This window comes from uncultured Sphingomonas sp. (assembly GCF_913774285.1).
Taxonomy (GTDB): Bacteria; Pseudomonadota; Alphaproteobacteria; order Sphingomonadales; family Sphingomonadaceae; genus Sphingomonas.
Genome location: NZ_CAJYHX010000030.1, coordinates 1 through 57,151 on the forward strand (window position 1 = coordinate 1; position 57,151 = coordinate 57,151).

Consider the following 57,151-nt stretch of genomic DNA (forward strand, 5'->3'; position numbering starts at 1 on the left):
TGCCCGCCGAATAATAACCGACCGCCCGCGCCAGCGCGACCGCCTGCTCACCCATGGCGCGGCGCATCTCGGGGGTCACGAAGGGGGACGGGGCTTCCTCGACCACCTTCTGGTGACGGCGCTGGACCGAGCATTCGCGCTCGCCGAGATAGACGATCTTGCCATGCTGGTCGCCCAGCACCTGGATTTCGATGTGGCGCGGGCTTTCGATGAACTTCTCGATGAAGACGCGGTCGTCGCCGAAGCTGGCCAGCCCCTCGCGCTTGGTCGCCTCGAAGCCTTCGCGGACGTCCTGCTCGCTATAGGCCAGCCGCATGCCCTTCCCGCCGCCGCCGGCCGAGGCCTTCATCATCACCGGATAGCCGATGTCGCCGGCGATCCGCACCGCATGCTCGGTATCCTCGATCTCGCCGACGAAACCGGGGACGACATTCACGCCCGCCTGCTTGGCGAGCTTCTTCGATTCGATCTTGTCGCCCATCGCCGCGATCGCGCCCGGCGGCGGACCGACGAACGCGATGCCCGCCTCGGCACAGGCCTTGGCGAAGCTCTCGCGCTCGGAGAGGAAGCCATAGCCGGGGTGAATCGCGTCGGCGCCGGTTTCCTTGGCGGCGAGCAGGATCAGGTCCGCGCGGAGATAGCTCTCCGCCGCCGGCGCGGGCCCGAGCCGCACCGCCTCGTCCGCCATCCGCACATGCGGCGCGCGGGCATCCGCATCCGAATAGACCGCGACCGTGGCGATGCCCATCTTCTTGGCCGTACGCATCACCCGACACGCGATTTCGCCACGGTTGGCGACGAGGATTTTCTTGAACATTAATTAATTGCCTCGCAGCTGCTTAATTCGAGTTTCTGTCTGGTCGAGCAAGCAGGCTAGAATTGAGGTACCCTCTCCGGTCCCGCCTCGCATTCTATTGCCCATTTCAGCACAGTGCGCGTCACGGAAAACGATCCAAGCGCGCTCCGCCTTTAGAATAGTCTCATAGTATCCGGGCCGCTTATCGAGACGCCGGTCAATGGTCAGATCGTTGCGCTTCGCCGAAGCAACCGCGCGTCGATACGTAGCGCTGAGTTCAGCATCCTTCCGCTCAAGCTCCTGCTTCAGACACTCGTTGATAGCGAAAGTTGTCTGTTGATCGCCACAGTCGGACGCAAGCATAGCCAGGGCGAGGATGATCACTCCGCCGCCTCCAGCTCCACCTTGCACTCCGCGGCCATCGGCGTGATGCCGAGGCGCGCGAACAGCGCGGCGTCCTTGTCGTCGCCGGCATTGCCCGCGGTCAGCAGCTTGTCGCCGGTGAAGATCGAGTTGGCACCCGCCAGGAAGCACAAGGCCTGGGTCGCATCGCTCATGCTCTCGCGGCCTGCGGACAAGCGGACCATCGAGCGCGGCATGGTGATGCGCGCCACCGCCACGGTGCGGACGAACTCGATATCGTCGATCTTGGCGAGCGGCGTGTCGGCCAGCATGTCGCCGAGCACCGTGCCCTTCACCGGCACCAGCGCGTTGACCGGCACGCTGCCCGGATGCACCGGCAGGGTCGCCAGCGCGTGGATGAAGCCCACCCGGTCACCGCGCGTCTCGCCCATGCCGACAATGCCGCCGCAGCACACGTTGATGCCCGCCTCGCGGACATGCTCCAGCGTTTCCAGCCGCTCCTCGAAGCTGCGGGTGGTGATCACCTCGCCATAGCGTTCGGGCGAGGTATCGATATTGTGGTTGTAATAATCGAGCCCGGCATCGGCGAGCGTCTTGGCCTGGTCGTCGGTGAGCATGCCTAGCGTCATGCAGGTTTCCATGCCCATCGCGCGGACGCCCTTCACCATCTCGACGATGGCGGGCATGTCGCGGTCCTTGGGGTTGCGCCAGGCGGCGCCCATGCAGAAGCGGGTCGAGCCATGGTCCTTGGCCTGCGCTGCCGCCTGCAGCACCGCGCGCGGATCCATCAGCTTGGTCGCCTTGAGGCCGGTATCGGCATGCACCGACTGGCTGCAATAGCCGCAATCCTCGGGGCAGCCGCCGGTCTTGATCGAGAGGAGCGTCGAGCGCTGGACCTGGTTCGCCGGATGGTTGGCACGGTGGACTTCCGCCGCGCGGAACACGAGTTCGGTGAACGGCAGGTCGAACAGCGCGGCGATCTCGTCGCGGGTCCAGTCGGTGCGCACGGGGGATTCGAGGGTCAAGCAACTAACTCCGGTGAACGGTTACGCCGCTCGGCATAGCGGGTGAGGGCCTCGGCGTAAAAGGGCGCCGCGCGGCGTTCGTGTTCGCCGCTGCCGATCCCCGCGACGGACTGCGCGACACGGGCAACCGCGCCCGTGCTCAGACGGTCGAGCGGCGCGACATGGATGCCGATGGTGAACAGCACTGCCCCGCTTTGGGGCAGGCGGCGCAGCGTCTGGCGCTCGCAGCGTACGAACAGGGTTTCGCCGGCATTGTCGGCGATCACATGGGCGAAGCGGACCTTGGGGTCGTCCTGCGGCAGGTAGCGCCAGGCGTCGCTTGCCACGACGAACCAGTTGGTGCGGCCGAAGATCCGACCCGGGTGGAGCGTCGCGAAGAAATGGTCGACGCCCGCAGCGAGCTGCTCGGCATAGCCATGGATCGGCGCATGGATGGGCGTAAGGGCCAGGCCGAGCTTTTCCGCGAGATGCCAGTCGGTGGGAAACGCCAGCGCGGCGCCGGTGAGGCGATACTGGCCGGAAGCGTCCGGGGTGAGGATGCAAAGGTCCTCCCACACGCTGGCAGCGGCCGTGCGGAGTGTGGCGGCGGCGCGAGCGGCCCTTCCCTCCAGGCCGTCATCCCGGCGGAAGCCGGGATCCATTGCCCGCTCCGGTTCGACCCTTGCCCCAAACGTTGAAGTGGATGGATCCCGGCTTTCGCCGGCATGACGGCTTTGAAGGTCGCGGTGCGAGAGCATCCGTGCGACCTCGTTCACAGCGGTCTCCGCCTCCGGCAGCACCTGCACGCAGTCGGGCTCTGCCGCGAACACGGCCGCGCGAGCCGCCAGATCGGCGTCCGGGGTCAGCCACTCGGCCTCGGGCACCCGCACGAGACCCATGCGCAGCGCCCCTCCGCCGCGAGCGCGCGGGATCAGCGCCTCGACGGAGAAGCCCAGGCTCATTCGGCGGCTGCTTCGAGCGGCGGCATGTTGTGGCCGAGCAGGCGCAGCACATCGGCCGCGCATTCGACGACGTTCGAGCCCGGGCCGTAGATGCCCTGCACCCCGGCCGCGCGCAGCATCTCGTAATCCTGCGGCGGGATGACGCCGCCCGCGATCACCTTGATGTCGCTACGGCCCGCTTCCCGCAGACCGCGGATCAGCTCCGGGATCAGCGTCTTGTGCCCTGCCGCAAGGCTGGAGGCGCCGACCACGTCGACGCCGCTGTCGAGCGCCAGCACCACCGTCTCCTCAGGCGTCTGGAACAGCGGCCCGCTGACGACCTCGAAGCCCATGTCGGAAAAGGCCGAGGCGATCACGTTGGCGCCGCGGTCATGCCCGTCCTGCCCCATCTTGGCGACGAGCAGCCGCGGCTTGCGGCCGAGGCGGCGTTCCACCGCCTCGACACCGCGCACGACTTCTGCCCAGCGCGTGTCCTCGGCATAGGGCGCGGCGTAGACGCCCTTCACCGGCGTCGGCTGGGTGGCGTAGCGACCGAACACGTCTTCCATCGCCGCGCTGATCTCCCCCAGCGTCGCGCGGGCGCGGGCAGCCACGACGGCCAGTTCCAGCAGGTTGCCGCCGCTCCTCGCGCCATCCCGCAGCGCGTCAAGCGCCGCCGCGCATGCCGCCTCATCCCTTGCAGCCTTCACCCGCTGGATCCGCGCAATCTGCGCCTCGCGGACCGCGGCGTTGTCAACCTCGAGCGTCTCGAGCAGATCCTCGTTCGGCAGCCGGTACTTGTTGACCCCGACGATCACGTCCTCGCCGCGATCCACCCGCGCCTGCCGCGCAGCCGCTGCTTCCTCGATCATCGCCTTGGGCCAGCCGGCGGCGACCGCCTTGGCCATGCCGCCCTCGGCCTCGACCCGTTCGATGATCTCCCAAGCCTTGTCGACGAGGCTCTGGGTCAGGCTCTCGACATAATAACTGCCGCCGAGCGGATCGACGACCTTGGTCATCCCCGTTTCTTCCTGCAGCACGATCTGGGTGTTGCGGGCGATGCGGGCGGAAAAGTCGGTGGGCAGCGCGATCGCTTCGTCGAGCGCGTTGGTGTGGAGGCTCTGGGTGCCGCCCAGCATCGCCGCCATCGCCTCGATCGTCGTGCGAATGACGTTGTTGTACGGGTCCTGTTCGGTGAGCGACACGCCCGAGGTCTGGCAATGCGTGCGCAGCATCTTCGAGCGCTCGTCCTGCGCGCCTAGCTTGGTCATCACCCGGTGCCACAGCACCCGCGCGGCCCGCAGCTTCGCGACTTCCATGAAGAAGTTCATACCGATTGCGAAGAAGAAGCTCAGGCGACCCGCGAACTTGTCGATATCGAGGCCCGAGGCGACGCCGTACTTCACATATTCCATGCCGTCGGCGATGGTGAAGGCGAGCTCCTGCACCTGGGTCGCGCCGGCTTCCTGCATATGGTAGCCGGAGATGGAAATACTGTTGAATTTCGGCATCTTCGCGCTCGTATAGGCGAAAATGTCTGAAATGATCCGCATGCTCGGTTCGGGCGGGTAGATATAGGTGTTCCGAACCATGAACTCCTTGAGGATGTCGTTCTGGATCGTCCCTTCGAGCTTCTCCTGCGGAACCCCCTGCTCCTCGCCCGCGACGATGAAGAAGGCCAGCACCGGGATGACCGCGCCGTTCATCGTCATCGAGACCGACATCTGGTCGAGCGGAATGCCGTCGAACAGGATCTTCATGTCCTCGATCGTGTCGATCGCGACGCCCGCTTTGCCGACATCGCCGAGGACGCGCGGGTGGTCGCTGTCATAGCCACGATGCGTGGCGAGGTCGAAGGCGACCGAGAGCCCCTTCTGTCCGGCGGCGAGGTTGCGCCGGTAGAAGGCGTTGGATTCCTCGGCAGTCGAGAAGCCGGCATATTGCCGGATGGTCCAGGGGCGCCCGGCATACATCGAGGCGCGCACGCCGCGCGTGAACGGCGCGAAGCCCGGCAATCCGGGGTCGACATCGGCCACATCCTCTTGGGTATACAGAGGCTTGACCGTGATACCTTCCGGCGTTTCCCAACTTAGATCCTTGCCCTTAACTTCCTTCAAAGCGGCGGCAGACCATTGATCGATTGTGGACTCAGTCACCTCAATGCTCCCCACGCGGCGTTTCCATGATCTCGGTGAGAATACCGCCCATATCCCTGGGGTGGACGAAGAAGATCGGTGTACCATGCGCCCCGATGCGCGGTTCGCCGAGCAGCTTGCAGCCCTTGGCCTCAAACCAGGCCTTGGCTTCATGGATATCCGGCACTTCGTAACAGAGATGGTGCTGCCCGCCCGCCGGGTTCCTGGCGAGGAAGCCGTGGATCGGCGACTCCTCGCCCAGGGGCTCAATCAGTTCGATCTGGCTGTTGGGCGCATCGACGAAGCAGACCCTCACGCCTTGTGCTGGCAGGTCGAAGGGGTCGCGGATCACCGTCGCCCCCATCACGTCGCGATAGAAGGCGATCGAGGCCTCGATCGACGGCGTCGCGACGCCGACATGGTTGAGACGGCCGAGTTTCATCGCTCCTACTGCTCCATCGTTTCGAGCGCCGTCGTACGGGGCGTTTGCAGCCATCCGCGCGACAGGGTATCGCTTATTTCTTCGGTGCGGTCGGCACCGGCATAGCATAGGGGAAGCCGCAGGCAGCATAGACCTTGCGGAACAAAGCGTCGTCGCCCGGTGCCTTGAACACGCCCTCGATCATCGTCTCGCCCTGCGGCACGCCGACGCGCACGGTCTTGGACTTGGCGATCTTGTCGACGAGCAAGAACACTTCGACCGCCTCACCGTTATACGCCCCCGCGCCGGGGAACTGCCACTGGCTCATCTCGGCCATGGCCTCGTCATAGGTCACCGTCACCGTCCGCGACTCTCCGGCCGGGATCGGCGGCCGGGGGATGAACTGAACCGAGACGATCGGTGCTGCAGCCGTATCGCAACGCACGACGAGCCGCGCATTGCCGTCCTCGCTGCGAATGGTGGCACTGGCCGATTTCGGCTGTGCCGGATCGGTGCTTTCCTTGAACGTCCAGGCCGGCGCAGTCGGCGCGGAAGCGGCTTGTGGGCCGAACAGCGGCATGAGAGCGAGAATCAGGCTGAGCATTGCGATCCTTTCACCGTGCAGCGGGCCCTGTCCCGGCTGTCACAGCGGGATGTTGTCATGCTTCTTCCACGGGTTCTCAAGCTGCTTCTTGCGCAGCTTGCGCAGACCGAGCGCGATCCGTCGTCGCGTCGAATGCGGCATGATCACCTCGTCGATGAAGCCCTTGCTCGCTGCCACGAACGGATTGGCGAAGCGTGCCTCATATTCCGCGGTGCGCTCTGCAATCTCCTCGGGGGTCCTGCCCCGGAAGATGATCTCCACCGCGCCCTTGGCGCCCATCACCGCGATCTCGGCGGTGGGCCAGGCATAGTTGAGGTCGCCACGCAGGTGCTTCGACGCCATCACGTCGTACGCGCCCCCATAGGCCTTGCGGGTGATCACGGTGATCTTGGGCACCGTCGCCTCGGCATAGGCGAACAGCAGCTTGGCGCCGTGCTTGATGATGCCGGAATGCTCCTGGCCGACGCCCGGCAGGAAGCCGGGCACGTCGACGAAGGTGACGATCGGGATCTCGAACGCGTCGCAGAAGCGCACGAAGCGCGCGGCCTTCTTGGAGGCGTTGATGTCGAGACAGCCCGCCAGCACCATCGGCTGGTTCGCCACCACGCCCACCGTACGCCCCTCGATCCGGCCAAAGCCGATCAGGATGTTGCCGGCATGGCTCGGCTGCAGCTCGAAGAACTCCCCCTCGTCGAGCGTCTTCCGGATCAGCTCGTGCATGTCGTAGGGCTGGTTGGCGCTGGGCGGGATGATCGTGTCGAGGCTCTCGTCGACGCGATCCCAAGGATCGTCGCAGGGCCGCTCGGGAGGCGCCTCGCGGTTCGAGGCCGGCAGGAAATCCACGAAGTCGCGAGCCGCGAGCAGCGCCTCGATGTCATTCTCGAAGGCCACATCAGCGACCCCCGACTTCGTGGTATGCGTCACCGCTCCACCCAGCTCCTCCTGCGTGACGATCTCGTTGGTAACGGTCTTCACTACATCCGGGCCGGTGACGAACATGTAGGACGAATCCTTCACCATGAAGATGAAGTCCGTCATCGCGGGGCTGTACACGGCGCCGCCGGCGCAGGGCCCCATGATCAGGCTGAGCTGGGGCACCACGCCCGAGGCCAGCACGTTGCGCTGGAACACTTCGGCATAGCCGCCGAGCGAGGCCACGCCCTCCTGGATGCGCGCGCCGCCGCTGTCATTGAGGCCGATCACGGGCGCGCCGACCTTCATCGCCATGTCCATGATCTTGCAGATCTTCTGCGCGTGCCGCTCCGAGAGCGAGCCGCCGAACACGGTGAAATCCTGACTGAACACGAAGACGAGGCGGCCATTGATCGTGCCCGAGCCGGTGACCACGCCGTCGCCGGGGATCACCTGGTCCTGCATGCCGAAATCGGTGCAGTTATGCTCGACATACATGTCGAGCTCCTCGAAGCTGCCCTGGTCGAGCAGCACTTCGAGCCGCTCGCGGGCCGTCAGCTTGCCTTTGGCATGCTGTGCGTCGATCCGCTTCTGGCCGCCGCCCAGACGGGCAGCGGCACGACGGCGTTCCAGTTCCTCGATCGTCGACGACATCGGCATTCTCTCCGTGAAGGCGGCTTGTGCACCGGGCCATGCCGGCTTCGCAAATGCAATGTTGCAAAGTTGCGGGGCGGCGGTTTGCGGATTATGCGGGCCCATGGCCAGCCAGCTTCCGCCCCTGCCCCGCCGCCGCCTGTTCGAAGGCTTTCGCCTGCGCGACTTGCGGCGCCGTCTGAACATTCCCCAAGCCGGCATGGCGCAGCGGCTGGGCATCTCGGTGTCCTATCTCTCACAGATCGAGAACAACGACCGGCCGATCACCGACGGCGTGCTGCTGGCGCTCGCCCGCGAATTCCCGGTGGAGGCCGCCGAGATCAACGGCGAAGGCGGCACCGCCGCGCTGCTCCGCGCAATCGACGCCGCGACCGACAGCGGCGTGCCCGCCGACCGGATTGACGAGGCCGATGTCCGCCGCGGCATCGAGCAGCAACCCCTGCTTGCCCGGCGGATGGTGGCGCTGCACGACGCCTATCGCCGCAGCCAGGAGCAGTTGCGCGTGCTCGACGACCGGTTCGATACCGGGTCAGGCGACGCAGCACCGCTGCCCTGGGAAGAGGTGCGCGACTGGTTTCAGGCCGAGGGCAATTACATCGACGCGATCGATCGGTCGGCCGAGCTGCTCGCCGATGCGCTCGCGCTCGACGACGACAATGTCGTCCGCGCCTTCGAGGACCGGCTGCGGCTGTGGCACGGCGTCCGCGTCATCGGCGCGCAGGGCGACGGCAGCGAGCTCAGCCGCTTCGACGAGGGCGCGCGGACGCTCGCGCTCAACCACGCCCTGCCCCCGGAAAGCCGCGCCTTCCTGCTCGCACACCGGCTGGTGCGCTACGAATTCGCGAACGAGATGCGGCTGGTGATCGACCGCGCCGGGCTTGCCTCGCCGGCCGCGCGCGAACTGCTGAGCGTCGGCCTCGCCAATTATGCCGCGGGGGCGTTGTTGATGCCCTATGGCCGCTTTCGTGCCGCCGCCTATGAGGTCCGCCACGACATCGATCGCCTGCGCCAGCGCTTTGCGGTGAGCTTCGAGCAGGCGTGCCACCGGCTCTCGACGCTGCAGCGGCCCGGCGCGCAGGGGCTGCCGGTGTTCTTCTGCCGCGTCGACATGGCTGGCAACATCACCAAGCGCCACTCGGCCACGCGGCTGCAGTTCGCCGCACTGGGCGGCGCCTGCCCCTTGTGGATCGTCCATGAGGCGGTGGCGATCCCGGACCGGATCCTGGTCCAGCTGGCCGAGATGCCCGACGGTACCCGCTATGTCTCGATGGCCAAGGGTCTGGTGAAACCCTCGGGCAGCTTCACCCGACCGCCCCGCCGCTATGCCGTCGCGCTGGGGTGCGAGGAGGCGCATGCCGCCGACTTCGTCTACGCGGACGCGCTGCGCACCGGCGGTGCCGCGACCCCGATCGGCGCGTCGTGTCGCATCTGCCCCCGCCTCGATTGCGACCAGCGCGCCTTTCCGCCCGCCGGATCGGTGATCGAGATCGACCCCGATCGCCGCCGCGCGGTGCCCTACGGCTTCCGCTGACGCTTGCGGGCATCGCCCGCTTCATGGCATACCCGAAGCTCAAAAACAGAAATTTGGAGAGGTGCCATGGCAACCGCGCTCGCCACGAGCCCGCAGGTAAGCGACGCCGAGTGGGAGGCGCGCCAGCAACTTGCCGCCTGCTACCGCGTGTTCGACATGCTCGGCTGGTCCGAGATGATCTACAACCACATCACGGTGAAGCTGCCGGACCAGGAAGGCGCTTTCCTGATCAACCCGTTCGGGCTGCACTTCAGCGAGGTGAAGGCCTCCAACCTCGTCAAGATCGACATCGACGGCAACAAGCTCGACGACTCGCCCTATCCGGTGAACCGCGCCGGTTTCGTCCAGCATTCGCTGTTCCACCGGCATCTGTCCGATGCGCATTGCATCATGCACAGCCACACCACCGCAGGCATGGCGGTCGCGTCGCTCGAAGGTGGGCTGCGGCCGACCAATTTCTACGCGTGCAACTTCATCGGCCAGATCGCCTACCATGATTTCGAAGGCGTGACCGTGCGCGACGAGGAAGGCGAACGGCTGCTCGCCAACCTAGGCGACAAGCGGGTGATGCTGCTGCGCAACCACGGCATCCTCGCCATGGGCCGCACGCTGCCCGAGGCGTTCGTCAAGCACTGGGCGCTGCAGCGCGCCTGCGAGATCCAGGTCGCCACGTTGGGCATGGGCCAGCCGATCGAGATCGCGCCCGAGGTGGTCGCGGTCCACCAGCGCGACGTCCATATGGCGCAGGTGCCCGGCGGCCCCGGTGCGGCCGATTTCGCCGCGATGGTCCGGCTGGTCGACCGGATCGACCGCAGCTGGCGGGACTAGCCGAAGCGGAACCCGCTCACTGCCCAGCCGAGCACATGGTCGCGATAGTCGCAGGCGGCGGGCCCCTCGCCGCCCGCGCCGAGCGCGACCATCAAGGGCAGGAGATGTTCCTCGCGCGGATGGGCGAATTCGGCATAGGGCAGGTCACGCCAGGCGACGACCCGCGCTTCGCGGCGCACTGGATCCGGGTCGGTTGCGGCCTCGACCAGCGCCGCGTCCCAGGCATCGGCATAGGGCGTCGCCTGGGGTCCGCGGACCCGCAGATTGTGGAAGCTCATGCCCGAGCCGACGATCAGCACGCCCTCGTCGCGCAGCGGCGCCAGCGCCTTGCCGATCGCGACATGTGCCGCCGGATCGAGGTCGGCGCGGAGCGACACTTGCACGAGCGGGATGTCGGCATCCGGCACCGCGACCTTCATCGGGATGAACACGCCGTGGTCCCAGCCCCGCTCGCGCTCCACGCCGGTGGGGAAGCCGGCGCCTTCGAGCAACGCCTTGGCTCGTAGCGCCACCTCGGGTGCGCCGGGGGCATCCCAGCGCAGGTGGTAGGTGTGCTCGGGAAAGCCGTAATAGTCGAACAGCAGCGGCTGGCCGTCGCCGACATGCACGGTGACGTCGCGCTCCTCCCAATGCCCGGAGACGAGCAGGATTGCCCGCGGCCGCTCGGGCAGGCTGGCGATCAGGCCGGCGAGATAGGCCTGCATCGGGCGCCACATCGGATCGGGCGGGCCGCCGACGGGATCCATGAAGAAGCACGGACCCCCGCCATGGGGGATGAAGAGCGCGGGTAAAGTCATTCCTGCAATGTCGCCCACGGCCCGGCCCTCGACAATGCCGGTTTCGGAAAACGGTCGTTTCCCGCTAGGGTCGTGGGCATGACTCGGTTCACCGTCAACAACCAGCCGGTCCAGTACGACATGGATCCTCAAACACCTTTGCTCTGGGCCTTGCGCGACGCCTCCAACCTCACCGGCACCAAATATGGCTGCGGCACCGGCGATTGCGGCGCCTGCACGGTCGATATCGACGGCGCGGCGCGGCTTGCCTGCCGCGAGACGATCGGTGCGATCGAAGGGACCTTCGTCACCACGATCGAGGGTCTCTCGCCCGATCGCAGCCATCCGGTGCAGCAGGCCTTCCTCGCCGCCAATCTCGTGCAATGCGGCTATTGCATCCCCGGCATGGTGATGGCGGCCTCGGTACTGATCCGCACCAACCGCAATCCGTCGGAGGAAGACATCCGCCAGGGCATCCCCAATATCTGCCGCTGCGGCATCTATCCGCGGCTGGTCGCGGCGATCCAGGATGCCGCGCGCATCGCCCGCGGCGATCCGGCCGACGACGCCTGAATGCTTTCAATCTGCTGTCAGCGTAGTTCAGAACCCGCTCAGCGTCGGGCGCGTATTCAGGCAGCATCGGCACGGCGACTTCGCCGCTGCCACCGGAGAATGGTTCGATGAAGAGGATGCTGTTGGCGGCGATCGCAGCCGCGACTGCGCTGGTTCCCGCCGCCGCCATCGCGCAGGAGCGCGGCGAGCATCGCGGCAATGGCGGCTGGATGCGCCCCGACAACTTTCGTCCGCAGGGCGGCCAGGGCGGCCAAGGCTGGCAGCGCCCGCAGGGTCAGCCCCAGGCGCAGCCGCAGGATCGCGGCAACTGGCAACGCCCCCAGGGTCAGCCACAGAATGGCGGCAACTGGCAGCGCCCACAGGGCAATCCGGGCTGGATGCGACCGCAGGGCGCACCGCAAGCCATGGATCGCGGCGAGTGGCGCCGCCCCGATGGACAACCGCGCCCTGCCTTCCAGCAGCCGCAGGGCACACAGAGCCCCGTCCAGCCGCAGCGCGACTGGCGCGGTGGGCAGCGTCCCGATTGGCAGAACCGCAACCCGCAGGCTTGGCAGGATCGTCGCTGGGACGATCGCAGTCACCCGCAGTGGAACGGCGCCCGCGACTGGGGCCGCCGCGACGGCTATCGCGGCTGGAACGACCGCCGCGACTGGGACCGCGCCGACCGCTGGCGCGGTAACGGCGGCGTCTGGAACAATGGTTGGCGGAGCGACCATCGCTATGACTGGCGCGCTTATCGCGACTACAACCGCAGCCTTTACCGCCTGCCGCGCTATTATCCGCCGGCACGGTGGAGCTATGGCTATCGTCGCTTCTCGGTCGGCTACCGGCTCGACAGCTTCCTGTTCGCGCAGCAATATTGGATCAGCGATCCGTACTTCTATCGCCTGCCGGAAGTCTGGGGACCGTATCGTTGGGTCCGCTATTATGACGACGCGCTGCTCGTCGACGTCGACAGCGGCCAAGTAGTCGACGTGATCTACGGCATCTTCTGGTAAGCGAAACGGGGGTCGGCAGCGCTGCCGGCCCCTTCCGCTTGCAATCGCCGGGCCGCGCGGCAAAGAGTTTTGCCGTGAGCAAGACCAACCCCAACAGCAAGGGATCGCCCTCCCCCGAACGGGCACGGATCGGCCGTGAGGTCGCGGCGCGGCTGGACGCGAACCCGAACGTGCGCCGCGCCAAGGTCGAGCTGGCGCAGGTCTATACCTATCCCGATTTCTTCAGCGACGCCGAGTGCGACATGCTGATGGCGCTGATCGACAGCAATGCGCGCCCCTCGACGCTGCTCGCCGCCACCGAGGATCCCGAGTATCGCACGAGCCATAGCTCCGACCTCTATCGCTGGTCACCCGATGTTCTCACGATCGACAATCGCATCGCCGATCTGCTCGGGATCCCGGTCGAGAATGCGGAGACGATGCAGGGCCAGCGCTATGCGCCCAACCAGCAGTTCCGCGCGCATTGCGACTATTTCCACGAAGACAGCGGCTATTGGGACAAGATGGTCGAAACCGGCGGCCAGCGCACGTGGACCGCGATGGCCTATCTCAACAATGTCGAGGAAGGCGGCGCCACCTGGTTCCCGCGCGCCGGCATCCGCTTCAAGCCCAAGCGCGGGCTACTGCTGATCTGGAACAACATGCTCGCCGACGGCAGCCCCAATTACGATACGCTGCACGAGGGCATGCGCGTCGTCGAAGGCACCAAGTACATCATCACCAAGTGGTTCCGCGAGCAGGCCTGGATCAAGACGGCGATCCAGACCTATCGCTCCGGCGTGGTCGACGCAGATTGAGGCTCAGGCGGCGCGCGGCGGCCAGAGCTGGCCGGCGCGCCCGCGCAGCACGTCCGCTAGCGTGTAGCGGCGCAGCACGTCCATGAACGCGCGTCGCGCCTCGGCGAGCACGCCCGGCAGGTTGCAGCCGCGTGCCAGGCGGCAGCCGGTGCAGTCGACCATCGCACAGCGCGGTTCGGTGAGATCGACCACCACGCCGATGTTGATCTCCGCCGGATCGCGCGCCAGCCGGATCCCGCCGCCGCGCCCGCGCACCGCCTCGATATAGCCGGCATGGGCGAGGCCGTTGGCGATCTTCATCAGATGCGTGGCGGAAATGTCCTGCTCCTCGGCCACCGACGCGATCGAAACCCGGCTTTCGCCGGTGCTGCCCAGATGGATCAGCAGGCGCAGGGCGTAATCGCTGTGGCGGGTCAACTGCATAGGATATCTTCTTAGCTCGCAAGTCCTGCAGATGCACTGGGTAGACTACGTATATTTGACTCCGGTCAAAGTGGCGGACTCGCCGAGCCGATAACTGGATTTTGCAATTCAGCTTTAGCGGAGACCGGCGATGTACTGCGTCCAGTGCGAACAATCGAACAAGGGTGGCTGTGCCGCCAAGATGGGCTCCTGCGGCAAGACCGCGCAGGTCGCGGATCTGCAGGATGTGTTGCTGCGGGTGGTGCAGGGCGTCTCGGTCTATGCCGATCGCGCCGCGGCCAAGGGCGCGCGCGACGCCGCGGTGGATGCGTTCACGCCGCACGCCTGGTTCACGACGCTGACCAACGTCAATTTCGACGACACCCGCTTCGTGCCGCTGATCGCGCGCGCCCTTTCGATGCGCGCGCGGGCGCGGCTGCTGGCCGAGAGTGCCGGCGCTGACCTTTCGGCCCTTCCCGAGCCCGCGCTGTGGGACCCCGGCGCCACGCCCTCGGAACTCGCCGCCGCGGCACCCTTTGCCGCGATCCAGCGCTTCCTGGACCGCGACGGCCCGAGCATCGTCGGCCTGCGCAACCTGATCCTCTACGGCCTCAAGGGCACCGCCGCCTATGGCGAGCATGCCCGCGTGCTCGGCTTCGAGGAGGACGCGATCAGCGCCGAATTCCACCGCATCGCCGCCTTCCTCGCCACCGATCCCGTGGATGTCGACGCGCTGCTCGGCAACGCACTCGCCATCGGCGCGCTCAACCTCAAGGTGATGGAGCTGCTCGACGCCGCCAATACCGGCCGCTTCGGCCATCCCGAGCCGACGGTCGTGCGGATGACGCCCAAGGCGGGCAAGTGCCTGCTCGTCTCCGGCCATGACATGGGCGACCTGGAAGCGATCCTCCAGCAGACCGAGGGTGCCGGCGTCCAGGTTTACACGCACGGCGAGCTTCTGCCCGCAAATGCCTATCCTGGCTTAAAGAAGTACCCGCACCTTGCCGGGAATTACGGCGGCGCCTGGCAGGACCAGCAGAAGGATTTCGACGCCTTTCCCGGCGCGATCGTGATGACCTCCAACTGCCTGATCAACCCGAACCTCAAGGGCTATGGGGACCGCATCTTCACCGCGGGGCCCGTGGGCTGGAACGGCTTGCCGCACCTCGTCGACCACGACTTTACCCCGGCCATCGCCTGCGCGCTCGCCCAGCCCGGCTTCGCCGAGGACGCGCCCGAGCAGACGATCACGATCGGCTTCGGCCGGAACACGGTGTTGGGGGTCGCCGACACGCTGCTCGACATGATCGGCAAGGGCGAGGTGAAGAACCTGTTCCTGATCGGCGGCTGCGACGGCGCGCGGCCGGGGCGCAACTATTTTCACGACCTCGCCATGGCGACGCCCCAGGACAGCCTGGTCCTCACCCTCGGCTGCGGCAAGTTCCGCTTCAACCGCGAGGATCTGGGCACGATCAACGGCATCCCGCGGCTGCTCGACATCGGCCAGTGCAACGATGCCTATTCCGCGATCCGCATCGCCACCGCCGTCGCCGAGGCGCTGAACGTCGGCGTCAACGACCTGCCGCTCCACTATGCGATCAGCTGGTTCGAGCAGAAGGCGACCGCGGTGCTGCTGACGATGCTCCATCTCGGCCTGCGCCGGATCCATCTGGGCCCCACCCTCCCGCAGTTCCTCACCCCCGAGGTGCTGAGCATCCTGATCGACAAGTTCGACATCCGCCCGACCGACAATGCCCAGGCCGATCTGGCGCAGATGCTCCAGGCCGCCTGAGAAGCCCTCCCCCCGCCCGCCGCGCCGGGCGGGGGTTCGGCGCATCCCCCTCGACATTCGCGCACCCCCCGGCCACATCGGGGGCATGTCCCCTGCCCTCAATGTTCACCATTCGATCCTCGGCCAGCCCTGGCGCTGGCGCGGTCTCGCCGCCGATGCGCGCGACCCCAATTTCGCTCCCGACGACCTCGTCACCCAGCTGCTGCTCACCCGCGGCGTCGACCGCGCCGATCTGGAGCGCCACCGCACCCCCAGCATCCGCGCCTTCATGCCGGACCCCTCGATCTTCCGCGACATGGACCGCGCCGCCCAACGCCTCGCCGACGCCGTGGAAGCGCGCGAGCAGGTCGCGATCTTCGGCGACTATGACGTCGACGGCGCCACCTCCGCCGCACTGCTGATCCTGCTGCTGCGCGAGCTCGGCCTGGAGGCCACGCCCTATATCCCGGATCGGCTGATGGAGGGCTATGGCCCCTCGGGCGAGGCGCTGGTGCGTCTGAAACAGCAGGGGCACGGGCTGATTGTCACCGTCGATTGCGGGGCACAGGCTTTCGAGGCGCTGGCGATGGCCCGGGACGCGAACGCCGACGTGATCGTCGTCGACCACCACAAATGCGCGACCGAGCTGCCGGTAGCGCACGCGCTGGTGAACCCCAACCGGCTTGACGAGACCGAGGGCGCCGAGCACGGCCATCTCGCCGCGGTCGGCGTTGCCTTCCTGCTCGGCGCCGCGCTGGTGCGGACCCTGCGGGCGCGCGGCTATTTCGCCAGCCGACCCGAACCGCGGCTGCTCGAGCTGCTCGATATCGTTGCCCTTGGCACCGTCGCCGATGTGGCCCAGCTCAAGGGCCTCAACCGCGCCTTCGTGGCGCAGGGGCTCAAGGTGATGGCGCAGCGGCGCAACATCGGCCTGGCTGCACTGATCGAAGCCTCGCGGCTCACCCGGGCGCCGACCTGCACCGATCTGGGCTTCGCGCTCGGGCCGCGGATCAACGCGGGCGGCCGGGTCGGCAAGTCGGACCTCGGCGTGCGCCTGCTCACCACGCGCGATCCTGCCGAGGCGCGTGCCATCGCCGCCGAGTTAGACCTGCTCAACGAGGAGCGTCGCGCGATCGAAGCCGAGGTCCAGACTGCGGCCGAATCACTGTGCCTCGTCGGCGGCGACCGGATGGTCGCGCTGGTCGCCGGTGAAGGCTGGCATCCCGGCGTGATCGGCATCGTCGCGGGGCGGCTGAAGGAGAAGTTCGGCAGGCCCGCACTGGTTATCGCCATCGGCGAGGACGGGATCGGCAAGGGCTCGGGCCGCTCGATCCCCGGCGTGGACCTGGGGGCGGCGGTGCTGGCGGCCAAGGACGCCGGGCTGCTGATCGCTGGTGGGGGCCACGCCATGGCGTGCGGCGTGACGGTGGCGGCAGAAGGAGTCGAGGCGCTCGCCCAGTTCCTGGAGGAGCGCCTCGCCGAGCGAATCGCCAGCGCACGCGGTGAACGGGCGTTGCTGCTCGACGCGGTGCTCAGCCCGGCGGGCGTGAACCCGATGCTGGTAGAGGCGATGGAGGCCGGCGGCCCATACGGCATGGGCTGGCCCGCGCCGCGCATTGCTGCGGGTCCGGTGCGGGTAATCAAGGCCGATGTCGTCGGCACCGGGGGACATGTCCGCGCGATCGTCGCTGGCGCGGACGGTCGCAGCCTGAAGGCCGTCGCCTTCCGCCAGGCCGATTCGGACCTGGGCCAGGCACTGCTCTCGGCACCCGCGCATCGGCGGCTCTGGCTGGCCGGACGCGTGAAGATCGACACCTGGGGAAGCCGTCCTGCGGCGGAAATGCACATAGAAGATGCTGCATGGGCAGATTGAGTGCTTGACGGCTGCAGAATCGCCCCCTATTCGGCCGCTCCACGCCAAGCAGTTGGCCCCTTCGTCTAGCGGTTAGGACGCGGCCCTTTCACGGCTGAAACACGGGTTCGATTCCCGTAGGGGTCACCAGCGTTTCCAGTGGTAGTTCCACTGGCACGCATCTGGTGCGACATATCGACAGATCGGTTAGGTGAACGTCCTTGGCCTGCAGCCAATGGGCTCTCGCGCGTCACTAGCCACGCCCCGGCGTTCCGCAGCACGATTAGCCAGTATTTGCGACCCGCCGTTGCAGCGGCAGTCCGATGCGTTGCCGCACCGCGGACGCGCTGACAGCGCCCGCGGTGCCGCAGATCGACGAGGTCCAGCCGGCGGCGCTGCGCGCCCCGCCGGCCCCACCTCCACGCTGTTATGCGCCCCGCTTCACCACGAGCGCACCGCCTTCGTATCGAACCTCGGCGTCGAAGCCGTTGTCGTCGGTAACCGGCTTGCCGGCCTGCACCCACTTCACGCGGAAGCTGCGCGCGGCGGGCATGCCGGCCCAGCCCTTGCCCTCGCGCGCGCCGATCGTCAGCGTGCCTGCCTTGTCGTCATAGGTCAGCGGGATGCGGCTGAACGCGCCCGACTTGTACTGCTCGCTGCGGCCGTCATCCTCGTAGAGCGAGAACTGGCCGTTCGCGCCGGTATAGACGGTGATGGTCAGCGGCGCGCCCGGTTGCTGGTCGACATATTGCGTCACCGGGCCCATCGGCACGATCGCGCCTGCCTTTACGAACAGCGGCATGCGCTCGGCCGGGGCGTCCACCCCGGCGATGGTGCCGCCGCGATAGGTCTTGCCCGTCCCGAACTCGTACCAGGTGCCGGTGCCCGGGAAATAGACCGTCCGGCTGCGCGCCTTGTACTCGGTTACCGGAGCGACCAGGAAGGCGTCGCCGAACAGATACTGGTCGTTGATCGTGCGCGCCTTGGCATCGGACGGGAAGTCCATCGCCATGCCCCGCATGATGCTGCCGTCCTTCATGTAGGTGTCGGCGCCGACCGTGTAGATATAGGGCATCAGCCGGTAGCGGAGCTGATCGTACCAGACCATCGACGCGCGCATCGGCGAGCCTTCGGGCGAAATCTCGTAGATCTCGCGATATGGTGCCTCGCCATGGCTGCGGAACAGCGGGCTGAACGCGCCGAACTGGAACCAGCGCAGGTTGAGCTCGCGCCATTCGGCGAGGTCTTCCGGCTTCGGGTTCTTGGTTTCGTAGCGCGGCTCCACCGCGAAGCCGCCGATGTCGTGCGTCCAGTTGGGGATGCCCGACATCGACGCGTTGACGCCTGCCGAGATCTGGGCGCGCAGATCATACCAGCGGGTGGCGACGTCGCCCGACCAGATCGCTGCACCATAGCGCTGCAGGCCGCCGAAGCCCGATCGGGTCAGCAGGAATGGCCGCACGTCGGGCTTGAAGCTGCGCCAGCCCTCGAAGAAGGCGCGCGCGTTCATCAGCGGGTAGCTGTTGAAATACTGCGCCGCCGGCCCGATCGCGGTCGGCCCCATGGTGTCGATCCGCTCTTCGATCGAGAGGTTCGAGTGCATGTCCGGCTCGCTGGCATCGGCCCACCATGCATCGGTGCCGAGCACGCCCAGCCGCTCCTGAACCTGCTTCCAGAAGATGCGGCGCCCTTCCGCCGAATAGGGATCGTAGAAGGTGTTGGCGTAGCCCGGGCCGACCCAGTCCTTGTTCCCCTGGCGCAGATTGCCCTGATAGGCGGCGCCCGCCGCGTTCAGCTCCTTGTAGGTGTCGGTGGTGGGATAGAATTTCGGCCAGACCGAGATCATGAAGTTGGCGTGCTGGTCATGCACCTTGTCGATCATCGCCTTGGGATCGGCGAAGCGCGTCGGATCGAACTTGTGGCTGCCCCAATCGTCGTCGCGCCAGTAGCGCCAGTCGAGCACGATATTGTCGAGCGGAATGTTCAGCGACCGGTACTTGTCGACGACGCCGGTCACCTCGGCGGCGGTGTCGTAGCGCTGGCGCGACTGCCAGAAGCCATAGACCCATTTGGGCATCATCTCGGCCTTGCCGGTGATCTGGCGATAGCCGGCGATGACGCCGTCGAGATTGTCCGCAGGCACGAACCAGTAGTTCTTCGCCTGACCCACCTCGCTGGTGAACCACACCGAATGCCGGTCCTGCGCGGGCAGCGGATCATTGTGGAGCAGTGCCATATAGCCGGCGTTCGGCTCCCACTCGATGCGGATCTGCACCGGCTTGCCCTTGGTCATCGGCAGGTCGAAATTGGCGTACCAGGGGTTCCAGTTCTGCCGCCAGCGATCGAGTACCAGCTTCCCGTCGGCATAGACCTTGTAATAGCTCGAGCCGTAGAGCTGGAACTTGTGGGTGCCGGTCACCTCGGGCTGGACGTCGCCGGTCCACACCACGGTCTGCTTCTGCACCGCGTTGCCTGCGGTGTTCTGGCCGCCCGTTGCCGCGACGGTCTGCGCCTTGGCCGCCTCCGGCCAGTTCTTCTGGTCCTTGATATACTGGTAGTTGATCGTGGCTTCCTGGCGGGTGATCGCCGGCTTGCCATCGAGGAAATACTCGGCCTTCCAGCCCGGCTTGCCGCCGCTGGTGACCTTCAGCCCCTCGCCGACCAGCGTGTACGGCTTGGGATTGCCGAAGCGGCTGATGCTCGCATTGTCCCACAGCAGCCCGTAGCTGCGCGTCGAGACGACGAACGGCACCGCGATGTCCATATTGTGCTGGGCGAGTTCGACGTCCTCGCCATTATAGTTCATCTGCGCATTCTGGTGCTGGCCCAGGCCATAGAGCCCCTCGTCGGTACCGCGGTTGAACTGCTGGCTGACCGCGACGAACGGCTTGCCCTCCACCGTCACCGGCTTGAACGCCGCCTGGCCGGATTCGGCGAGCAGCGCGCGGCCCTTGGCGTCGGTGAAGCGGACCAGGCCCGTGGCGAGCTCGATATCGGCAGTGGCGCGCTTGGCCTTGACCAGCACATGGCCATTCGTGCTGCTCACCTCGAAGGCGCCGGCGGCGGGCGGATTGGGCGCCATCAGGCTGGGTGCCAGCGTCCCGGTATCGACGCCCTTCGGCGTTGCGATGACGTGGAAGATGCCGTCGCCGTGCACCGTCACTTCCACCTTGGCGGCAGCGCCGCCGGTCGGCGTGACGACCACGCCGCCCTCGGTGCGGCTATAGCCGTTTTCCTGCGCCGCCTGCGCCGACGTCATCGCGCTGCCTGCCAGCAGCGCCGCGATCCAAACCCTCTTCATACCCAAACCTCCTGCGTTTCTTCTATTTCTGCCGCTCAACGATAGCGGCCCATGGTGATCTTCAGAACCTGCGGTCGATCGATCAGGTTGAGCCCGTAATCGGTCTGGTCGCCGTTCCAGATTCGCGTCGTCTGCCACTTGCCGTCGACGAAAGTTCCTTCCTCGGCTCGCAGCATGATGCCGTTGGGAGCGCTGCCTTCCGCTGCCGAGAAGGTGACGCGAACATGGTCGCCCACCACCAGGAACTCGTTGTCGGAAAGCTGCGCCACCGCGACCCCGCCGATCTTCTCCGCCCCCCAGGGGGCGGGATCGGACTTGAGGAAGGTCCATTCCTTCATGCCGAACTGCCATTCGCCCCAGCTGGCGGTGATCTGCCAGCCGCCGAGCGTGGTGCTGCGCGGCGTGCTGTCGTCGGGCTTGGCGACGCCCCAGGTCGGGCGGGTATAGGCGATGCGCGCCCAGTCGCGCGCGATGCTGCCCAGCGCGCGATAGGGGAGCGCGAAGGCGTCCAGCGTCGCGGGGTCGAGATCGCGTGCGCCGAGCGGGAAGTTGAAATAGCCGGTGCCGTCCATGCCGAACGGCGCGAAGCCGATCGCGCCGTGGCCCAGCGCCTCGTAGAAGAAGCGGGCGAAGTCGCGCGCATTGCCGATCTCCGGCACCATCAGCGCATTGTCGGGCCGCGCGTATTTCTGCAGATAGAGCGAGACGTTCTCGCTGCTGCGATCATAGAGATCAGGCGCGGCGAAATCGAGCGCGGGCGCCGCCGCCTTCCAGATGTCGAGCACGTCCTGCTGCGGACCACCGCTCGCCACGCCGTCTGGGTCGGGCACGTTGGAGGCGCCGGCGAGCGCCGCGTTGACGTACATCGGCAGCGGCTTCACCGCCTTGCCCGCTGCCGCGATCGCGTTGACGTAGCGCGCCACATACCAGCTGTTGAACGCGCGATCGGCCTGCGCGCCGAACGCCTGCGCCCAGGTGCCGCGCTTGCCGGTCTTCTTCGCCAGTTCCGCCGGGATTGCCTGCGCGAACAGCCGGTTGCCTTCGGCCGAATAGTCGCGCGGGTTGCGATAGCTGCCGGTTTCGTTCTCCGGCTGGACCAGGATCACGGTGTTCTGCTGGTCGTGATCACGCAGATATTCCATCACCTTCACGAAGGCGCGCATGTCGGCCTTCAGCGTCTCCGACCCATGCGCGCTCAGCACGCCGTGATCCTTGCCGTCGCGCGTCTTCATCCGCGGGAAGCGTTTGGCGTCCAGCTTCACCCAGTCGGGGGTGTAGCTGTAACTCGTGTTCTTCCACGTGCCGAACCACAGCAGCACCACCCGCTTGTCGTGCGCGCGGGCCTGGTCGAGCAGCGTCTGGAGGAAGCTGAGGTCGAACTGGCCCTCGCGCGGCTCCACCTGCTGCCAGGCGATCGGCACTTCCACCGTGTTGGCGTGCATCCGGTCGAGCACGGGCCAGGCGGTGGCCAGGGGCTCGGCATAGTTGCTGGAGTTGTTGACCTGCGCGCCCAGCATCAGGAACGGCGCGCCGTCGACGATCAGCGCATGGCGGCCGTTCTTCGTCTCGATGTGCGGCACCGGCGTCGCGGTCTGCGCCGCCGCGGTGCCGGCGAGCAGCAGCGCCAGCGCGCCCCCCCCAAGCAATTGCAATTTCATCTTCTCTCCCCTGCCGGATCGCCAAAGAACAGCCCGCGCCCGTCCGTGCCGAGATAGACGCGGCCGGCGATGCGCGGATCGCCCGAAATCACGCGGAACCGCAGGCCCCATTGGTGCCCGTCATCGTTGATCCGCTGCCAATGTTTCCCCAGATCGTCCGAACGCCACACCGCGCGCAGGCCGTCCAGCGTGCCAACGGCATAGAGGCCGGGCGTGGCGCCCTGTCCCTTGCCCAGACCGAACAGCTCGACCTGCAGCGCCCCGCTGGCAGGCTCGAACGACGCGCCACCGTCGGTGCTGCGCCACAATTGTCCGCCCAGCTTCAGCCAGAGCTCGCCCGCCGCGAAGGGCGAGGCGACCAGCGTCGACTGTTGCTCGCGGTTGCGGATCAGCGCCGACGAGAGATCGCCCGGCAGCCCGCGGCCGGGCAGCGGCGCAAAATGCGCGCCGCCGTCGCGCGAGCCCAGCACATGGGTGTCGTTCACCGCGTAAAAGCGCGCCGGATCGACCTTGTCCGCCGTCGCCCGGGTGTTTCCCGGCAGCCCCTCGACCCGCAGCCAGCGCTTGCCGCCATCGCGGGTGCGCAGCGGTTCGGGCGTTGCCACCAGCATCGTGCCGCCATCCGCGGAAACGCTAATCGCCGCTTCGCCGTTCAAGTCGGCGCGGGCGGGCGGGTTGCCCATCGGCGGGACCTTCACCGGCACCCAGCTGCGCCCGCCATCCTCGGACCTTCCGAGAGATGCCTCGCGCGGGCGGTTGGCATAGAGGCTGCCGCTGCGCACGATCACGCGCGGCTTGCGGCCCGCATAATCCAGCGTGTTGGTGTTGGAGAGATAGGGATTGGCGAAGCTCGGCTGCGGCGAGGCGGCGAAATCGTCGTGCACGAAGCCGGCAAGATCGCCGAAGCCGGAGACGAGATGCGCGCCGCCGGTCGGCGAGATCAGCGTGATGATCGCGGTCTGCTCGATGCCGCGCACCCAGGGTGCCCAGTCGACACGGGCCTGCCCTGCCCCGCCGGTTGCGTAGACAGTGGCTCCGGTCGTGTAGGCAATGTGCCCGGCATCGAAAGGGTCGATCGCCAAACCGGTGATCCAGTGGCCGAAATCGGCGCCCTTGCCTTCGTGGAGCAGGAAGGGCGAAGCGGTGATGTCGCGCCGGCTGCGCGGACCAAGGTCCTGCCAATGCGCGCCCCCGTCGCGCGACAGCCACAGCGTGTCGCCGAGCTTGTAGCGGTCTAGCGTGCTGATCGCGACGGTGCCGGACGCCGAAGCAGCGACCGCGACGCCAAGAATGCCGCCCTCGCGGTGATCGAGGGGCGTGATCGCCCGCCCCCTGCCGTCCGGCGTAAAGCGCCAGACCGCGCCGTCCAGCGCATCACTCTGGCCGATGCCCGTGGCATAGCCGACATAGAGGGTGCCATCTGCCGCGATCGCGGCCTTGACGGCGAGCATCTCCGGGCCCGGGCCCGCAACCGGCAGCCAAGTCTCGCCACCGTCCTCGGAGCGATAGAGGTGCACGGCACCCGGATCGGCAACGCCCGCCCAAATTCGCCGCGATCCCGCGCCCGGCACGCCGCTGGCGGGATCGAACAGCACGAACGCCACGCCGCCATGCGTCTGGCGCGGCGCGGGCTTGCCCAGCCCTGCCACCGGGAAGGCGGCGAGCTTGGTCCAGTGCGCGCCCGAATCGTCGCTTCGCCACAGCCCGTCGTGCCGCGAGCCGAAGAACAGCGTGGACGTGCGGTTGGGATCCACCGCCAGCCGTTCGCCGAGGCCGCGCCCCGCCTCGTTGCCCCCCATCGCGAAAGGGACCGGCGTCACCGACCAGCTCGCGCCGCGATTCGCAGATCGCAGGATCGCCGCCGGGCCATTCGCGCCCATGCCCGCGGCCATGGTCACCACCGCCGGGTCATGTGGATCGGGAGCGATGCTCTCGATGCCCATATAGCTTGTGACAACGTTGCCATCCTGCAGCGGCACCCAGCGCGACGCGGCACTATCCCAGCGATAGGCGCCGCCCATATCGGTGCGCAGATAGGCAAGACCCGGTTCGGCCGGGCTGAAGACGATACCGGGGGCATAGCCGCCGCCGCCGACGGTCACATTCGTCCAGCGATAGGGAGCCCGGGGCTGCGACACGGCCGGCAGCGGCGCAGCCAGAATGGCAAGCGCCGCGAACATGCCGAACGACATGGAACGCTTCATTCCTCTCCCCTCCCGCACTCGAGCCGCCGGATCTTTTACGATCGCGTGCCAGCAGGTTAGCGCTACCAGACACCAAAGGAAACCGGTGTTTTGAAATTTACTTTTACAGATGAATGACCTTTACGCGACACTACGCGGATACCCGCAGCCCATGATGTAGGAGTTTCCGAATGCAGCAAGCGTTTGATCAACCTTCTTCGCCGCGCGGGCCGGGCGCAGCATGATCCGAGTCGCCGCGCCGCTGCTCGCCCTGCTGCTGGCCGGCGCCAGCGATCCCGAGCAACCCTATCGGTCCAGTCCCGAGCGGCACAACGTGGAGGATCGCCGCGACTGGGGCCCGTGGCTCGGCCCATTCCGCGCCAAGCTCGTGCCGAGCATGATGCAGGACTTTGGCGAACGCTATCTCTACGCCGCCGCCAATGCCGTGTTGCCGCCGCCCAAGCGGAGCGAGGCGCGCGTGGTGTTCATCGGCGATTCGATCACCGACGGGTGGAACCTCGCCCGGAGCTTCCCGGGAAAGCCCTATGTCAATCGCGGTATCGGCAGCCAGGTGACCGCGCAGATGCTGGTACGGTTCGAGCAGGATGTCGTTGCGCTCCATCCCCGCGCGGTGGTGATCCTGGGCGGCGTCAACGACGTGACCGGCTTTCTCCAGGTCGAATCCGCCGAGTCGATCGTCGCGAATATCGAGGCGATGGCGGACATCGCGAAGGCCCACGGCATCGCGGTCGTCCTGTGCTCCATCCTTCCGGTCAACGACTATGGGGATGCCGCGCGCGCCGTCGTGAAGGAGCGCAAGCCTGCCGAGCTTCACCGGATCAACGCGGCGCTCCGCGCCCTCGCCGCCAGGCGGCATCTTGCCTATGCCGACTATGATTCGGTGCTTGCCGACAGCAGCGGAAAGATGCGCGCCGACTATACGCGGGACGGCATTCACCCCCTCTCCACAGGCTATGCGCGCATGGCGCCGATTGCCGCGCGGGCGATTGACGTTGCGTTGGGCAGTTCGCGCGCAAGGCCCTGATTTCCCAGGAAACCGCCGCTGTTAACGTGAACAGCTTTCATGGGTAAACCCCAGTTTCACATTATTGTTGCGATAAATCAGAGCTGATGGTAGCGCGAACATTCGGATGCCGGGACCACACCGGCACTGCGTGCGCGGCATGCGACTCCATGCGCCGCCACACCATCTGCGACCGGCGCCCCAGGCGCCCAGGGAGGGGACTCATGATCAACCGTTTCTCGTCATCTCTTCATACTTCTTCGTTGAACGCCGTACTGCGCGCGGGCGCGTCACTGGCAACGTTGTCATTGCTTGGGCTGTCGGGCACCGCGCTTGCCCAGACCGCGGCTGCCGCGCCGCAGGGCAGCGAAGTCGCGACCCAGGATGCCACCGCAGCCGATGGCGGCCAGGAAGGCGCACAGGAAATCGTCGTCACCGGCATTCGCGCCTCGCTGCAGAGCGCGCGCAACCGCAAGCGCGACGCCGAACAGGTGGTCGACTCGATCACCGCGCAGGATATCGGCGCCCTGCCCGATCGCTCGGTCTCGGAAGCGCTGCAGCGCGTGCCGGGCATCACGCTCCAGCGCACCAACGAAAACCGCGATCCGGCACGTCTGTCGTCGGAAGGCGGCGGCGTGTTCGTCCGCGGCCTGTCCTGGGTCCGTTCGGAGCTCAACGGCCGCGACGTCTTCTCGGCGAACAACGGCCGCGGCCTGTCGTTCGAGGACGTGTCCTCGGACCTGCTGGTCGGCGTCGACGTGTTCAAGAACCCCTCGGCCGATCTGGTCGAAGGCGGCATCGGCGGCATCGTCAACCTGCGCACCCGCAAGCCGTTCGATGCGCCAGGCTATGTCTTCGCGCTGTCGGGCGACGTCAACTATGCCGATCTGCGCAAAAAGGCCTACTGGTCGGGCAACGGCCTCGCCAGCGGCCGCTGGAACACCCCGCTCGGCGAGATGGGCCTGCTGCTCAGCTATTCGATCAACAATATCGGCAACCGCACCGACAGCATCTCCAACGGTCGCTATGACCGCGGCACGCTGACCGCGGCGCAGGGCGGTCTGGCCGCCGGCAGCAACGTCTACATCCCCGCCAACATGGGCCTGCGCCGCATCGATTGGCAGCAGAAGCGTACCGCGTTCGACGGCTCGTTTCAGTGGAAGCCGAGCGACACGCTGGTCTTCACCGCCGAGGCGCTGATCGCCCAGGCGACCCCGCGCGACATCGAATATGCGATCGGCGACAACGGCACCCCGCCGACCGACGATGCCTCGTACAAGTTCGGCCCGAACCACGAGCTCGTCTCCGGCGTCATCGCCAACCGCCAGCTGAACCTCGACACGCGCTCGGGCTATCAGCGCAAGCGCACCCAGGACTTCTCGGGCAACCTGCGCTGGACCCCGGACACGCACTGGACCGTCACCGGCGACCTGCAATATGTGAAGTCGACGGCGCAGGTCAGCAGCATGACCGCGTTCACCCAGACCGCTACCCCGGCCACCTTCGACTTCAACTTCAGCGGCGACGATCCCAAGCTGGTGATCACGCCGACCCCGGCCGGCGGCTCGCTGACCAAGCAGAGCGACTATTGGTGGGCCGCGGCGATGGACCATCTGGAAGACAATGAAGCGCATGAATGGTCGGGCCGCGCCGATGTCGAATACAAGTTCGACGAGGGCTTCCTGCGCTCGCTCAAGGTCGGTGGCCGCTATACCGATCGCAACGCGATCACCCGCCAGACCGGCTATAACTGGGCCGAGCTTTCGGCGCAGTATTGGGATCCCGGCACGCCGGTCTATCTGAACCAGACCGGCTTTGCGGCGACCACGCCGCCTACCGGTTTCGCAGGCGGCGCCCAGAATCCGGGGCTGCCGAGCCAGTCGCAGCTGATCAGCTACAACAACTTCTTCCGCGGCAAGGTGGCATCGCCGGGCGCAGGCTTCTGGTTCCCCGCGGCCAGCCTGGTCCAGCGCAGCCCGACGGCCGCCTATGCCGACTACCTGCAATATGTCAGCAAGGGCTGGAAGCCGTACAACAGCGACGTCAGCGTCTCCGGCCTGTCCGGCGGCGGCGTCAACGACCAAACCGAGCGGACCTATGCCGGCTATCTGGTCGCGCGCTTCGGCATGGACACGAGCCCGATCGGCCATTTCGACGGCAATATCGGCGTCCGCGTGATCCGCACCGAGATCTCCGCCGTCGGCTCCGGCGCCTCGCTGCCTGCCTTCCCGAGCGGCACCTGCGTCCCCGGCACGGCGATCGTGGGCGGCCCGCGCGACGGCCAGCTGACCACGGCTGCCGACTGCACGCAGTTCACCGCGGCACAGGCCTTCGCCCAGGGCTCGCTGGGCCTGACGACCAGCGCCCGCAACGACTATACCGACGTGCTGCCGACGCTGAACCTGCGCTTCTTCGTTAAGGACAATCTCCAGCTCCGCTTCGCGGCGGGCAAGGCGATCTCGCGCCCGACCTTCGCGCAGCTCAACCCCTATGTGCAGCTGAGCTACAACTTCGCGAGCACGCCGAACGCGGCGGTCGCGACCGGCACCGGCATCAACGGCCGCCTGACGCCGTTCACCGGCACCGCGGGCAACCCGAACCTGAAGCCGACCCGCTCGAACCAGTTCGACGTCAGCCTCGAATGGTATTTCGGGCGTGCGAACAGCGTCACGCTCGCGGGCTTCTACAAGGACATCAGCAACTATATCTTCGCCGGCACCACCGAGCGCCAGTTCACCAGCAACGGCCAGACGCTCACCTTCGACGTGACGCAGCTGACCAACGGCTCCAGCGGCAAGATCAAGGGCCTCGAGTTCAGCTACACGCAGTTCTTTGACATGCTGCCGGGCGCGCTGTCGGGCCTGGGCTTCCAGGGCAACTACACCTTCGTCGACTCGTCGGGCGGCAAGAACACGGCGATCAACGTGTTCGATTCCAACCAGACCACCGGCGCGGGCAAGGCACTGCCGCTCGAGGGCCTGTCGAAATATTCGTACAACGCAGCACTGGTCTACGAGAAGTACGGCATTTCGGCGCGCGCCGCGTATAACTGGCGCTCGCACTATCTGCTGACGACCTCGGCCGCGAACATCAACTTCCCGGTCTGGTCGGAATCCTACGGCCAGCTGGACGCGTCGGTGCTCTACTCGATCACCAAGCATGTGAAGATCGGCGTGCAGGGCACCAACCTGCTCAACTCGCGGACCTTCCTCGACGTGGGCGATCCGGATCTGAAGCCGCGCTACAGCTGGACGGACACGGACCGGCGCTTCGCCTTCCTGGTCCGCTCGGTCTTCTAACCCCTTCCTCCACCTCCGCCCCCGGACGCCGCAAGGTTTCCGGGGGCGCATTTCTTTACCGGCCGGACCTGCCTAAGACGGGCCGGAGCACGGCAGCTTTGGATGAACGCGTGGGCCAGCACATCATCATCGCGGGCGGCGGCAGCGCGGGCTGGATGGCTGCGGCGCTGTTCGCGCGGCTGCGGCCGGCACCCGACACCCGCATCACGCTCGTCGAATCCGATGCGATCGGCACGATCGGCGTCGGCGAGGCCACCATCCCGATCCTCCGGGACTTCAACCGCCTGCTAGGGCTGCACGAGCCCGACTTCGTCGCGGCAACCCAGGGCAGCTTCAAGCTCGGCATCGAGTTCGTCGGCTGGGGCGAGGCCGGCAACCGACACTTTCACGGCTTCGGTGATTTCGGCGCGCCGATCGAAGGCGTCGCGCCGCATCATCACTGGCTGCGACTGCGCGCCGCGGGCGGCATCGCCGATCCGATCGACGCCTGGTCGATGCCCGCGCTCGCGGCTGCGCGGGACCGGTTTGCGCCCCCCGAGGCGCTGCGCGGCGAAGCGGCCGAATATCGCTACGCCTATCATTTCGACGCCGGCCTCTACGCGCAGCTGCTGCGAAGCTATGCGGAGGCGCGGGGCGTCACCCGCGTCGAGGGACGCATCGTCGCAGCCGAGCGCGATCCGGAAACCGGCAATCTCGCCGGGCTGCTGCTCGACGGCGACCGGCGGATCACCGGCGACCTGTGCATCGACTGCACGGGCTTTTCCAGTCGCCTGCTGGGCGACGCGCTCGGCACGCCCTTCATAGACTGGTCGCGCTGGCTTCCCGCCGACCGCGCGCTGGCCCAAGGCTGCACGCGCGCCGGCCGCTTCACGCCCTTCACCCGCTCTACCGCGCATGCCGTGGGCTGGCAGTGGCGGGTACCGCTCCAGCACCGCACCGGCAACGGGCTGGTCTATAGCAGCGCCTATCTCTCCGATGACGAAGCCGCGGCACGGCTCGCAGCGGACCTCGACGGCGATGCGATCGGCGATCCGCGCCCGCTGCGCTTCACCACCGGGCGGCGCGAGCGGTTCTGGGCGCACAATGTCGTCGCGATCGGGTTGGCCGCGGGCTTCATGGAGCCGCTCGAATCGACCAGCCTCCAGCTGGTCCAGACCGGCCTTGTCCGCCTCGCCGAACTGCTGCCGACCACGGGGGCCGCCGATGCCGCCGTGATCGACGAGTATAATCGCGCGACCATCGGCGAATATGAGCGGATCCGCGATTTCCTGATCGCGCATTACTGCATCAGCCGACGCCCCGAGCCCTTCTGGCGCGACATGGCGGCGATGTCGCTGCCCGACAGCCTGGCCCACAAGCTGGCGCTGTGGGACGCGATCGGCCGGGTGCCGCTCTACGATCGGGAGTCGCATGCCGAGCCGAGCTGGGTCGCCGTGCTGCTGGGCCAGGGGCGGATCCCCCGGGGCCACGAGCCGACCGCCGACCGGCCGCCGCTCGACGCGCTTGACCGGCTGTTCCGGGAGCGGCGTGCCGAGCTGGAAGCCGCGCTGCCCCGCCTGCCGGCACATGACCACTTCGTCGCGAAAACGTGCCGGGCAAGGACGGCGTGAGTCCATTGCCGCTGCACCGACAGCAATACCGGGAGAAGACGCCTTGACCAACAACGCCCTGCCGCGCGCACTCGGCGGCTTGCTGCTCGGCCTTGCGCCGCTGCCCGCCCTCGCCCAGGCCCCCGCTCGCACCGTGCGCGTCGACGCCGCGACCGCCCAAGCGCCGGTCGACCGTTTCTTCGACCTCTCGGTCGGCTCCGACTATCCCGGCACGCTGCGCCGCGACGATGCCATGGCCCAGCTGAAGTCTGCGCATGACGAGCTCGGCTTCCGCTATGTCCGCTTCCACGCGCTCTTTCACGACGTGCTCGGCACGGTGCAGCGCAAGAACGGCGCGATCACCTATGACTGGACCGGGATCGACTCGCTGTACGACAAGCTGCTCGCGCGCGGCGTGAAGCCGTTCGTCGAGCTGGGCTTCACGCCCGAGGCGCTCAAGACCTCGGACAATGCGATCTTCTACTGGAAGGGCAACACCTCGCATCCGGAGCTGGGCGCCTGGCGCGACCTGCTCACCGCCTTCATCCGCCACGCGCAGGCGCGCTACGGCCGAGACGAGGTGCGCAGCTGGTTCTTCGAGGTGTGGAACGAGCCCAATCTCGACGGCTTCTGGGAGAAGGCAGATCAGAAGGCCTATTTCGACCTTTATGACGCCAGCGCCCGCGCCATCAAGGCGGTGGACCCCGCGTTGCGCGTGGGCGGTCCCTCGACGGCGGGCGCGGCCTGGGTGCCCGAGTTCCTCGCCGACATGCACCGGCGCGGCACCCCCGTCGATTTCGTGACGACCCACACCTATGGCGTCGAGGGCGGCTTTCTCGACGAACAGGGCAAGCAGGATACCAAGCTCTCCCCCTCGCCGGACGCGATCGTCGGCGACGTCCGCACGGTCCGCCAGCAGATCGAGGCATCGCCCTACCCCGGCCTGCCGCTCTATTTCACCGAGTGGAGCACCAGTTACACGCCCCGCGACCTCGTCCATGACTCCTATGTCAGCGCGGCCTATATCCTCACCAAGCTCAAGGCGGTGCAGGGCATCGCGCAGGGCATGAGCTACTGGACCTTCAGCGATCTGTTCGAGGAGCCCGGCCCGCCGACTGCCCCCTTCGAAGGAGGCTTCGGGCTGATGAACCCGCAGGGGATCCGCAAGCCGGCCTGGTTCGCCTACAAATATCTCGACGCGCTGCGCGGGCGCGAGGTACCGACCGGGGATCCGCAGAGCATCGCCGCGATCGACGGCGCCAAGCTCGCGGTCGTTTTGTGGGATTGGCACCAGCCGGACCAGCCGACGAGCAACCGCTCCTTCTACGGCAAGCTCGTCCCCGCCAAGGCGGCGCCACCCGCCTCGGTGCAGCTGACGCATCTGCGCCCCGGCAGGTACAAGCTGCGGCTGTTCCGGACCGGCTACCGCCACAACGACGCGTTCTCGGCCTATATCGACCTCAAGATGCCCAAGGTGCTGAGCGGCACCCAGGTCGCCGCGCTCCAGCAACTGACCCGCGACCTGCCCGAGCGCGACGAGACCGTTACTGTGCCCCGCACGGGTACGCTGCGCATGCCGATCACGCTGCAGACCAATGATGTGCTGCTGCTGCGGCTGGAGCCGATTACGCGCTGATGCCGATCGATCTTTCGGATCGCGCGCGGGAACAACGCCTTGCCCGCCGCATCCGACCCGCTACGTTCGACCTTTCCTCGCTCCTCGGGGCACACCAGGGATGCTCATGATGCTCCGTACGATCGCTCTCCTGCTTTCGCTGCCGATGGCGGCGGGTGGCCAGGACTCCAAGGAGCTCGCGCGCGCGCTGGCCGGCGAGGTCAGCGCGGCACCGCAGCGGCTCACCCTCGTCGATCTGCCCAGGCCGGCGGGCCCGCGCGTGCGGCTGTTCGACGGCAAGTCACTGGACGGCTGGCAGCCCTGGCTGGGCTATGCGGACCCCGCCATCACCTACAAGGGCGATCCGGCGGCAACGCCGATCGGCACGTCGCGCGCCTCCAGCGGCGATTTCGCGGTGCGCACCATCGACGGTGCGCCGGCGATATGGGTCAAGGGCGAGACCTGGGGCAGCCTGGTGCACCGCGCCGACCTGCGCGACTATCACCTGCGGCTCGAGTTCAAATGGGGTCCCAAGCGCTGGGCGCCGCGCGCGACGCTGCCGCCGAACAATGGCCTGCTCTACCACACCCATGGCCGGCCGGGCGAGGTGTTCGGCACCTGGCAGCCCTCGGTCGAGTTCGAGATCATGAAGGGCTCGACCGGGATGCTGGTGATGGTGGGCAAGGATCTCCGCGCCCACACCAATGTGGCGTTCGACGACATGTTGATCGCGCCGCATCTTCGGTTCCGGACCGACGGGCGCACGGTCGACATGATCAACGGGACGCCGACCTGGAATGTCGAGGCTGCCGTCGACGCCGAGAAGCCGGAAGGCGAATGGAACGTGCTCGACCTGTACGTCCTGGGTGATCGCGCGGTGCACGTCGTCAACGGCGTCCCGGTAGCCGAGGCGCGCGACCTGGCAGTGATCGGCCCCGACGGCAAGCGCACGGCGCTGACCCATGGCCGGATCCAGCTCCAGTCCGAAGGTGCGGAAACCTGGTTCCGCAACATCACGGTAGAACCCATAGGGCGCTTGCCCAGGATCGTCCCGGCCCGGAGCTGAGGGCTGGCGGCGATCAGCCGCTGCAGGTGGAAAGCGGCGCACAGAGCGGCGCCGAAAGGTGCGAGCAACGTCGCGTCGATCAAACGGCGGAAGCGCCGGATCGGGACCGGCCTCCGAGGGGCCGGTAAACGCCGGGCCCCGAAAGGCCCGGCGTGAACTTCTTACTTCTTGCCGAGCGTGAGGCCGCCGAAGCGCTTGTTGAAGCGCGCGACCTGACCACCCTGGTCGAGCAGCTGACCGCGACCGCCGGTCCAGGCCGGGTGCGCGAGCGGATCGATCTCAAGCTGCATGAGATCGCCTTCCTTGCCCCAGGTGGAGCGCGTCTCGTACACGGTGCCGTCGGTCATCTGCACCTTGATCATGTGATAATCGGGGTGGGTGTTCTGCTTCACATCGAATTCCTTGAAGAAAGCCGCCGGTTTCCGACCGGCAGCGGACGCGCGCGCCTAGCAGAGCCCAGGCGCCAGCGCAACCTCATTGCCGCATTCCCCACCAGCGGCGGAGCGCGACGAGTGACCAGATCGCCTCCACCAGCCCGAACGGCCAGGCCCCTTGCAGGAAGCCATAGGCCGAACCGAGCAGGCAGGCGCCGGCAAAGCCGAGCACCCACCAAGTCGAGCGCGATTCCAGCGCATAGGTGACCAGCATCGCGGTCACCGCGAACAGGCCGAACCAGGTCAGTGCGTCCATGGTCCGGCCCCTGCCCGTTCAGGCTGCCGCGTCAGGCGCTGGGCGGATCGGCGATCATCGCGGTGAATTCGCATTCCGCCGCCAGTTCGCCGTCGATCAGCGCCTTGCCCGCGAACTTGCAGACGCGCGAACGCTTCTGCACGAACGTGACGTGGAGCTTGAGCAGCACGCCCGGCTCCACCGGCTTGCGGAACTTCACGTTGTCGATCGCCATGAAGTAGACCAGCTTGCCCGAGCCTGCGAGCCCGAGCGACTCGACCGCCAACACGCCCGCCGCCTGGGCGAGTGCCTCGACGGTGAGCACGCCCGGCATAATCGGCCGGCCGGGGAAGTGGCCCTGGAAGAACGACTCGTTGATCGTCACCGCCTTCACCGCCACGATCGACTGGTCGAGGATCAGCTCCTCGACCCGATCGACCAGCAGCATCGGAAAGCGGTGGGGCAGCGCCGCCATCACCCGCCCGATATCGAGCGGACCGATGTTGCTCCTTCCCTGCGCTTCCCCGCTCACCGCGGTTCGGGCTTGGCCGGCTTGGTCGCAGGCGCGGCCGGGCGGCCTGCCGGAGCGGCCGCACCCGGTGCTGCGGCGGCACCCTGCTGCTGCTGCTGCTGGGCGCGGGCGGCGGCGAGCTGATAGGCCCGACGGCGCAGCTCGTTCACCTGCTGCTGGAACTGCACGGTGCGCTGCTGCGGCTGCCAGTTTGCCGGCGGCGTGATCGCGACGGTCGGGGTCTTGTCGAGCTCGGCGACGACGGCATCGCTGATGTCCACGGCGTCGGGTGCGTAGACGATCGCTTCCGGCTGCAGGATCACGTTGACCTTGCGAGCGTTGACGACCGACATCTGCGCCGCGTCATAGAGCGCCAGGATCTTCTCGAATGCGAACAGCTCCGCCAGGATCGACGGCATCTGCAGCTTCTGTATTTCCTCATTCGCCTGGTTCTGCAGGGTCATGAGCTGGGTGTAGTTCGGATCCTTGCGCGCGGCTGCTGCCTGCTCTTCGGCTTCCGAAACCTGACCGTCCTTGTTGGTGTCGATCGTGGTGATCAGCGTGCGGGCGTCGGTCTGGAACTTGGTCTGGCGCGCCTGGATCTGGTCGCGCACCGGCTTGTAGGTGGTGTCCAGCTGCGTCACGGCAGTGGTGAACGCCTTCGAGCGGGTGATCACCTCCATCGTGTTGATGGTGGCGATGCCGTTGACCTGCGCCGAGGCCGGCGCGGCAACAGCCATCGCCGCGGAGGCGGCAAGCGCCGCCGCGAATACACGGTTCTTCGTCATTAGAACTGAGTCCCTACGTTGAAAGTGATGAGCTTCTTGTCGTCGCCGGGCTGGCTGACGATCGCCTTGGCAAGGTCGATCCGCAGCGGGCCGAACGGCGAATTCCAGTTGACGCCGACGCCCACCGAAATGCGCGGCGAGGCGGTGCTGCCGCGATAGGCCTCATAGAAGGGCGAGGTCGGCGTGAAATATTGCGTGTTGACCGAAGTGCCAACGCAGGAATCGGTCGTACCCGCCGCATAGCCGACGGTGCAGCGCGTGAGCAGGTTCTGGTTGGCGCCCGAGGTCACCGTGTAGAGCGGATTGCCCGCGCTGTCGAACACCGGATCCTGCTTCACCAGCAGCGTCGGCGAGCCGTCCTTGTTGAACAGCTTCTTGCCCGAGGCATCGGTCGCCTGGGTGAAATAGTTGTTCGTGGTCGGCTGCCGGATCGAGAACAGCGAACCCATCTGGACATAGATTGATGGACGCAGGCCGAGTTCCGCCGCACCCGAGCCGAGCGGCAGCTCGAGCTCGGCCTTGGTCAGGTAATAGGCCTTGCCGCCGAGCGCGTCGTCGATGACCTGGTCGCGGTTGGTGATGAGCGCCTGGGTGCCGGCGAGCGGGTCGCCGCTATACTGGTAGCGCTGCACGCGCGGGCCGACGCCGCGAATGTCGAAGCCGCGGAACTGCGGCTCGCCCAGATAGAAGCGATCGGTGATGCGGACCTCGGTGCCGTCGAGGCTCTTGATCACGCCGCCCTCGCCGGTGAGCGAGAAGACGAAGCCGCTGCCCAGACCCCAATATTTCGCGCCGTCGATGCGACCGCGAACGTAGCGGACGTCACCGCCCAGCCCGGCCACGTCGGCACCGAGGGAGACGCGCTGGCCGCGCGTCGGGCGCAGGCGGCTGTTCAGGCTGTCATAGATCAGCGACAGGCCGACCAGCGAGGTCAGGCGGTTGCCCACCGCTTCGCAATAATAGCGACCGGCCTTGAACGGGTCGCACTGGCCGTTGGTGTAGAAGGTCGCCTGGTCGAGCGTGACATCGTCCTTGGCGAGATAATAGCGGCCGGACAGCGTCCAATATTCGGTCAGCGGCAGGCCCGCGACCAGCTGGAAGCCGGTCGACACCTGGCGATAGGTGGTGTTGCGGTTGGTGCCGAGATAGTTGAACGAGTTGTAGTCGCGCCGGAAGATCGTCGCACCCAGCGCGATGTTGCTGTCGAACAGATACGGCTCGGTGAAGCCGAGCTCGACCGACTTCGAATAGCTCGAATAATCGGCCGAGATGCTGGCGGTTTGCCCCATGCCGCGGAAGTTGCGCTGGCGGATCGACGCCTGGAGGATGAAGCGCTCGAGGCTCGAAAAGCCGGCCGACAGCGTCAGCTCGCCGTTCGGCTTCTCTTCGACGTTCGCGCCGAGCACGATGCGGTCGGGCGCCGAGCCTTCCTTGCGCTCGATCTCGAACTTGTCCTGGAAATAGCCCAGGCTGTTGATGCGGTCCTGCGAGCGCTTGACCAGGAAGGTGTTGAAGGCATCGCCCTCGGCCACGCGCATTTCGCGGCGGATCACCTTGTCCTGGGTCTGGCGGTTGCCGGTGATGTCGACCCGCTCGATATAGGTACGGTTCGCCTCGCCGATGTGGAAGTTCATCGACATCGTCAGCGCATCCTTGTTGCGCTGGAAGTCGGGGCGAACGTCGGCAAAAGCATAGCCGAACAGGCCGGCGGTCTCGCTCAGCTGCTCGACCGTGTCCTCGACGGCCTTGGCGTTGTACCACTGGCCTTCCTTGATCGGCAGCGCGGCGGCGAGCTTCTTGTCGTCGAAGTCGCGGATCGCGCTGTCGACCGTGACCGGGCCGAACTTGTAGCGGGGGCCTTCCTCCACCACGTAGGTGATGATGAAGTCCTTCTTGTCCGGCGTCAGCTCGGCCACCGCCGAGATCACGCGGAAATCGGCATAGCCCTCGGTCAGATAGAACTGGCGCAGCTTCTGCTGGTCATAGGCCAGGCGATCCTGGTCGTACGACGTATTCGAGCTGAGGAAGTGCGAGAAGCTGGCGACCTTGGTCGCCATCTGCGCGCGCAGCTTCTTGTCGCCGAACACCTCGTTGCCGATGATGTTGATCTGGCGGACCTTCGACTTCGCGCCTTCGTGGATCTCGAAGATCACGTCGACGCGGTTCTGGTCGAGGCTGACCATCTTCGGCTCGACGCGCGCAGCGAAGCGGCCTTGGCGGCGATACAGCTCGATGATCCGCGCAATGTCCGCACGCACCGCGGTGCGGGTGAAGATCTGGCGCGGCTTGAGCTTGATCTCCTTGTCGATCTTGTCCTGCTTCAGCCGCTTGTTGCCCTCGAACACCACGCGGTTGATCACCGGGTTCTCGCGGATGCGGAGCACCAGGTTGCCGTCCTCGACGCCCTCGATCGCCACGTCGGCGAGGAGGTCGGAGGCGAGCAGGTCCTTGATCGCCTGGTCGATCGTCTCGTTGGTGTAGCTGTCGCCCACGCGCAGGCGCGTGTAGCTCAGCACCGTCTCCGGTTCGATGCGCTGCGAGCCTTCCACCCGCAGCGACTTGATCGTGCGCACCACCGCCGGCGTCGCCGGAGCGGGTGCAGCCTGAGGCTGGGCCGCCGCGGCCGCGGGCTTTGCCGCGGTCTGCGCCTCTGCAGGCGCTACCACGCCCGACAGGATCGTCCCTGCCAACAGCGTAGCCGTCGCCCGCGCGCCCAAATTGCTTGCCTTGATCGCAGTCACCATCCCACCCCAGTCGGAATCCAAATATTGCCGGAACGCGCGCGGCATATTGCCGCCCTGCACGAACCCCCTCAACCGATCAAGCCGGCCAGATGTCTCCACACACCGAAAGCGCCCAGATCGTTGAGCGTCACGAACAGCATCAGCGCGAGGATCGCGAGCATACCGCCCCGAAACGCCCATTCCATCACCTGCGGCTCCACCGGGCGCCGGCGGACCGCCTCGACGGCGTAGAACAGGAGATGACCACCATCCAGTACCGGAACTGGCAACAGGTTGATGAATCCCAGATTAATGGAGACGAGCGCGATCAGGAACGCGAACTCGATCGGCCCCATGGAAAGCCGTTCGCCCGAAACCTGGGCGATCTTGAGCGGCCCGCCCAGCTCGGAAACCGAGCGGCGACCGGTGATGATCTGGCCGAGGCCATCCACCGTCATGCGGACGATGTCGGCGGTGGTGCGCAGGCCGACCAGCGGCGCTTCGAGCAGCCCCACCGGCACCTGGGTCGAACCCGCCGCGCCGATGCCGAGCTGGCCGATCTTGTATTCGTTGCCAAAGCGGTCGCGCTCCAGCCGGGTGCCGATCACGGCGTCGACGCTGCGCGCCGCGCCGCCGCGGACGAAATCGACCCGCACCGGTTCGTTCGGACGCAACTGGGTAAACTGCACCATGTCGGCATAGGTTTCGACCGTGCGGCCGCCCAAGCCGGTGATGCGGTCGCCGGGCTGCAGACCGGCCTTTGCGGCGGCGCTGCCCTGGATCACCGTGCCGATCACCGACGGCGTGCGGTTCTCGCCGAACATGAAGGCGAAGGCGGAGAGAATGACGATCGCGACCACGAAGTTCATGATCGGGCCGGCCGCGACGATGATCGCGCGCTGCCACAAGGGCTTCGCCTGAAAGGTCTTGGCGCGCTCGCTCGCCGGCAGCTGCAGCCATTCTGGCGACGGCTGGCTCGCTGGGTTCATGTCGCCGGCGAAGCGGACATAGCCGCCCAGCGGCAACAGGCTGAACTTCCAGCGCGTGCCGCGGCGATCGGTGATGCCGGCAATCTCGCGGCCGAAGCCGATCGAGAACTCCTCGGCCTTTACCCCGAAGAGGCGGCCCGCCAGATAATGTCCCAGCTCGTGCAGGAACACGAGCGGCCCGATCACCAGCGCGAACGCCAGAATGGTGAGCAGGATGCCGGGGGATTGAATCAAGCGACGCAGTCCTTCACTCGCTCAGCCGCATAAAGCCGCGCCTCTGCATCGATCGCCAGCACGGCGTCGAGCGTTTCCGGCGCGACCGGGTCGTAGCGGCTAAGCGTATCGGCAGAGATTGCGGCAATTTCAAGAAATCCGATCCGCCCGGCAAGAAAGGCCGCGACGGCGACTTCGTTGGCGGCATTGAGAATCGCCGGCCGCGCCCCGCCGGCCTTCAGCGCCTCCATCGCCAGCGCGAGCGCCGGGAAGCGATCGAGGTCGGGATTTTCGAATTCCAGCTTGCCGACCGCGGCGAGGTCGAGCGGCGGGCACGGCGTCTCCATCCGTTCCGGCCAGGCCAGCGCAAAGGCGATCGGCGTGCGCATGTCGGGCGTGCCGAGCTGCGCCAGCACCGACCCGTCGACATATTCCACCATGGAGTGGACGACCGACTGGCGGTGGACCAGCACTGCCAACTGCTCCGCGGCGACCGGGAACAGGTGAAAGGCCTCGATCAGCTCGAGCCCCTTGTTCATCATCGTCGCCGAATCGACCGAGATCTTGGCGCCCATCGACCAGTTGGGGTGCGCCACCGCCTGTGCCGGCGTGATGTCGCGCATCGCTTCCTTGGGCGTCGCGCGGAACGGGCCGCCGCTGGCGGTAAGGATAATCCGCCGGACGCCCTTGGGCGCGGTGCGATCGAGGCACTGGAACACCGCATTGTGCTCCGAATCGACCGGCAGCAGCGTCGCGCCATAGGCTCGCGCGGCTCCCATCATCACGTCCCCGGCGGAGACGAGCGATTCCTTGTTCGCCAGCGCCACCGTGCCGCCCGCTTCCAGCGCGGCCATCACCGGCTTGAGGCCCGCGGTGCCGACGATCGCCGCCATGGTCCAGTCGGCGCCCATGCGCGCGACGTCGCACACCGAATGCGCACCGCCCACCGCTTCGACGCCGGTACCCGCGAGGCGTTCTTGCAGGTCCGGCAGGCAGCTTTCGTCCGCGACGACGGCGCAGCGCGCACGGGTGCGGATCGCCGCCGCGGCGAGCTTCTCGACATCGCAATTGGCCGTCAGCGCAACGACTTCGAAGGCATGCGGATTTCGTTCGATCAGATCCAGCGTCGAGGTGCCGACCGAGCCGGTCGCCCCCAACACCGTGACGCGCTTCACCACCAGTATCCTCCCACAACCACCTGATGATGGATCGCAAAAAACAAAGCCGCAACCGGGGCCGCGAAGACGAGGCCATCGAGCCGGTCGAGAATGCCGCCATGGCCCGGCAGCAGGTTGCTCGAATCCTTCACGCCCGCAACGCGCTTGAGATGGCTCTCGTAGAGGTCGCCGATCTGCGAGGCAAAGGCCACCAGCGGCGAGACCGCCACCAGCCACCAGCCGATCGCCGTGCCCGGCGCAGCTGCGACGAAGGCTGCGGAAAAGAGGATCGCGGCAATCAGCCCACCGATCAGCCCCGCCCAGGTCTTGTTCGGGCTGATCGCAGGCGCGAGCTTGGGCCCGCCGATCGCGCGACCGGCGAAATAGGCGCCGCTATCGCACACCCAGACGATCGCCATCGTCCACAGCGTTGCGGCAAAGCCCTGCTGATGATCGCGGAGCAGCAGCAGCGCGAGCACCGGCAGCCCGACATAGACCTGCCCCGCCGCCAGCTTGCCATTCCGCGTCACGATCGCGACGAAGAAGAAGGCGCCGAACACCAGGCCCAGTGCCAGGAACCCTGGACCGGCGGCGGCCGGGCTCAGGATCGCCAGCGGCACCACCATCACATATTGGGTTAAGCGGCGCTTGCCCTCGTCCCCCGCCAAGGTTGCCCATTCGCCGATCATCAGCACGGCCATCACCGTGATGACCAGCCAGAAGCCCCAGCCGCCCGCCCACAGCGCAGCGAGCGCGAGCCCGACCAGCGCGAGCCCGACCACGGCGCGTTTCGGAAGATCGGAATTCTTGCTCACAGGCCTCCGAAGCGCCGCTGGCGCCGCCCGAACTGGGCCAACGCATCCGCCAGCGCGCGCTCGTCGAAATCGGGCCAGAGGGTTTCGACGAACAGCAGTTCGGCATAGGCCGCCTGCCACAGCAGGAAATTGGAAAGCCGCTGCTCGCCCGAGGTACGGATCATCAGGTCGAGCGGCGGCAGGCCTGCCGTTTCCAGCTCGCTCTCGAACCGCGCCTCGTCGATCGCGGCGGGGTCAAGGGTGCCGTCGCGCGCCTGCTCGGCCAGCCGCCGGGCGGCGGCGAGCAGTTCGGCCTGCGCGCCGTAATTGAGCGCCAGCACCAGCGTCGGCCCGGTGTTTACCGCGGTCCGCGCGATCGCCGCCTCGATCATCGTGACCAGATCGGGCGAGAGCTCGCGCCAGCCGCCGATCACCCGCAGCTTGACGCCGTCGGCGACGATCTGGTCGAGCTCGCGCTCGAGGAACTGCCGCAGCAGTCCCATCAGCGCGCCGACTTCCTCTTCCGGGCGGCGCCAGTTCTCGGACGAGAAGGCGTAGAGTGTCAGCACCTCGATGCCGAGCGAACGCGCGGCGCGCGCGACGCGGCGCACCGCCTCCACGCCCTGGCGATGCCCGGCGACGCGCGGCAGCAGGCGCTTCTTCGCCCAGCGCCCGTTGCCGTCCATGATGATCGCGACATGGCGGGGCGGCGGGGTCTCGCCGCCCGAAGCGGAGGCCAGCTTAACGGCCACCGCGCCCTGCCCTTTCGGCCGCACCAGAACCTCCGGGGCGGATCACTTGCCCAGGATTTCCTTTTCCTTGGCCGCGGCCGCCGCGTCGATATCGGCGATCGTCGCGTCGGTCAGCTTCTGGACCTCGGCTTCATGGCGCTTGCGCTCGTCCTCGCCGAACACGCCCTTCTTCTCGTCGGTCTTCAGGCTGTCCATGCCGTCGCGACGCACGTTGCGCGCGGCGATACGGGCCTTCTCGGCGTACTGGTTGGCGAGCTTGGCGAGCTCCTTGCGGCGCTCTTCGGTGAGGTCCGGAATCGGCAAGCGCAGCGTCTGGCCGTCGACGATCGGATTGAGGCCGAGGCCCGCCGAGCGGATCGCCTTGTCGACCGGGCCGACATTCGACTTGTCCCACACCTGCACCGAGAGCATGCGCGGCTCGGGCGCGGAGACGGTCGCGACCTGGGTGATCGGCATGTGCGAGCCATAGACCTCGACGGTCACCGGATCGAGCAGCGTGGTCGAGGCGCGGCCGGTGCGGAGACCGGTCAGATCGTGCTTGAGCGATTCCACGGCGCCGGCCATGCGGCGCTCGAGATCTGCCTTGTCATATGCGGCCATGTTCGGCGTTCCTTGAAGCTTGGGTACAGTGGGTTACGCGGCGTCCGCGTCCTGGACGATGGTGGAAGTCCCCTCGCCCCGGAGCACCGAGGCGAGATTGCCCTCGCCGCGGATGTTGAACACCACGATCGGGATATGGTTGTCGCGGCACAGCGCGACAGCAGAGGCGTCCATCACCTTCAGATTGTCGGCAAGAACGCGGTCATAGCTGAGCGTCTCGTAGCGCGTCGCGGTCGGCACCTTCTTGGGGTCGGCGTCGTACACGCCGTCGACCGAGGTGCCCTTGAACAGCGCGTCGCACTTCATCTCGGCGGCGCGCAGCGCAGCGGTGGTGTCGGTGGTGAAGAACGGCAGACCGGTGCCTGCGGCGAACAGCACGACGCGGCCCTTCTCCATGTGCCGTTCGGCGCGGCGGCGGATATAGGGCTCGCACACGCTGGCCATCGGGATGGCGGACTGGACGCGGGTCTCGACGCCCACCTTCTCGAGCGCGTTCTGCATCGCCAGCGCATTCATCACGGTGGCGAGCATGCCCATGTAATCGGCACTGGCGCGGTCGAAGCCCTGGGCTGCGCCGGCGATGCCGCGGAAGATGTTGCCACCGCCCACGGTCATGCAGATTTCGAGGCCGCTTTCCTTGGCCTCCTTCACCTCGAGCGCGACGCGTTCGCAGGTCTCGGGATCAATGCCGAACTGACCCTGGCCCATCAGGACCTCCCCCGACAGCTTGAGAAGGATGCGGCGGAAGGTCGGAGCGGTCATGATAATCCTGAAATCTTGAGAAGCGGACAGCGAAGCGGCGCGGACCCTAGAGGAGCCGCGCCGCGCGAACAAGCGTGGATGCCGGGGAAAAGCCGTCGAAACGGCCCCTCCCGGCGCGCCTGATTACTTGGTGAGACCGGCGGTCGCGGCCACTTCGGCAGCGAAGTCGCTCTCTTCCTTCTCGATGCCTTCGCCGAGCTGGAAGCGGACATAGTCCTTCAGCACGATCGCCGAGCCCGAGTCCTTCGCCGCCTTGGCGATGACGTCCGACACCGGGGTCTTGCCGTCCATCACGAACAGCTGGCTGAGCAGGGCGTTCTCCTTGGCGAACTTCTTCACCGCGCCGTCGACCATCTTCTCGATGATCTCGGCCGGCTTGCCGCTCTCGGAAGCCTTTTCGGCTGCGATCGCACGCTCACGGGCGAGCACGTCCTGGTCCAGCCCGCTCTCGTCGAGCGCCAGCGGGAAGGCCGCCGCGATGTGCATCGCCAGCTGCTTGCCGAGCGGCTCGAGCACGTCGACACCGGCTTCCGATTCGAGCGCGACGAGCACGCCGATCTTGCCGAGGCCCGGCGCCGCCGCGTTGTGGACGTACGGGATCACCGCGCCCTTGGCGACTTCGACCTTCTTGGCGCGACGCAGCACCTGGTTCTCGCCGATCGTCGCGATGTTGGCGGTCAGCGCCTCGTCGACGGTCTGGCCCGAGGCCATCTTGGCGCCCTTGATCGCGGCGATGTCGTCACCGGCTTCCAGCGCCAGCGCGGTGGTCTCGCGCACGAAGTTCTGGAAGATCTCGTTCTTGGCGACGAAGTCGGTCTGCGAGTTCACCTCGACGGCGACACCCTTGGTGCCGGCAACCGCCAGGCCGACCAGGCCTTCGGCGGCCGTGCGGCTCGACTTCTTGGCGGCAGCGGCGAGCCCCTTGGCGCGCAGCCAGTCGGCAGCGGCTTCCATGTCACCGTTGGTTTCGGAGAGCGCCTTCTTGCAATCCATCATGCCGGCGCCGCTCTTTTCGCGGAGTTCCTTGACGGCGGCTGCAGTGATCTCGGCCATGTCTCTATTCCTCAGTTAAAAGTCGGGCGGAGCAGTGCGTGTGCCCTGCCCCGCCCCGATTACGGTTCGATGACGCGGGCAATCAGCCTTCGACGGCTTCCTCGACCGGCGGCTGCTCGGCAGCACCGAAGTCATAGCCCTGCTGCATCAGCGCCTCGCGGCCGCCACGGGTCGCGGCGATGGCGATGGCTTCGCAGTAGAGGCGGATGGCGCGGCTGGCGTCGTCGTTGCCCGGGACCGGGAACGCGATGCCGTCCGGCGAAACGTTCGAGTCGAGCACGGCGACGACGGGGATGCCGAGGGTGTTGGCTTCCTTGATCGCCAGCTCTTCCTTGTTCGCGTCGATCACGAACATGATGTCGGGGATGCCGCCCATGTCGCGGATGCCGCCGAGCGAGAGCTCGAGCTTGTCACGCTCGCGGGTGAGCTGCAGCACTTCCTTCTTGGTGAGGCCGTGCGTGTCGCCCGACAGCTGCTCTTCGAGCGTCTTGAGGCGCTTGATCGAGTTGCTGATGGTCTTCCAGTTGGTGAGCATGCCGCCCAGCCAGCGGTGGTTGACGAAGTGCTGGCCTGCACGACGCGCTGCCTCGGCGATCGGCTCCTGCGCCTGGCGCTTGGTGCCGACGAACAGCACCTTGCCGCCGGCGGCGACGGTCGAGCTGACGAACTCGAGCGCGCGGGCGAACAGCGGAACGGTCTGCGAGAGGTCGATGATGTGAACGCCGTTGCGATCACCGAAGATGTAGGGCTTCATCTTCGGGTTCCAGCGATGAGTCTGGTGACCGAAGTGCGCGCCCGATTCGAGCAGCTGCTGCATGGTGACGACGGGTGCCGCCATAGGGATAACTCCTTCCGGTTGGTCCTCTGGGAAGCGGGAATTCGGAATCGCTCCGAACACCGGGTTATGATGCTTCCCATGCGGGGTTGAGGCGGGCCGCTTAGTCGATTGCGCGGCCGGGCACAAGCTGGAACATTATCGGAACATCGCTTGACGACGGAACAAGAATGGAACATACAGCGATCAGAACGCGACTGATGGAACAGGCGGGAGTCTCGGCAGTTCGAGGTTCTTGGGTTCCGCTGGGATCGGCGTTGAAGATCAGGAGCCGGGTAATGACTGGATTCGCTGTCTTTTTTCTGTTCGGATCGGCTTTCACGGCCGCCGTCTGGACGCTCTACGCAAGCATTCATCCGCAACTGCATCGCTTCGCCGAATTGTTCGGCATGGCGCGGCCGGTAGCGCTCCCCGCTCCGTCGCCGCGCCTGTCGCGCGTCAGGGTGCGAGCGGTCCCGGCACGGATGCCGCGTCCGCGCCCGCAGCGCGCAGCCGCCTGATCCGGCGGTAGGAACGGATGCTGAAGGGGATGCTGGCGAGATAGGCGATCGCCACGATCGCCAGTGTCGTCCACGGTGCAGAGACCAAAGCTGCGGCGAGCGCCACGAGCACCGCGATCGCCTCGAAGCGGACATTCTGGCGCAGCCGGATCTTCGGGCCGAAGGTCGCGACGCTGGAGACCATCAGGATCGCGATCAGCACCGTCCACACGGCGATGACCACCGGTGCGCGCGTGATCGCCTCGCCGGTCCACAGCCAGAGATAGACGGGCGTGAGCGCCAGCGCCGCACCGGCCGGGGCCGGAACGCCGGTGAGGAAGCCCGCTGACTTGTGCGGCTGCTCGGCAAGGTCAATCTGCGCGTTGAAGCGGGCGAGCCGCAGCGCGCAAAACAGTGCGTGTAGCAGCGCGACCAGCCAGCCGAAGCGCCCCAGCGCCTGGAGCGACCAGAGATAGAGGATCAGCGCCGGCGCAACGCCGAACGAGATGGCGTCGGACAGGCTGTCGAGCTCGGCCCCGAAGCGGCTCTCGGCGCGCACCAGCCGGGCGATGCGCCCGTCGATGCCGTCGAGCACGGCGGCGGCGAGCACCATCAGCACCGCCGCCTCCCAGTTGCCCAGGATGGCGAAGCGGATGCCGGTCAGGCCCGAACACAGGGCAAGCGCAGTGACGGCGTTGGGGAGCACCGCACGAAGCGGGATGCCGCGCGGCAGCGCCGGCCTGCGCCCCAACCCGCGCCCGATGCGCGGGCGACGATCGCTCATTGCGCCACCCCCGCGACACTCGGAAGGCCGCGGCGGGCGATGACCGTCTCGCCGGCGATGGTGCGCTGGCCGAGAACGACCTGCGCGCCATATTCCTCGGGCAGGAAGATATCGACGCGGCTGCCAAAGCGGATCAGGCCGACGCGCTGACCGGCCACGACCATGTCGCCCGGCTTGACGAAGGCGACGATGCGCCGCGCGACCAGCCCGGCGATCTGGGTGAAGCCGATACGCAGCCCGTCGCGATCCTCGACCACCAGGTGCTGGCGCTCATTCTCGTCGCTCGCCTTGTCGAGATCGGCGTTCATGAACTTACCCGAGATATAGATGACGTGGCGGATCGTGCCGGTGATCGGCGTGCGGTTCACATGCACGTCGAACACGCTCATGAAGATCGATACGCGCACCATCGGCGCGGTGCCGAGCGCGTGCGGGCCGGCGAGTTCTGGCGGCAAGGCCATGCGCTGGATCATCGTGACCAGGCCGTCGGCGGGGGAAACGAGTACCCCCTCCTCCACCGGTGTGACGCGGACGGGGTCGCGGAAGAAGGCGGCAATGCCGAGCGTGAGGAACAGCAAAGGCCAGGTGAGGACGTCCCACACCCACAGGCTCAGCAGTGCGACCGCGGCGGCGATCAGCACATATTTGCGGCCTTCGGGGTGGATATCGGGAAAACGCCACTTCACCGTCGAGGTACCGACCGGGGGCTTGTCGAGCGATGTCATGGCCGCAGATGTACCCGCGCAGCCGCCGATTTCCTAGCCACTCCTGCATGCCGTCCCCGCGCAGATAAAATCCGGGGCAACAAAGCGGCGCTCCGGCGTTGATGCCGTGGCCAGGATCGGGATGCTTTTCGACGACGGTCGCTTGCATATCCGTCGGAATTTGCGCAACCGATGTCCCCGAAGCGTCATATTTTCGTAAGGAAGCCCATGCCCCCTTCGACCGCCACCGCAAAACGCCGGAGTGCCCGTCGCACGCGTCCGGCCGGTGTGCCCTCGCCGACGATGTTCTTCCTGCAGCAGTTCCTCAAGCGCCCGGTGATGGTCGGCGCGGTCGCGCAGTCCTCGGGCCGGCTGATTCGCCGGATGTTGAGCAAGGTCGACTGGGGGAACACCAAGCTGTTCGTCGAATATGGCCCGGGCGTCGGCACCTTCAGCCGCCCGATCCTTGAGCGCCTCGGCGCCGACGGCAAGCTGATCGTGATCGACACCAACCCCGATTTCATCCGCTATCTGCGCCAGTCGATCGACGATCCGCGCTTCGTCGCGGTGCTCGGCTCGGCCGCCGATGTGCAGAAGATCGTGCGCGACAACGGCTTCGAGCAGGCCGACTATATCGCTTCGGGCCTGCCCTTCTCGACCCTGCCCGAGGGTGTCGGCGACGCGATCGCCAAGGCGACGCGCGACATCCTGCGGCCGGGCGGCGCGTTCCTGGTCTACCAGTACAACCCCAATGTCCGGAACTTCCTGACCCCGCACTGGGACAATATCGAGCACGAGATGGAATGGTGGAACATCCCGCCAGCCCAGCTCTGGTGGGCCTGGAAGGACTAAACCGTCGCACGGACTTTGAAGAAAGGCGGCCATGGGGTTCCACGGCCGCCTTTTTCTTGGTCGAAGCAGCGGGGCGGCGGCAAGGCCGCCCCGGTACGGCTCACCAGTTCCACATCGTCCCGTCTTCGAGGCGGGCGACCGGCAGATAGGCCGGCTTGTACGGGTATTTCGCCGCCAGTTCCTCGTCGATGTCGACGCCGTGGCCGGGGGCCTCGCCGCAGAACAGATAGCCCTTGTCGAAGTGATAATCGTGCGGGAACACCGCATCGGTCTCTTCGGAGTGGCGCATATATTCCTGGATGCCGAAGTTCGGGACCCAGGTGTCGAAGTGGAGCGCGCAACCCATCGTCACCGGCGACAGGTCGGTCGCACCATGGCACCCGGTGCGGACCTGATAGAGGCTGGCGAGATCGGCCAGGCGACGCAGATGCGTCAGGCCGCCGGCGCCGACCACAGTCGCGCGCAGATAGTCGATCAGCTGGTTCTGGATCAGATCCTTGGCGTCCCAGATCGTGTTGAAGATCTCGCCCACCGCCAGCGGGGTGACGGTGTGCTGGCGGATCAGCTTGAACGCTTCCTGGTTCTCGGCCGGGGTCACGTCCTCCAGCCAGAAGAGCTGGTAGGGCTCGAGCATCTTGCCGAGGTTCGCGGCTTCCTGCGGCGTGTAGCGGTGGTGGCCGTCATGCAGCAGGTGATGCTCGAAGCCATAGGTCGCGCGCAGCTTCTCGAACAGCTTGGGCACATAGTTGAGCGCCTTGCGCGTATCCCAGCCGGTGACCGAGGGCAGCGCGGCATCGGCGGGCTCGTAATACATGGTGCCGCGCCCGACGCCGTAGGCATCCTTGATGCCCGGCACGCCGGTCTGCGCGCGGATCGCCTTGTAGCCGAGGTCGATATACTTGCCGACCGCGTCGACGGTCTGCTCGATGTCGGCGCCGTTCGCGTGGCCATAGACCATCACGCCGTCGCGGCTGCGGCCGCCGAGCAGCTGGTAGACCGGCATGCCGGCCATCTTGCCCTTGATGTCCCAAAGCGCCATGTCGACCGCGGCGATCGCGCGCATCGTCACCGGGCCACGGCGCCAATAGGCCCCGCGATAGAGATACTGCCAGATATCCTCGATCCGGCGCGGGTCCATGCCGATCAGGCAGGGGATGACATGGTCCTCGAGATACGAGACCACCGCCAGTTCGCGGCCGTTGAGCGTGCCGTCGCCGATGCCGTATACGCCCTGATCGGTGTGGATCTTCAGCGTCACGAAATTGCGGCCGGGGCAGGTCACGATAACCTTGGCCGAGACGATCTTCATCGAGCTACCTCTATAGGCTGTTTGTTGCCGCTGGCCTGACCAATTCGCGCGCGCATGTCAAGAGATTGGCCAGACCTCCGGTGCATACCCTAGGCCGCTCAGTTTGAAATTTTCCTCAACGCCGACGGGTATGCCCCGGCTCAAAATGCCGGCTTGCCGTACACCTGCCGTGTGACCGGGTGGCTGCTGCTGAGGCCACCGTCGACCGCGATAGCCTGGCCGTTGACATAGCTGGCCGCATCGGAGGCGAGGAACAGCGCCACCTGGGCAATCTCCTCGGGTCGCCCCGCGCGCCGCAGCGGATTGAGCTGGCCGAGCCTATCCTCCTTGCCCTGTTCGCGGGCATAGTCGAAGGCGCGCTGGGTCATGCCGGTTTCGATCAGACCGGGGCAGATCGCATTGACGCGCACGCCCGAGGTGGCGAGCTGCTGGGCCGCGGTCTGCACCAGGTTGATCACGCCCGCCTTGGAGGCGGAATAGGGCGTGCCGCCCGCGCCTGAGCGAAGCCCGGCGACGCTCGCCGTGCACAGGATCGCCCCGCCGCCACGTTCTACGATCCGCGGCGCCGCGTGCTTGATGGCAAGCGCCGGACCGATGAGATTGATCCGTAGCACTTCAGCCCAAAGTGCTACGTCGGCATCAAAAATGCCCGCAGTGCCGCCGGAGATCCCGGCATTGGCGTAGAAGATGTCGATCCCGCCGAACTGCTCACATGCAGTCTCAACAAGGCGCTGCATATCGCTCTCATTGCCTGCATCGACCTCGATCGCCAATGCGTCGTGGAGCCCGGCAATTGTCTCGTGAACGCCAGCGTCGCGATCGGTCGCCACCACCTTAGCGCCGTGTGCAGCAAACGCCCGTACGGTCGCTCGGCCAATTCCGGACGCTGCACCCGTCACCACCGCGACCTTGCCGGTGAAATCGAACCCGCTGCTCATGCCCCTGCCCTTTGCGCGAAATGCCACGCCGTCGACGCCAGCCCCGGCAGCCGCTCGACCGTCTTGGCCGCCTGCGCGCTCGAGGCATTGCCGTCGAGCATCCGCTTCTTGATGCCCTGGACGATGCCGGTCAGGCGGAAGAGGTTGTAGGCGAAATACCAGTCGAGATCGGGGACGCCGTCCTGCCCGGTCGCGGCGCAGTAGCGCGCGACCATGTCCTCGATCGTCGGGATGCCCGTGTCCGGCCCGGCCAGCCCCTTCACGCCTGATCTGCCCTCCGGTTCGGTCACCCAGTTCATGAGGAAGTAGGAGAAATCGGCCAGCGGATCACCCAGCGTCGACAATTCCCAGTCGAGCACCGCCAGCACCTCCGGGCGATCGGCGGCGAAGATCATGTTGTCGATGCGATAATCGCCATGGACGATGCTGGTCCGGGTCTGCGGCGGGACGGTGCGCGGCAGGAACTCGATCAGCGCCTCGACCTCCGGCAGGTCGTCGGTCTGGCTGGCGCGATACTGCCGCGTCCAGCGCTCGACCTGACGGGCAAAATAATTGCCCGGCTTGCCATAGTCGCCCAGGCCGACGGTTTGGGGGTCAATCCGGTGGAGCGCCGCGAGCGTGTCAACGATCGCCTCGTAGATCGCCGTGCGCTCGGCAGGCGCCATGTCCGGCAGCGATCCGTCCCAAAAGGTGCGGCCCTCCACCATCTCCATCAGGTAGAAGGGTGCGCCGATCACCTGCCGGTCCTCGCACAGCGCATAGGGCCGCGCGACCGGGAAGCCGGCGGGATGGAGCGCGGCGATCAGCCGATATTCGCGCTCGACCGCGTGCGCCGAGGGCAGGATCGTGCCGAACGGCTTGCGGCGGAGGACATAGGCTCCGCTAGCGCTTTCAACACGATAGGTCGGGTTGCTTTGCCCCCCCGGGAACTTGGTGACAGTCACCGGCCCGGCAAATCCGGGGATCTGCGCCGAGGCCCAGCTGGCGAGGCGGGTTTCGTCGAGGTCGCTCATGTGAAGGTGATCACGGAGCGGACGCTCGTGCCCTGTCGCAGCTTTTGCAGCGCCTCGTTGACCTGCGACAGCTGGATGCGCTCGGCGACCAGCGTGTCGAGGTCGAGCTTGCCGTCGAGATAGAGCTGTACCAAGCGCGGCATGTCGATCGGGAAGCGGGTGCTGCCGAGCAGCGAGCCCTGGATCTTCTTGCCGGTAAGGAAGGTATGGCCCGGCAGACTGACGCACTGCCCCGGTGCGATCATGCCGAGGATCGTCGCGGTGCCGCCGCGCCGGAGGATTTGCCAGGCGAGTTCCGCCGTCGCTGGTCTTCCGACGGCCTCGATCGCATAGTGCACCCCGCCGCCGGTTAGCGCGAGCACCTGCTTGGCAACGCCCTCCTGCGTGGGATCAAGCGAATGCGTCGCCCCCATCTTCTCGGCAAGCGCGCGCTTCTCGGGTACCGGGTCGAGCGCGAGGATCTGCCCGGCCCCAGCAATCTTGGCGGCGTTGATCGCCGCGAGTCCGATCCCGCCCGCGCCGATCACCGCCACGCTCTCGCCCGGCCGCAACCGGCTGTCGTTGAAGATCGATCCCGCCCCGGTGATCACCGCGCAGCCGAGCAGCGCGGCACGATCCAGCGGCATCTCCTTGCTTATCGCAACGCAGGCATTTTCGTGGACCAGCATCATCTCGGCGAAAGCGGAGAGGTTGAGGAACGGCGCGAGCGGCCTGCCATCGGTCAACTTCAGCCGCGGCTCGGCATCGGGAGGCCGCCGCGTCGAAGGATCGACGCAGAGCGAGGGCCGGCCGGTCACGCAATATTCGCATGACCCGCAGAATGCAGTGAGGAAGGTGATGACATGGTCGCCGGGCCGCAGATGCGCGACATCGGAGCCGACCGCCTCCACCACCCCCGCCGCCTCATGCCCCGGCACCGTCGGCACCGGATGCGGGAAGGCGCCGTCGACGAAGTGGAGATCGGAGCGGCACACGCCCACCGCCGCGGTGCGGATCAGCACCTCGCGCGGGCCGGGCTTGGAAACCTGCACCTCCTCGATAACGAGCGGCGTATTGGCCTCGAACAGGACGGCTGCTTTCATCGCCCACGCCCTCCTAGCGGCTCACGCCGAGATCGCCGGAAGAGGCGCGGTCCGCCTTGAACTCGGCATATTTCCCGAACTCGGCGCGGGCGATCGCGCGGGCATGGACCTCGTCCGGACCATCCGCCAACCGAAGGGTGCGGACGCTGCCCCAGTTGTGCGCGAGGTCGAAATCGTCGCTGACCCCCGCCCCGCCATGCGCCTGGATGGCATCGTCGAGGATCTGCAGCGCCATGCTCGGCGCCTGCACCTTGATCATCGCGATCTCGAGCTGGGCGGCCTTGTTGCCGGCCTTGTCCATCATGTCGGCTGCCTTGAGGCAGAGCAGCCGCGTCATCTCGATATCGATCCGCGCGCGGGCGATGCGCTGCTCCCAGATCGAATGATCGGAAATGCGCTTGCCGAACGCGACGCGGCTGACGAGGCGCTTGGCCATTGCCCCAATCGCCTCTTCCGCCACCCCGATCGTGCGCATGCAATGGTGGATGCGACCCGGCCCGAGCCGCCCCTGCGCGATCTCGAACCCGCGTCCTTCGCCGAGCAGCAGATTGTCGGCCGGCACCCGCACGTCACGCAGCACGATCTCGGCATGGCCATGGGGCGCGTGATCATACCCGAAAACCGAAAGCATCCGTTCTATGGTGACCCCGGGGGTGTCGAGCGGCACCAGGATCATGCTCTGCTGGGCATGCTTGGCGGCGCCGAAATCGGTCTTGCCCATCAGGATGGCGATCTTGCAGCGCGGATCGCCCGCGCCCGAAGACCACCATTTCCGCCCGTTGATTACATAATGATTGCCGTCGCGCTCGATCCGGGTCTCGATATTGGTGGCGTCGGACGAGGCGACCGCAGGCTCGGTCATCAGGAAGGCCGAGCGGATCTCACCGCGCATCAGCGGCGCCAGCCAGGCATCCTTCTGGCCCCTCGTGCCGTAGCGGTGGAGCACTTCCATATTGCCGGTATCGGGCGCCGAGCAGTTGAACACCTCCGACGCCCAGCCAACCCGACCCATCTCCTCGGCGCACAGCGCATATTCCAGATTGGTGAGCTGTTCGCCCTCGAAGACGAAGCTGTCGTCGACATGGGGGCGGCCCGACTGGGGCGGCATGAAGAAATTCCAAAGACCCGCGGCCTTGGCGCGTGCCTTGACCTCCTCCAGCACCGGATTGACCGACCAGCGCTCGCCCGCCGCGGCGGCGGCGCGATACGCGGCCTCGCGCGGTCGGATCTCGGCGTCTATGAAGGCCTTCACCCGGTCGCGGAAATGGGTTTCGCGCGCGTTCAGCGTGAAGTCCATGGCATCGCTCTCCTGTCGTTCTTTGGAGGCAGCCTAGCCCGTACCCGATATTCGGTAAAGGGCGCCGCCCGATCAAATTCCCGCATACCGAGAGCAAAAAACCATTTGGGCGCGCCACGGAAACGGCTAAGCTGAGGGGATGCAATCGCCGCCCAAGACCGAGACCACCAACACCAAGCGGTTCCAGGCCAAGCGCGACGCCATTCTGGCGGCCGCCGCCGCCGCGATCAACGAGCAGAGCGCGAAGGGTATGACCTTCGCCGATGTCGCGCGACGCGTGGGGCTCAATACCACCTCGGTCACCTATTATTTCAAGCGCAAGGAAGATCTCGCCGCCGCCGCGTTCGAGCAGACGCTCGCCTGGCTGCACGACATCCTCGACCAGGCGCTCGCCGAGCCCACGCCAGAGGCGCGCGTCGCCCGCTTCCTCGCCATCAACATGGAGCGGCTGGCGCGGATCGGACGCGGCGAGGAACAGGCGGTCGCGATCCTGTCGGACCTGCGCGCGATGGAGGAGCCGCTCAAAGGCAAGCTGCTCACCGGCTGGCGCAACGTTTTCCGTAAGACGCGCAGCCTGTGGGGCAGCGACGGCAATCGCGCCGAGACCGACCTGCGCGGCGCGCGCGCGCATGTGCTGCTCGAGAACAGCTTCTGGCTGAACGCCTGGATCACCCGCTACGAGATCGACGAATATCCGCGCGTCGAGGCGCGGCTGATGGACGTGTTCCGCCACGGCATCGCCGCGCCCGGCGAGATTTGGGCGCCCGAACTGTTCGAGCTGGTCCATGACGAGCCCGAGCCCGGCCGGGAGGCGTTTCTGCTCGCCGCAACCCGGCTGATCAACGAGCTCGGCTATCGCGGCGCCTCGGTGCAGCGCATCGCCTCAGAACTCAACGTCACTAAGGGCAGCTTCTACCACCATCTCGATGCCAAGGACGATCTGGTGATCGCCTGCTACAAGCGCAGCTTCGACATCCTCGCCGATGCGCAGCGGCTGGCCGAGCGCCATGCCGGCAGCCAGTGGCAGCGGATCGAGAGCACGCTGGCGACGCTGCTCGACTATCAATTCTCCGAGCGCGGGCCACTGCTGCGCACGACCGCCCTTTCCGGCCTCCCCCCGCATGTCCGGAACACGATGCTCGACCGCTCGAACCGGATCGCGCGGCGCTTCGCCGGCATGCTGTCCGACGGCATCGCCGAGGGCACGATCCGCCCGATCGACCCGCTGGTCGCCAGCCAGGCGCTGATGGCGCTGCAGAATGCCGCGTTCGACATGCGCAAATGGGCGGGCACGATGCCGCGCGAGCGGGCGGTGGCCTTCTATGCCTCCACGCTCGCCTATGGCCTGTTCGACGATCGCGTGCTGGAGGGCTGACCGCCCCCGTTAGAGGTGCTTCTTGTCGAGCTTGCGCGCCAAGGTGCGCCGGTGCAGCCCCAGCCGCCGTGCGGCTTCGGAGAGATTGTAGTTGGTGTCCGCCAGCGTCTGGTGGATATGCTCCCATTCGAGCGTCTTGATCGAGGTCGGGCGTGCCTTGAGCTCGGTATCGACATCGCCTTCGACGCGATCGAACGCCGCCTCGATATCGTCGGTATTGGCCGGCTTCATCAGATAGTTGGTGGCGCCGAGCTTCACCGCCTCGACCGCGGTGCTGATACTGGCGAAGCCGGTGAGGACGACGATCCGCATCGTCGGATCGATTTCGTGCAGCTGCTTTACGCAGACCAGCCCCGAACTTCCGCCAAGACGCAGGTCGACCACGGCCCGATCCGGCGCGAACTCTCGTGCGAGCGGCTCCAGATCCTCGGGACCATTGCGCACCTCAACCGTATAGCCGCGGCGCTCGAACGAGCGTCCCAACGTCCGCGCGAACACCGCATCATCCTCTACGATCAATAACTTGTGCGCAGTCATTCGCTTTCATCCTCAAGAGCGAGCGCCGCCTGCGGCACGCGAAGCAACACCTCGGCGCCGCCCGCTTCGCAATTGCGCGCGGTGAGCGTGCCGCCCAGCGTCCGTAGCACATTGTGCGTCAGGAATAGCCCTAGACCGGCGCCCTGCTTGCCCTTGCTGCTGTTATAGGGGTCGCCGATCCGCGGCAGGATTTCCCCCGGAAAGCCTCGGCCGTCGTCGCGGACGGACAGCACCAGCGCCTCGTCCTGCTGGCCTACGGACAGCCGGATGCGAGTCGCGCCCGCCTCGATGGCGTTGTCGAGCAGGTTCACGATCGACTGGCCGAGCGCGCGATCGGCGACGATCGGCAGGTCGCTGCCGAGGCGATAGTCTAGGATCACGCTGTCGTTGCGCGGCCAGGCCTCCACTAGCCCGGTGACGAAGCGGCGCAGCGTGGTCCGCTCGGGCGCCTCGCCGCTGATCTCGCCGGCGGCAAACAGGATGCCGGCGACGATCGCCTTGCAGCGCGCAACCTCGGCCTGCATATCCGCTACCTCGGCACTGAGTTGCGGATCCTTGGCGATCTTCCGGTCCGCGCGCCAGTCGCCCAGCGCTACCGAGATCGAGGCGAGAGGGGTACCCAGCTCGTGCGCGGCGCCGCTGGCGAGCAGTCCCATCCGCACGATATGCTCCTCCTCGGCGGCGCGCTGGCGCAGTTCGGCAAGGCGCGCGTCGCGGTCGCGCAGGTTGCGGGCGATGCGGGTGACGAACTGCACGATCAGCGTCGCGGTGAGCGTGTAGTTGAACCACAAAGCGAACAGGAATGGGCCGGAGAGCGCGGTCGCCAGCATCGGTGGCAAGGGCAGCGGACGGTGCACCACCGCCAGGAAGGCGAAGGCCGCGCTAGTGAGGAAGACCAGTGCCCAGCTGGACGCGGTCTCGAGCAGCACCGCGCCGAGCACCACCTGCAGCAGATACAGCGAAACGAAGGGATTGGTCGCGCCGCCGCTCAGGTATAGCAGCACCGTCAGGCACATCACGTCGACCAGCAACCCGGCCATCACCTGCGCGTTGGTCGCGGGACGGAGTGCGCGCGCCGGGTACATCGCGAGGTTGAGCGAAACCAGCACGCCCACCGTGACGAGCATCGGCACCAGCGGCAGCCGCACGTCGAAGACGAGATGGACGCCGAGGATCGTGGTCAGCTGCCCCAGCACCGCCAGCCAGCGCAGCTGGACCAGCAGCAGCAGGTTGCGGCGGGCTGCGTCCTCCGGCGTCGCCGTGGTCATGCGTCTCCGCGCCCGCGCCAGGCCCGCCAGGCAAACCAGGCGGTCAGCAGGGCGAGGCCGAACCAGGTCAGCGCATAGACGAGATGGTTGTTGCTGAAGCGGACGACGGTCATCCCGCCACGAGGCCAGCCGTCACCGCTGCGGTCGGCATCGATGAAATAGGGCGCGAGCTGCGGCAGCCCCTGCCCCATCGCCGCGACGTCGCGCGAATACCAGCGATTGGCGGCGGGATCATTGGCGCGCAGGAACCCGCCCTTGGGCTCGCTCAGACGCAGCAGGCCGGAGATGCTGACGGGCGTCACGCTGGTGGTAATGCAATCAGGCAGCGGCTGGCCCTCGGGCAGGAAGCCGCGATTGACGAAGACGGTGAAGCCGCGTGCGGTGACCAGCGGGGTCATCACCCATTTGCCCGGCCCGAGTTCGGTGACGGCCTGGGCCAGCTTGGTGCGGCAGGGAAGATAGGTGCCGGTAATCCGGACGCGGCGATAGCTCGCTTCGCTATCGATGCCCGGCCATTCGGCGGGCCCGGGGGCGGGAACCGGCGCCGTGGCCAGCCCCCGCTCTACCCGGTCGA

The 57,151-nt window shown here is 66.9% G+C and carries 50 protein-coding genes and 1 tRNA gene (1 of these 51 cut by a window edge); 15 read left to right on the top strand and 36 right to left on the bottom strand.

The window, feature by feature from the left end:
* From QZ670_RS16730 to QZ670_RS16760, 8 genes are all read right to left on the bottom strand, one after another.
* Positions 1-817: biotin carboxylase N-terminal domain-containing protein (locus QZ670_RS16730; protein ID WP_294257375.1), on the bottom strand; the 817-nt coding region annotated here is incomplete at its 3' end.
* Between the two features lie 3 nt (positions 818-820).
* Positions 821-1,159 carry a lysozyme inhibitor LprI family protein gene (locus tag QZ670_RS20115; RefSeq protein ID WP_365894679.1) on the bottom strand — a complete coding sequence of 113 codons (339 nt, stop codon included), beginning with the start codon at positions 1,157-1,159 and terminating at the stop codon, positions 821-823.
* Between the two features lie 17 nt (positions 1,160-1,176).
* A complete protein-coding gene (gene bioB / locus QZ670_RS16735; RefSeq protein ID WP_294257377.1) occupies positions 1,177-2,184 on the bottom strand; it encodes a biotin synthase BioB in 1,008 nt (335 codons plus the stop codon).
* Entirely contained in the window at positions 2,181-3,125 is a 945-nt protein-coding gene (locus QZ670_RS16740) for a DUF3445 domain-containing protein (protein WP_294257380.1), read from the bottom strand. Before QZ670_RS16740 ends, bioB begins: the two co-directional genes overlap by 4 nt.
* A complete protein-coding gene (gene scpA, locus QZ670_RS16745) occupies positions 3,122-5,260 on the bottom strand; it encodes a methylmalonyl-CoA mutase (protein ID WP_294257381.1) in 2,139 nt (712 codons plus the stop codon). The genes QZ670_RS16740 and scpA overlap by 4 nt, the downstream gene beginning before the upstream one ends.
* Before the next feature lies 1 nt (position 5,261).
* Positions 5,262-5,681 carry a methylmalonyl-CoA epimerase gene (gene mce / locus QZ670_RS16750; protein WP_294257383.1) on the bottom strand — a complete coding sequence of 140 codons (420 nt, stop codon included), beginning with the start codon at positions 5,679-5,681 and terminating at the stop codon, positions 5,262-5,264.
* A gap of 73 nt (positions 5,682-5,754) precedes the next feature.
* Complete coding sequence (locus tag QZ670_RS16755) at positions 5,755-6,264, bottom strand: hypothetical protein (RefSeq protein ID WP_294257385.1); 510 nt, start codon at positions 6,262-6,264, stop codon at positions 5,755-5,757.
* Between the two features lie 39 nt (positions 6,265-6,303).
* Complete coding sequence (locus tag QZ670_RS16760) at positions 6,304-7,830, bottom strand: acyl-CoA carboxylase subunit beta (protein WP_294257387.1); 1,527 nt, start codon at positions 7,828-7,830, stop codon at positions 6,304-6,306.
* A gap of 103 nt (positions 7,831-7,933) precedes the next feature.
* Between QZ670_RS16760 and QZ670_RS16765 the strand changes: the two genes are divergently transcribed.
* Together QZ670_RS16765 and QZ670_RS16770 are read left to right on the top strand one after the other, a co-directional pair.
* Positions 7,934-9,361: a short-chain fatty acyl-CoA regulator family protein gene (locus QZ670_RS16765; protein WP_294257390.1), complete on the top strand. Its 1,428-nt coding sequence runs from the start codon at positions 7,934-7,936 to the stop codon at positions 9,359-9,361.
* A gap of 66 nt (positions 9,362-9,427) precedes the next feature.
* Entirely contained in the window at positions 9,428-10,189 is a 762-nt protein-coding gene (locus tag QZ670_RS16770) for a class II aldolase/adducin family protein (RefSeq protein ID WP_294257392.1), read from the top strand.
* On the opposite strand, the gene QZ670_RS16775 is transcribed toward QZ670_RS16770, so the two are convergent.
* Complete coding sequence (locus tag QZ670_RS16775; RefSeq protein WP_294257394.1) at positions 10,186-10,986, bottom strand: class III extradiol ring-cleavage dioxygenase; 801 nt, start codon at positions 10,984-10,986, stop codon at positions 10,186-10,188. The genes QZ670_RS16770 and QZ670_RS16775 overlap by 4 nt on opposite strands.
* A 78-nt stretch (positions 10,987-11,064) precedes the next feature.
* Here QZ670_RS16775 and QZ670_RS16780 point away from each other — a divergent pair, with 78 nt between their 5' ends.
* The 3 genes from QZ670_RS16780 (at position 11,065) to QZ670_RS16790 (ending at position 13,333) form a co-directional block, all read left to right on the top strand.
* Positions 11,065-11,538 carry a (2Fe-2S)-binding protein gene (locus QZ670_RS16780; protein WP_093294958.1) on the top strand — a complete coding sequence of 158 codons (474 nt, stop codon included), beginning with the start codon at positions 11,065-11,067 and terminating at the stop codon, positions 11,536-11,538.
* A gap of 107 nt (positions 11,539-11,645) precedes the next feature.
* Positions 11,646-12,536, top strand: coding sequence for an RcnB family protein (locus QZ670_RS16785; RefSeq protein WP_294257397.1), 891 nt, complete (start codon positions 11,646-11,648; stop codon positions 12,534-12,536).
* A 74-nt stretch (positions 12,537-12,610) separates the two neighbouring features.
* On the top strand, positions 12,611-13,333 hold the full coding sequence (locus QZ670_RS16790) for a 2OG-Fe(II) oxygenase (protein WP_294257399.1): 723 nt from the start codon (positions 12,611-12,613) through the stop codon (positions 13,331-13,333).
* Positions 13,334-13,336: 3 nt separating this feature from the next.
* Here the strand turns inward: QZ670_RS16790 and QZ670_RS16795 are convergent, their stop codons facing one another.
* Positions 13,337-13,756 carry an Rrf2 family transcriptional regulator gene (locus QZ670_RS16795; RefSeq protein ID WP_294257402.1) on the bottom strand — a complete coding sequence of 140 codons (420 nt, stop codon included), beginning with the start codon at positions 13,754-13,756 and terminating at the stop codon, positions 13,337-13,339.
* 130 nt (positions 13,757-13,886) lie between these two features.
* Between QZ670_RS16795 and hcp the strand changes: the two genes are divergently transcribed.
* The 3 genes from hcp (at position 13,887) to QZ670_RS16810 (ending at position 17,508) form a co-directional block, all read left to right on the top strand.
* Positions 13,887-15,527: a hydroxylamine reductase gene (gene hcp / locus QZ670_RS16800; RefSeq protein ID WP_294257404.1), complete on the top strand. Its 1,641-nt coding sequence runs from the start codon at positions 13,887-13,889 to the stop codon at positions 15,525-15,527.
* Positions 15,528-15,612: 85 nt separating this feature from the next.
* Positions 15,613-17,379 carry a single-stranded-DNA-specific exonuclease RecJ gene (gene recJ / locus QZ670_RS16805; RefSeq protein WP_294257406.1) on the top strand — a complete coding sequence of 589 codons (1,767 nt, stop codon included), beginning with the start codon at positions 15,613-15,615 and terminating at the stop codon, positions 17,377-17,379.
* 54 nt (positions 17,380-17,433) lie between these two features.
* Positions 17,434-17,508: transfer RNA gene (locus QZ670_RS16810), tRNA-Glu, on the top strand.
* Positions 17,509-17,785: 277 nt separating this feature from the next.
* Here the strand turns inward: QZ670_RS16810 and QZ670_RS16815 are convergent.
* Genes QZ670_RS16815 through QZ670_RS16825 form a run of 3 tightly spaced genes read right to left on the bottom strand, consistent with a single transcriptional unit; the run spans position 17,786 to position 24,521 of the window.
* Positions 17,786-20,659, bottom strand: coding sequence for a TIM-barrel domain-containing protein (locus QZ670_RS16815; RefSeq protein WP_294257408.1), 2,874 nt, complete (start codon positions 20,657-20,659; stop codon positions 17,786-17,788).
* Between the two features lie 35 nt (positions 20,660-20,694).
* A complete protein-coding gene (locus tag QZ670_RS16820; protein ID WP_294257410.1) occupies positions 20,695-22,317 on the bottom strand; it encodes a DUF5597 domain-containing protein in 1,623 nt (540 codons plus the stop codon).
* Positions 22,314-24,521 (bottom strand): hypothetical protein, encoded by a 2,208-nt coding sequence (locus QZ670_RS16825; RefSeq protein WP_294257412.1) that lies wholly within the window; start codon positions 24,519-24,521, stop codon positions 22,314-22,316. Before QZ670_RS16825 ends, QZ670_RS16820 begins: the two co-directional genes overlap by 4 nt.
* Positions 24,522-24,741: 220 nt before the next feature.
* Here QZ670_RS16825 and QZ670_RS16830 point away from each other — a divergent pair, with 220 nt between their 5' ends.
* From QZ670_RS16830 to QZ670_RS16850, 5 genes are all read left to right on the top strand, one after another.
* Entirely contained in the window at positions 24,742-25,545 is an 804-nt protein-coding gene (locus tag QZ670_RS16830) for a GDSL-type esterase/lipase family protein (RefSeq protein ID WP_294257414.1), read from the top strand.
* 281 nt (positions 25,546-25,826) lie between these two features.
* Positions 25,827-28,823, top strand: a complete 2,997-nt coding sequence (locus QZ670_RS16835) for a TonB-dependent receptor (protein ID WP_294257417.1) — start codon at positions 25,827-25,829, stop codon at positions 28,821-28,823.
* Between the two features lie 110 nt (positions 28,824-28,933).
* A complete protein-coding gene (locus QZ670_RS16840) occupies positions 28,934-30,433 on the top strand; it encodes a tryptophan halogenase family protein (RefSeq protein ID WP_294257419.1) in 1,500 nt (499 codons plus the stop codon).
* Between the two features lie 43 nt (positions 30,434-30,476).
* The gene (locus QZ670_RS16845; protein WP_294257421.1) at positions 30,477-32,048 is read left to right on the top strand and encodes a beta-xylosidase; all 1,572 of its coding nucleotides are present in this window, start codon (positions 30,477-30,479) and stop codon (positions 32,046-32,048) included.
* 109 nt (positions 32,049-32,157) lie between these two features.
* Positions 32,158-33,093 carry a DUF1080 domain-containing protein gene (locus QZ670_RS16850; protein ID WP_294257423.1) on the top strand — a complete coding sequence of 312 codons (936 nt, stop codon included), beginning with the start codon at positions 32,158-32,160 and terminating at the stop codon, positions 33,091-33,093.
* Positions 33,094-33,254: 161 nt separating this feature from the next.
* Here the strand turns inward: QZ670_RS16850 and rpmE are convergent, their stop codons facing one another.
* The 15 genes from rpmE to QZ670_RS16925 form a co-directional block, all read right to left on the bottom strand.
* Positions 33,255-33,485: a 50S ribosomal protein L31 gene (gene rpmE / locus QZ670_RS16855; RefSeq protein WP_064313046.1), complete on the bottom strand. Its 231-nt coding sequence runs from the start codon at positions 33,483-33,485 to the stop codon at positions 33,255-33,257.
* 82 nt (positions 33,486-33,567) lie between these two features.
* Positions 33,568-33,783, bottom strand: a complete 216-nt coding sequence (locus tag QZ670_RS16860) for a hypothetical protein (RefSeq protein ID WP_294257426.1) — start codon at positions 33,781-33,783, stop codon at positions 33,568-33,570.
* A 31-nt stretch (positions 33,784-33,814) separates the two neighbouring features.
* Complete coding sequence (fabZ, locus tag QZ670_RS16865; protein WP_294257428.1) at positions 33,815-34,294, bottom strand: 3-hydroxyacyl-ACP dehydratase FabZ; 480 nt, start codon at positions 34,292-34,294, stop codon at positions 33,815-33,817.
* Positions 34,291-35,061 (bottom strand): OmpH family outer membrane protein, encoded by a 771-nt coding sequence (locus QZ670_RS16870; RefSeq protein ID WP_294257430.1) that lies wholly within the window; start codon positions 35,059-35,061, stop codon positions 34,291-34,293. The genes fabZ and QZ670_RS16870 overlap by 4 nt, the downstream gene beginning before the upstream one ends.
* Positions 35,061-37,805 carry an outer membrane protein assembly factor BamA gene (bamA, locus tag QZ670_RS16875; RefSeq protein ID WP_294257481.1) on the bottom strand — a complete coding sequence of 915 codons (2,745 nt, stop codon included), beginning with the start codon at positions 37,803-37,805 and terminating at the stop codon, positions 35,061-35,063. The genes QZ670_RS16870 and bamA overlap by 1 nt, the downstream gene beginning before the upstream one ends.
* A 68-nt stretch (positions 37,806-37,873) precedes the next feature.
* On the bottom strand, positions 37,874-39,007 hold the full coding sequence (locus tag QZ670_RS16880) for a M50 family metallopeptidase (protein ID WP_294257432.1): 1,134 nt from the start codon (positions 39,005-39,007) through the stop codon (positions 37,874-37,876).
* A complete protein-coding gene (locus tag QZ670_RS16885; RefSeq protein WP_294257434.1) occupies positions 39,004-40,161 on the bottom strand; it encodes a 1-deoxy-D-xylulose-5-phosphate reductoisomerase in 1,158 nt (385 codons plus the stop codon). The genes QZ670_RS16880 and QZ670_RS16885 overlap by 4 nt, the downstream gene beginning before the upstream one ends.
* Positions 40,158-40,958, bottom strand: coding sequence for a phosphatidate cytidylyltransferase (locus tag QZ670_RS16890; RefSeq protein WP_294257436.1), 801 nt, complete (start codon positions 40,956-40,958; stop codon positions 40,158-40,160). Before QZ670_RS16890 ends, QZ670_RS16885 begins: the two co-directional genes overlap by 4 nt.
* The gene (uppS, locus tag QZ670_RS16895; protein ID WP_294257482.1) at positions 40,955-41,623 is read right to left on the bottom strand and encodes a polyprenyl diphosphate synthase; all 669 of its coding nucleotides are present in this window, start codon (positions 41,621-41,623) and stop codon (positions 40,955-40,957) included. Before uppS ends, QZ670_RS16890 begins: the two co-directional genes overlap by 4 nt.
* A gap of 108 nt (positions 41,624-41,731) precedes the next feature.
* A complete protein-coding gene (gene frr / locus QZ670_RS16900) occupies positions 41,732-42,289 on the bottom strand; it encodes a ribosome recycling factor (RefSeq protein WP_294257438.1) in 558 nt (185 codons plus the stop codon).
* Positions 42,290-42,322: 33 nt separating this feature from the next.
* Positions 42,323-43,051, bottom strand: coding sequence for a UMP kinase (gene pyrH / locus QZ670_RS16905; protein WP_294257441.1), 729 nt, complete (start codon positions 43,049-43,051; stop codon positions 42,323-42,325).
* 123 nt (positions 43,052-43,174) lie between these two features.
* Positions 43,175-44,104: a translation elongation factor Ts gene (gene tsf, locus QZ670_RS16910; protein WP_294257443.1), complete on the bottom strand. Its 930-nt coding sequence runs from the start codon at positions 44,102-44,104 to the stop codon at positions 43,175-43,177.
* A gap of 82 nt (positions 44,105-44,186) precedes the next feature.
* A complete protein-coding gene (gene rpsB, locus QZ670_RS16915; RefSeq protein ID WP_019369395.1) occupies positions 44,187-44,942 on the bottom strand; it encodes a 30S ribosomal protein S2 in 756 nt (251 codons plus the stop codon).
* Between the two features lie 435 nt (positions 44,943-45,377).
* On the bottom strand, positions 45,378-46,202 hold the full coding sequence (gene pssA / locus QZ670_RS16920; protein WP_294257446.1) for a CDP-diacylglycerol--serine O-phosphatidyltransferase: 825 nt from the start codon (positions 46,200-46,202) through the stop codon (positions 45,378-45,380).
* Complete coding sequence (locus QZ670_RS16925; protein ID WP_294257450.1) at positions 46,199-46,927, bottom strand: phosphatidylserine decarboxylase; 729 nt, start codon at positions 46,925-46,927, stop codon at positions 46,199-46,201. The genes pssA and QZ670_RS16925 overlap by 4 nt, the downstream gene beginning before the upstream one ends.
* A gap of 207 nt (positions 46,928-47,134) precedes the next feature.
* On the opposite strand from QZ670_RS16925, the gene QZ670_RS16930 reads away from it, so the two are divergent.
* Entirely contained in the window at positions 47,135-47,758 is a 624-nt protein-coding gene (locus QZ670_RS16930; RefSeq protein ID WP_294257452.1) for a methyltransferase domain-containing protein, read from the top strand.
* Between the two features lie 100 nt (positions 47,759-47,858).
* Here the strand turns inward: QZ670_RS16930 and manD are convergent, their stop codons facing one another.
* From manD to QZ670_RS16955, 5 genes are all read right to left on the bottom strand, one after another.
* Positions 47,859-49,067: a D-mannonate dehydratase ManD gene (manD, locus tag QZ670_RS16935; protein ID WP_294257456.1), complete on the bottom strand. Its 1,209-nt coding sequence runs from the start codon at positions 49,065-49,067 to the stop codon at positions 47,859-47,861.
* A 140-nt stretch (positions 49,068-49,207) separates the two neighbouring features.
* On the bottom strand, positions 49,208-50,005 hold the full coding sequence (locus QZ670_RS16940; protein ID WP_294257457.1) for an SDR family NAD(P)-dependent oxidoreductase: 798 nt from the start codon (positions 50,003-50,005) through the stop codon (positions 49,208-49,210).
* On the bottom strand, positions 50,002-51,018 hold the full coding sequence (locus tag QZ670_RS16945; protein ID WP_294257459.1) for a phosphotransferase family protein: 1,017 nt from the start codon (positions 51,016-51,018) through the stop codon (positions 50,002-50,004). The genes QZ670_RS16940 and QZ670_RS16945 overlap by 4 nt, the downstream gene beginning before the upstream one ends.
* Positions 51,015-52,100, bottom strand: coding sequence for a Zn-dependent alcohol dehydrogenase (locus QZ670_RS16950; RefSeq protein WP_294257461.1), 1,086 nt, complete (start codon positions 52,098-52,100; stop codon positions 51,015-51,017). Before QZ670_RS16950 ends, QZ670_RS16945 begins: the two co-directional genes overlap by 4 nt.
* A 13-nt stretch (positions 52,101-52,113) precedes the next feature.
* Positions 52,114-53,397 (bottom strand): acyl-CoA dehydrogenase family protein, encoded by a 1,284-nt coding sequence (locus QZ670_RS16955; RefSeq protein ID WP_294257463.1) that lies wholly within the window; start codon positions 53,395-53,397, stop codon positions 52,114-52,116.
* A 139-nt stretch (positions 53,398-53,536) separates the two neighbouring features.
* Between QZ670_RS16955 and QZ670_RS16960 the strand changes: the two genes are divergently transcribed.
* On the top strand, positions 53,537-54,772 hold the full coding sequence (locus QZ670_RS16960) for a TetR/AcrR family transcriptional regulator (protein WP_294257465.1): 1,236 nt from the start codon (positions 53,537-53,539) through the stop codon (positions 54,770-54,772).
* Between the two features lie 9 nt (positions 54,773-54,781).
* Here QZ670_RS16960 and QZ670_RS16965 read toward each other — a convergent pair whose 3' ends face one another.
* The 3 genes in view from QZ670_RS16965 to QZ670_RS16975 are tightly spaced (each overlapping or abutting the next) and all read right to left on the bottom strand, a layout consistent with a single transcriptional unit that may run on beyond the window.
* Positions 54,782-55,309 carry a response regulator transcription factor gene (locus QZ670_RS16965; RefSeq protein WP_294257467.1) on the bottom strand — a complete coding sequence of 176 codons (528 nt, stop codon included), beginning with the start codon at positions 55,307-55,309 and terminating at the stop codon, positions 54,782-54,784.
* Entirely contained in the window at positions 55,306-56,577 is a 1,272-nt protein-coding gene (locus QZ670_RS16970; RefSeq protein ID WP_294257469.1) for an ATP-binding protein, read from the bottom strand. Before QZ670_RS16970 ends, QZ670_RS16965 begins: the two co-directional genes overlap by 4 nt.
* Positions 56,574-57,151, bottom strand: partial view of an SURF1 family protein gene (locus QZ670_RS16975; protein WP_294257471.1) — the 3' portion only. The gene runs 88 nt beyond the window's last position; the window shows 578 of its 666 coding nt (coding positions 89-666); the start codon falls outside the window, past its right edge; it ends in the stop codon at positions 56,574-56,576. The genes QZ670_RS16970 and QZ670_RS16975 overlap by 4 nt, the downstream gene beginning before the upstream one ends.

What these genes read in the sequence shown, in the direction of transcription:
- tsf (WP_294257443.1), bottom strand. Translation starts at nt 44,104, where the DNA reads ATGGCCGAGATCACTGCAGCCGCCGTCAAGGAACTCCGCGAAAAGAGC.
- rpsB (WP_019369395.1), bottom strand. Translation starts at nt 44,942, where the DNA reads ATGGCGGCACCCGTCGTCACCATGCAGCAGCTGCTCGAATCGGGCGCG.
- QZ670_RS16765 (WP_294257390.1), top strand. Translation starts at nt 7,934, where the DNA reads ATGGCCAGCCAGCTTCCGCCCCTGCCCCGCCGCCGCCTGTTCGAAGGC.
- QZ670_RS16795 (WP_294257402.1), bottom strand. Translation starts at nt 13,756, where the DNA reads ATGCAGTTGACCCGCCACAGCGATTACGCCCTGCGCCTGCTGATCCAT.
- QZ670_RS16785 (WP_294257397.1), top strand. Translation starts at nt 11,646, where the DNA reads ATGAAGAGGATGCTGTTGGCGGCGATCGCAGCCGCGACTGCGCTGGTT.
- QZ670_RS16755 (WP_294257385.1), bottom strand. Translation starts at nt 6,264, where the DNA reads ATGCTCAGCCTGATTCTCGCTCTCATGCCGCTGTTCGGCCCACAAGCC.
- QZ670_RS20115 (WP_365894679.1), bottom strand. Translation starts at nt 1,159, where the DNA reads ATGCTTGCGTCCGACTGTGGCGATCAACAGACAACTTTCGCTATCAAC.
- QZ670_RS16820 (WP_294257410.1), bottom strand. Translation starts at nt 22,317, where the DNA reads ATGAAATTGCAATTGCTTGGGGGGGGCGCGCTGGCGCTGCTGCTCGCC.
- QZ670_RS16760 (WP_294257387.1), bottom strand. Translation starts at nt 7,830, where the DNA reads ATGTCGTCGACGATCGAGGAACTGGAACGCCGTCGTGCCGCTGCCCGT.
- QZ670_RS16860 (WP_294257426.1), bottom strand. Translation starts at nt 33,783, where the DNA reads ATGGACGCACTGACCTGGTTCGGCCTGTTCGCGGTGACCGCGATGCTG.
- recJ (WP_294257406.1), top strand. Translation starts at nt 15,613, where the DNA reads ATGTCCCCTGCCCTCAATGTTCACCATTCGATCCTCGGCCAGCCCTGG.
- QZ670_RS16955 (WP_294257463.1), bottom strand. Translation starts at nt 53,397, where the DNA reads ATGGACTTCACGCTGAACGCGCGCGAAACCCATTTCCGCGACCGGGTG.
- QZ670_RS16770 (WP_294257392.1), top strand. Translation starts at nt 9,428, where the DNA reads ATGGCAACCGCGCTCGCCACGAGCCCGCAGGTAAGCGACGCCGAGTGG.
- mce (WP_294257383.1), bottom strand. Translation starts at nt 5,681, where the DNA reads ATGAAACTCGGCCGTCTCAACCATGTCGGCGTCGCGACGCCGTCGATC.
- QZ670_RS16775 (WP_294257394.1), bottom strand. Translation starts at nt 10,986, where the DNA reads ATGACTTTACCCGCGCTCTTCATCCCCCATGGCGGGGGTCCGTGCTTC.
- QZ670_RS16870 (WP_294257430.1), bottom strand. Translation starts at nt 35,061, where the DNA reads ATGACGAAGAACCGTGTATTCGCGGCGGCGCTTGCCGCCTCCGCGGCG.
- QZ670_RS16850 (WP_294257423.1), top strand. Translation starts at nt 32,158, where the DNA reads ATGCTCCGTACGATCGCTCTCCTGCTTTCGCTGCCGATGGCGGCGGGT.
- uppS (WP_294257482.1), bottom strand. Translation starts at nt 41,623, where the DNA reads ATGGACGGCAACGGGCGCTGGGCGAAGAAGCGCCTGCTGCCGCGCGTC.
- QZ670_RS16830 (WP_294257414.1), top strand. Translation starts at nt 24,742, where the DNA reads ATGATCCGAGTCGCCGCGCCGCTGCTCGCCCTGCTGCTGGCCGGCGCC.
- QZ670_RS16960 (WP_294257465.1), top strand. Translation starts at nt 53,537, where the DNA reads ATGCAATCGCCGCCCAAGACCGAGACCACCAACACCAAGCGGTTCCAG.
- pssA (WP_294257446.1), bottom strand. Translation starts at nt 46,202, where the DNA reads ATGAGCGATCGTCGCCCGCGCATCGGGCGCGGGTTGGGGCGCAGGCCG.
- frr (WP_294257438.1), bottom strand. Translation starts at nt 42,289, where the DNA reads ATGGCCGCATATGACAAGGCAGATCTCGAGCGCCGCATGGCCGGCGCC.
- QZ670_RS16925 (WP_294257450.1), bottom strand. Translation starts at nt 46,927, where the DNA reads ATGACATCGCTCGACAAGCCCCCGGTCGGTACCTCGACGGTGAAGTGG.
- QZ670_RS16815 (WP_294257408.1), bottom strand. Translation starts at nt 20,659, where the DNA reads ATGAAGAGGGTTTGGATCGCGGCGCTGCTGGCAGGCAGCGCGATGACG.
- pyrH (WP_294257441.1), bottom strand. Translation starts at nt 43,051, where the DNA reads ATGACCGCTCCGACCTTCCGCCGCATCCTTCTCAAGCTGTCGGGGGAG.
- manD (WP_294257456.1), bottom strand. Translation starts at nt 49,067, where the DNA reads ATGAAGATCGTCTCGGCCAAGGTTATCGTGACCTGCCCCGGCCGCAAT.
- QZ670_RS16950 (WP_294257461.1), bottom strand. Translation starts at nt 52,100, where the DNA reads ATGAAAGCAGCCGTCCTGTTCGAGGCCAATACGCCGCTCGTTATCGAG.
- QZ670_RS16970 (WP_294257469.1), bottom strand. Translation starts at nt 56,577, where the DNA reads ATGACCACGGCGACGCCGGAGGACGCAGCCCGCCGCAACCTGCTGCTG.
- QZ670_RS16825 (WP_294257412.1), bottom strand. Translation starts at nt 24,521, where the DNA reads ATGAAGCGTTCCATGTCGTTCGGCATGTTCGCGGCGCTTGCCATTCTG.
- QZ670_RS16740 (WP_294257380.1), bottom strand. Translation starts at nt 3,125, where the DNA reads ATGAGCCTGGGCTTCTCCGTCGAGGCGCTGATCCCGCGCGCTCGCGGC.
- QZ670_RS16930 (WP_294257452.1), top strand. Translation starts at nt 47,135, where the DNA reads ATGCCCCCTTCGACCGCCACCGCAAAACGCCGGAGTGCCCGTCGCACG.
- QZ670_RS16940 (WP_294257457.1), bottom strand. Translation starts at nt 50,005, where the DNA reads ATGAGCAGCGGGTTCGATTTCACCGGCAAGGTCGCGGTGGTGACGGGT.
- bamA (WP_294257481.1), bottom strand. Translation starts at nt 37,805, where the DNA reads ATGGTGACTGCGATCAAGGCAAGCAATTTGGGCGCGCGGGCGACGGCT.
- QZ670_RS16965 (WP_294257467.1), bottom strand. Translation starts at nt 55,309, where the DNA reads ATGACTGCGCACAAGTTATTGATCGTAGAGGATGATGCGGTGTTCGCG.
- QZ670_RS16780 (WP_093294958.1), top strand. Translation starts at nt 11,065, where the DNA reads ATGACTCGGTTCACCGTCAACAACCAGCCGGTCCAGTACGACATGGAT.
- hcp (WP_294257404.1), top strand. Translation starts at nt 13,887, where the DNA reads ATGTACTGCGTCCAGTGCGAACAATCGAACAAGGGTGGCTGTGCCGCC.
- QZ670_RS16945 (WP_294257459.1), bottom strand. Translation starts at nt 51,018, where the DNA reads ATGAGCGACCTCGACGAAACCCGCCTCGCCAGCTGGGCCTCGGCGCAG.